A 57,508-nucleotide genomic window follows, 5' to 3' on the forward strand; every position below is an offset into this window, starting at 1 on the left:
CCGACGGGCTTCTTGCCCTAACAGTATTCCAGTCATCTCAAAATTAGCGTTAGTGTTAGACATATATCCAAGCCTATCTCTTAAGTTAAGAGACTTCTACTGTCTGGCTTTTCATGGGGCCCACTCAAATTAATTGGCATTGTGCCAAGCAGGGCAAAAATATTACCCATTGAGTGACCCGAGTACCGTTGTGACAAGCCTAAACTTTAAAGATAAGCCCGGCAGGCAGCTTCTGTGATGATGCCCGTCCTCTCGAGGTGAACAAACCAGTGCCAGTGAGTGCCGGCTCCGGTTTGTGGAGTTAGGTTTTCGGTTTAGTGGCGTCAGGTTTCGTATTTTCAATGGGACCCGCATTGCCCAGTTCTGCACCAGTGACCGGATTCACTTCGGTATCGGATTGCGTCCGGGATTTCATTGCATCCAGACTGGCTTGTTGTTTTTCATCCAATATCACTGAGGCTTCACCGGCGCCGCCATCCACTGCCGGTTGAGGTTTATCAACGTACTCGAACGTTTTCTCCGAATTCCAGCTTCCACGCACCGTCCCGCCCTCAGACATGTTGTAATAAACCTGTGAAAACTCAGGCACTGGCGGGAGTTTTCCTGGCGGGAAATTATCCTGAATAGCGTAGAGCGCCTTTTCAAATGACTGCTGGTGGGCGACCTCCCGGGTCATCAGAAAGCTTAGAGCATCTTTAATACCCGGATCATCGGTCACGTTGATTAAACGCTCATAAACGATTTTTGCCCGAGCTTCGGCAGCAATGTTTGGACGCAGATCGGCGGTTGGCTCACCGATGCTGTCAATATAAGCAGCACTCCAGGGAACGCCTGCTGAGTTGACTAGGGCCGGACCACCGCCGTAAAGCAATGACGTAATATGGCTGTCATCCCCACCGCCGGTGAGTGAGCGATAAAGATCTGCCTCTTTTTCCGTTCCTTCAGCCAGCTCGCCCTTGGCGCCTTTATTTAGCATGCCCACAATAGTGCCGATGATTTCCAAATGGCTAAGCTCCTCGGTGGCAATATCGAGTAAGAGATCCTTTCTGCCCGCATCGTCTTCCCCAAGCCCCTGCGTGAAATAGCGGCACGCGGCGGCAAGCTCGCCCTGCGGCCCGCCAAATTGCTCATGTAACAGATTTGCAAGACCAGGGTTAGGCCCGGCAACTCGAACCGTATATTGCAGCTGCTTAATATGTTTAAACATAAAGTTTCCTCATTCAAATCGATGAAATATGGGTTGTGCAAAATAAGCCTAGGAAAGGAAACGGTGATTAATCATAGCCAGGCGAAGGATATAGGTAAGTTTATGTTGGTTTAGGAATTATCTGCAATGGTCAGGAAAGCGACTGCGTGGATCCTGATTATAATGATTTTTTGTAGGACGTTAAAAATGGAAAAATAGAAGTGCTGGTAAAATCGACTTAGATGGGGAAAATTTTCACATTCGGAATAAATAAAAGAGAAGTAGAATCCTCCATTTATTTATCTTAAGGTTCAAATAATATTTGATGCTGTAGTAGTCAAGCAAAACTGGCCACGGCTGTAGAATTTTTCCACAACATTCGTTTTCACTCATTCGGAATAAGACCATTTTTGTATTGATGTTGTATGAGCAGGTTGTAACCGCGCCCTGAGTTTCTCAACTAATATGGATATTAGCCTGACTTTGACACTTCTGAATAAGTAGCTATAAATGGATAAGCACTTAACAAGGAGAGAAAAATGAAAAGAGTAATTCTGGCGTCCATCTTAATGTTATCTGGGTTACCTGCATTTTCCGCCCCCGGAGGTGGATTTGAGGCTTCGGAAACACCCCCACCACCTCATAAACAGGATAGTGGGATCAAAGGATCTGAAGATGCAAAAGAGTCTACGGTGAAGATGGCCATTAATAATGACAAAAATTATTGGGTAACACTTGAAGGTAATATCATTAAAAAGACCGGCGAAGGACATTATACTTTCCCCGACAAAACCGGCGTCATTACTATCTCCCTGAAAGATGATAAGTGGAATGGCCAGAAAGTGACACCTAAAGACCTCGTGAGCATCAGTGGTCGTGTTATAAAAGAAAAAGGAAAAAATGTCATTCAGGTTGAAAAAATCCGAATTCAGTAACCCTCTAATCCTTCTCCCTCAAACACTCATATTTATAACTTAATTGAGACATTTTAAATAGAAACATCTCAATTAAGTTTTTTAGTAAAAAAGCAATTTTCAGTTTCTATTCTATCAATCAACTAGTCTCCACCTTAGTCCGAATTACATTTTTGATTAACAACATCCTCCCCAACCTAAAAGGACGTGGCTTCCCGCGAAAATCCAGGTAATTCAGGGTATGGGCTCCCTGACTAGAGATAACACTTAGCATTTCTGATGGTTTAAGGTGATACTGATTTTTTTGAATTTTAATTTTAAATATTGGTTTTTTTAGAAATATCTGTCATTGCGTCTATTGTTTTACTATGGTTAAGCAGTCAATTTCATAGATTTAAGGTCAAAAAATCAATGAGTCACTTTGGAATAATCAGGGGTAACATACTTATGCTCAAAAAATCTCCCCTGGCACTGCTTTGTGCCGGATTGCTGCTCTCTGGCTCTGTGCTGGCCGCAGATTATCAGTTTACGGCTGACAGTAAGCCAGCAACCGACTCAACATCAACAAAAAACAAAGCTGTCTATAACGAGCTGGATTTTGCTAACAAGACCGACTTCGAAAACACCGACAAGGGCTTCATTGCTCCGCTGATCAATAACGGCGACATCGACGGTGTTATCGACATTACCGGTCTGAACTTCATGCAAAAAAAAGATGCGCCGCCGTCTGTTAACCCAAGCCTGTGGCGTCATGCCCAGCTGGTAAACCGTGGTGGCCTGTATAAAGTCTCCGATCACATCTATCAGGTGCGTGGCCAGGACATCTCCAACCTGACCATCATCGAAACCAATACCGGTATCGTTTTATATGACGTGGAATATTCCACCGACAGCTTCAAACGCTCAATTGAACTGTATGAGAAAGAGCGTGGTAAAAAGCCGCTAAAAGGAGTGATTATTTCTCACAGCCATGCTGACCACTTTGGTGGTTTCGGCGGTATTTACGCCTCCGGCCTTGCGACACCTGAAGATTTCAAAAGTGGGAAAATTCCATTCCTGGCACCAGAAGGGTTCGTTCAGGAAGCCGTTAGCGAAAACGTGATGGCCGGTAACATCATGGCCCGTCGCGCTGGTTATCAGTACGGTAACGTGCTGACAGCAGGTCCTACTGGCGGGATCACTGCTGCACTGGGCCCGGTACTGGCGAACGGCAAGTCTACACTGCCACTGCCGAATAAGAGCATCACCAAAGACGGTGAGAAAGTAAACATCGATGGTGTGGACTTTGTCTTCTACCTGACGCCAGGTGCTGAAGCCCCGGCGGAGATGGTGATGTACATCCCGCAGTGGAAAGCACTCTCCATGGCGGAAGAAGTGAACCATCTGCAGCACAACATATACACCCTGCGTGGCGCGCAAACGCGTGATGCCAGTGAATGGGCGTCTTACATCAATGCTGCGATTACGCGTTGGGGTAATGATGTGGAAGTGCAGTTTGGTCCGCACACCTGGCCGGTCTGGGGCAACCAGAACGTTGTTGAGTACATGAAAGACCAGCGTGATGCTTACCAGTCGATTTATAACACCACTATTCGTTATGCCAACTACGGCTACCGCCCTGATGACATTGCAGATAACGCAAAACTGCCGGAAAAAGTGTTCAACAAGTGGGATAACCGCCCTTACTACGGCAACACCCGTAACAACCTGAAATCGACTTATATCAAAAATCTGGGCTGGTTTAGCGGTAACGCAGCAGAACTGGCCAAATACCCTGATGGGGCTCGCGGTGAACGCTATGTGAAAGCGCTGGGGGGGGAACAGAAAGTGGTTGATCTGGCCGTTCAGAGTTACAAAGAGGGTGACTACCGCTTCACGGCTGACCTGCTGAACAACATCGTTTCCTACGATGCTGCCAACAAAGACGCTAACTTCCTGATGGCGGATGCGCTGGAACAGCTGGGTTATCAGGAAGAAAATGCGCTGTATCGTAACCTGTACCTGTCTGGTGCGCACGAACTGCGTGTGGGCGGTAGTGTTCCGAACAAACTGAGCACCGCGTCTCCGGAAGTGATTGCCGCTCTGCCGCCGGAAATGCTGGTTTCCTATATCAGCATGGCTTCCGATCAAATCAAGGCAGAGAAACTGGGCAACCATACCGTAGCACTGAATATAGATGGGACTAAGTTCTTACTGGATCTGCACAACGGTGTACTTAACTACATCAAACTGGATGCTGATATGCCAGCTCAGAAGGCAGACACCACTATCGAGATTGCGAAAACCGATTTGGTTGCAGTGATCGCCGGTAAAGAGAAAATGGATGATCTGCTCAATAACGGTAAAGCCAAAATTGAAGGCGACCGTGAGATTCTGAAGCAGATCGCTTCTACGCTTGATCTAAAAATCAAGAACGACATGAACCTGGTGCTGCCGTTGCAAAAGGCTAATCAGATTCAGTAATCGTTTCTGATATCTACAATGGGCAGCGTAGGTTGCCCATTTTTTTCTGCAATAAACTTAAACGGGTAATTGAGCTAAATTGGCAACAACGCTAGTTTTTCGTAAGCGTTTACTGAGCGCCATATTGATGAGAGGGTATTTAAAATAATGAAAAAGTTACTTGGATTGAGCGCAATAGCGTTGCTCGCGTGTAACTGCTGGGCTACTGACGGCGGCGCGGGAAGTACAGCACAGGCAAATAACCCACTTGCCAATATGACCGCATTCAATATGCAAAACTATTACATTGGTGATGTAAGTGGAACGGATAAAGATGCTAACCAGTTCTGGTTCCGCTACGCCACTCCCTTTTATTTAGGTGACAGCAACTGGTTATTACGTGCATCTCTTCCGATAAATACTTACCCCGCCCCACCAACCTCCGGTCACCAGACTGGAAGTGGCGATTTGAATATCTTTGCGTCATGGCTTATTGACACCGGTAACCCTGCTGTCAGTTTCGGCTTTGGCCCACAAGTCACTTTGCCTACCGCATCAGAGGATGCGCTCGGTACGGGCAAAACATCAGCGGGTCTGGTTAACGTTCTGTTTGATGCCAGTAATCCAAAGTTCCAGTATGGTTATCTCGCATCCTGGCAGCACAGCATCGGCGGCGAAGGCGATCGTACCGATGTAAACCTGGCAACATTCCAGCCGTTTATGTTCTATCAATTAGGTGGTGGGACCTATTTACGATCTGCCCCTATATGGGCCTATAACCTTCACAATGATGATTACAGCGTTCCGTTGGGGCTCGGCATTGGCCAGGTAATTAAAGACCAGAAAACTGTCTATAACTTTTTCATTGAGCCACAAGGCAGCATTGCTGATCGCGGAGATGGTCAGCCCCGCTGGCAGATTTTCGCGGGGCTTAACCTCCAATTTCTAAATTAATAAGTAACCACTGGTGCTTTTATATATATCAGGAGGGGAAAAGCTTTTCCCTCCTGATATATTGGCGAGATCCACGTGCCAGGGCAGACGTTCGGCCACTTTATTGGGCGGCCATTCCGCAATATAATATACTTAGGATATGGCGAAGGTAGCTTCCGGATCTCTGCCCTTTAGCCTGCACGTTCCGATCAGACCATCTAGCAGGGTTTCGCGTTCGCCACCGTGATCGCTGCCGAAAAAATATAGTTTTTCTATCCCAGACATACTGCACATAATTTTCGTTCTGTGGCGTTGTTACTTTGCAATAGGGCGCAGCTTGGCTATTCTTTGTGAGGATAAAGTTAACCCATCATTCGGGATAAGCCTTGTAAATATGAAATCATATCTGTTTTGTGCATTATGCATCGGCCTGCTCCCCGCAGTTCTCTCTGCAAAAGCGGCAGAAGTTAATCCCAATGCCGAAAAATCGGCCGATGACCCGACTAAAGTCACCACTAAATTTGGCATCACATGGTCTGATAACTATGACATGGACGACAGTAACGTCGCTTTCTCAGGTTCACTGGCATTCGATCAGGTCAAGAAAATTAACGTCCGTATTAATAGCGACGCCTCAGAATGGCGCATAGGGGGTTCATGGCTGTTCCCCGTAGGGATCTTCAATTTTAACTTCGGTAAAAACCAATACCCGGATAACTCTTCGCAAACCAACTATTCTATCGGAACATTTATCCCTCTCAGCGCTTTTGGTATCGAGCCCGCAGGATTCCAGATATTCCCGATGGCCGGATATTCCTATAATGATGGCGATCACATGGAGTGCAATGTTGATAAGCATAAGTCATGCTCGCAACCGGGGTTTGATGGTACGCCATCCCCTGAGAACGGATTCGAATCGACAAATATTTCAGGTAGCAGTGGCTATTTGGGTGTTTTCGTCCTGAAACCTCTCACTACGCATCTGCGCTTGCTGTCCTTTTTGGGCGGTTCTTATGGGTCAGAAAACGACGCAGGTGACAATTATAAAGGTTATTTCGGGGGTGTTGGTCTGGGCTATAATATTACAGAACATAATTCAGTAAAGGTAATGACCTATATTCAGGATAACAATACCTACCTCAATGATCCTGATAAACGCATCCTGCTGGCCTGGCAATATCAGTTGTGAAACTCCGATTTATTCAACAAAGCCCAAAATTATGCCAGTTTTCCACACCCATCGATAAAATTTACATTTTACGAGAAAATTCTTAATTAACACCTATATTGACAGTGAACTACTTCATGCCATTCTCTTTTTTATTTTCACTGTTCAACAGCAACCAAATACAACCGATAACTATGCCAAGTATAGCAATAACACCAAGGCCAATGATTAAAAATAAAGTACTTCCTATGCCTACAGGTACAGCCATTGCTGATCTCCTTCCGTATGAACTTATCTAAATCCCCAATAAAGATACCACCGACCAAGGAGGCGTAGTAAGTAAATTATGATACTTCATATGTCTTTGAGTGACATGAAAAAAATGGCGCATCGGCATTTGTTTAGGCTGGTTTTAAATGTCCGCCTTTGGGGGTGCGGACATCTCAATTGAGCTACTACAATATAGGTACGCATAATCATAATTATGCTAAATGATGCTGGGTGAAACGAGAATACTATTTTTTCAGGTAGACTGTTTTAGGACTTCAGCGATATTCCACACATCCAGGTTCCCCTGTGCGGCTGAGATAGTCAACTCTTCATGACTTGGAGAAAACCGAACAAGAATGCCATTACGGCGCAGGAATAAAGCAGATGAGGCAAATGCGGTTCTCTTATTTGCATCATTGAAACAATGCCCCCGCGCTATAGCAAGAAGATATGGAGCAGCTAGAACGTATATATCATCCTCGTCTTCATACATGTGTCGGTTCAGAATTCGTGTTGCCATACTTTCTATCCGACCTGGGTCAGCAAAGCCGCAAAGGCCTCCGTAAGCAGAAATCATTCGGTCATGAATGCCAATGATATCTTTGCTGGAAAGAAAATGAATCATCGGTTTTTAAGAGCCTCAAGCGTCTTACCATGTTCACTAAACAACCAATCGAAATCCGATTCAGCTTGTATTCTCAGCATTTTTTCATACTGCTCAGCATCAATAACAACAACGGGCTTTCCCGAACGGCGTGTGATAATTACGGGCTCACCGCTAGAAACGCTATCAAGAACTGAAGCCAGTTCATTACGGGCAGTGGTAAAATTTATAGATTGCATAGTCATATGCCTCATTGAAATGTACAACTCAATTTACACTCCGACGATGTTTTTTCAACACTATCCACAGATAGCTATTCGTTTCACACGCTAGAGCTAATGCTATTTATGTTAATTTAATCACAAGTCTTTTAAGTTAAGGAGTTTTTCCTAGACGCACTGTCGCGAAACAGGTCATTTCATCTCATCAAGCGTGACCTCGTGTGCAACTTAGCATCCTTGCTCAGTGAAGTTTTAATTATATTGTTTATGTCAGGATATAATTCACATTTCGAGCAGGACTAGTTTGAGACAATGTTATGTGTACAAATGAGTGAATCTTGTCATTCTTATTTTTAGTTTTCATGTAACTGCCGGTTACTATTTTCATTAGAGATACATTTTCAAAACGCGTCGTTTAAGGAAGGCGTTTTTAAACATCATTATTATTAGATTTTAACAGCGGCATTAATTACCTATTATTGCTCAGTCTTTCAGTTTGAAACTAATGTGGGGGATAGACCCTGTGTTGAATTGTGGTAATAACCAAGGTAGAAACTATATGGCCATATTCCTCTAAACGGCGGCGGCCCTTAGGCATCCTATAAACTGTGTCAATTAAAACTACGGTTTCAATACTCCTCAAATAAATGAAAAATCTAAGGTCGAACGGCGTGAACGTTTTCGATAGATGCCATGTTTAAGCGTGACGGTGCATAAAAACTACAGCACCATTCCCTGATGCTGTAGTGAGAGGCAAATTACTGAGGTAATTTCTCAGTTCTTAGTTGTTTAACTTCCTCTTCTTCAAGGTCATCATTCAGTTGTTGCAATTGCTCAGCCAGGATCAGTAGCAACACATAATTCGGGTTATTGTCATCCGGATTTTCAAGCATCACATTTACCAAAACACGAGAGCGATCGACCAGTTCTCTGGTAGAGGGGTGTTCAAGTGAGAATTTCATAGATACCTCCAGAGGAGGCTGACGCGAGGAGGTTGGAAATTGAACATAGAGGTCAGCGTTCCGCATAATCATGAGAATACAAATAGCAGCAAAGCATTATTGCTACCGACACTCGTGATATTCGGAACGCCAATTCCGGCTGCAGTTTTGCTGCAGCGTGTAAACAGTACCGCAAATCGATGCTTAAAAACCATATGCTTAGCCTGTTTTTTGATTTTTTTGACGCACTTGCGGCTCGAATACTACAAGGCCAACATAAGACTCTTTGACCGTGCTGGATTCTTTAAGTGATTTAAAAATTTGAAGAACCTTCAAAAGTTCTCAAAGCTCGTCAGAGAAAATCATTGCTACGAAGGTATCCTTTGCTGATGCGATGAGTGTCGGGAGGTGGTATTCCGATGAGAGAAGCTTTGCAGATAGCTGGCGGTAGACGAAGGGAGGACTATGGGGGAGGGTGATTTTTTCCGCAGACTACTGGTTTACTAAAACGGAAAAGCAGACCGAAGTCATTGATGAAAAGCGGTAGTTGGACAGTTTTAAGAGATTTAAGTATTGTGTGGGGTTATGACCATCGGATTGAATAAAAAAGCCGCAGTCCTTTCAGGTGTGCGGCTTTATGTATTCCAGCATTACTTTCCAGAAACATCAATCATAAGCCACTTTGTGGTTGATATGATAAAACGTCGCGGTGGCAGCCATGACATGTTGTTCCTCTTTACCCGGTTTGTGCGATTCCACATTAGTAATGTGGTAGCCGACGGCACCTGCATCTAACGCTTTTTTGACAATCGCATTGTTGAGTTCTTCCATGGAGGTAGCCCAGGAAACCGTCGTTACACCAACAGCTTGCAGGGAGGCTATTTCACGATGTGATAATCCGCTGCGGATCAAAACAGGCTTAACAGACTTCGGATAAAATATGGATAAAACATCATTTACTAAGCCTTTCATGGAGTTATTCCTCAAGAGTTCAATGTCTGAATCGGGTATTACATTGCCGTCAATTAACCGGCACAACGTTAATAAACACCTTTTGATGTAACTATCCTTAGCTTTAATTGCTAATTTCTTGTTAAGAACACTTTCGCCACAATTAACACGATTTTAAATGAAGATATTTTCACTTCGTTACAGGTTAGGTGTTTTTGAAATGAATTCCCAAAAGGCGAATTAAACACGTCGTACCCATATTGCGACTTTATTACAGCGCATAGTCTTCCGGTAAGAAACGAAATGATGAATATTTTGGCCCGATGACGATATCGCGAAGCTGTCAGAATCGAAAACAGCGAGTCTTTTTGTGGCCATGTATTTCGTCAACATTTTAAAAATTGAAATACTTGATTTTGAAATGTAATGATTATCTATCTATTTGATTATAAGTCTATTTAATAGGGTTCTCTGTGACTGAGGTTTACTAGCTCTGTCCAAAAACGGACGTTGCCGCGGTCTGATAGCATCGTTATTATGCGGTTCGCAAAAAGGCCGGGCTTTCTGATAAATCTTTTCTTAACTTTATTAATGATATTAACGGACAGATTAATATCATTACCTGGTGACTTATTTCGAAGTTTCGGGACTGACAGCGTTATCTGTGCAGTCACTTTTCAAGCCGCATTCGCTCTTCCTCTTCCTTTGGTTCAGCGTTTCTGAGGGAAATGGTATGAAATTACTTAAAGATGAAGAAGCATTTAGAACCTGGATGACGGAAGATTATTTTAATTGTCATGGCGACATTCCTCCTGCTTTCGAAGCCGGAGAACTTGAAGGTGAAATCATTCGCCAGATGCCGGAAAACTACCCTTGTCTGGTTTTTGTTCTGGAGGATGTGATAAATAAAGAGCCTGAAGTCCTGCGTTTTGTGACTGACGAACAGGTCAGGGAGTGGGCGAAAATCATGGGTATCATTGCTTAGTGTGCCCTGGTAGACCGGATACTTCGCGAACAAAGTCATAATCACAGGATTATGAAATCCCGTGATTATGGTTGCTCTCAATACGTCAGAACCTATTTCCGGTTGCTCCAGACAGTTTGCACGTTACAGAATTCGCGTAAGCCGAAGTGGGAAAGCTCACGGCCATAGCCGCTTTTCTTTACGCCGCCGAATGCAACGCGCGGATCGGATGCGCTGTAACCGTTGATAAACACACCGCCAGTTTCCAGCTCATTAGTCATCTGCTCTGCCCGCATAAGGTCTGCTGTAAAGAGGGTCGCGCTCAGGCCAAAATCGCTATCATTTGCCAGTTCAACGGCATGGTCTGCATCGCGTGCGACGGTAATTGCCGCCACCGGACCGAACAGTTCCTGACGGAATGCGGTCATTTCGGGTGTCACATTGCTCAAAATTGTCGGCGCATAGAAGTTACCGTTCCCGGCAATTTTCTCGCCGCCGAGCAGTAAGGTTGCACCTTCTGCGAGTGTGTCCTGAACTTGTTTGTCCAGCTCATCACGCAAATCATAACGCGCCATCGGGCCGATATAAGTGGTGTCATCCAGCGGATCGCCCGTCACCAGCGCCTGAGTCGCGGCAACAAATTTTGCGGTAAAGGCATCCAGCACACCGTCCTCAACGATGAACCGCTTCGCTGCGGCACATACCTGCCCGGTATTTTGATAACGACCGGCAACCGCCGCTTTAACGGCTTCATCCAGATTTGCGTCATTGAGTACGATGAACGGGTCTGAACCGCCCAGTTCCAGCACACATTTTTTCAGTGATTTGCCAGCCAGTTCTGCAATCGCCGCACCGGCCCGAACGCTGCCCGTCACAGTAACGCCCACCACACGCGGGTCGGCAATCAGCTCTGCCACTGCCGGTGTGCCGACATTAATCACACCAAACGCACCTGCCGGAAACCCTGCTTTCAGCGAAGCTTGTTTTACCAGATACGTAGTGCCCATCACATTCGGTGCCGGTTTTAACAGGAAAGTATTGCCCGCCAGCAGCGCCGGTACGGCACCGCGTAAAATCTGCCACACCGGGAAGTTCCACGGCATAATCGCCAGGATCATCCCGGACGGACGGTAGTGAATGTGCGCTTCGCCGTTATCGACCATGGTCGGTTCAGGGGCCAGCATTGCCGGACCGTTTTTGGCGTACCATTCGCATAAAGCCGCTGACTTTTCTACTTCAGCGCGTGCCTGTTTCACCGGTTTGCCCATTTCAAGGGTGATCATGCGGGCGATGTCTTCGCTGGCGGAGCGCAGCTCGGCGGCCAGATTGGCCAGCAGCATGGCACGCTGTGCGACGTCAGTTTTACGCCACTGCTTAAATGCTGCGCTGCCCTGCGAAACCGCCGCTTCCAGCGCCAGCGTGGTGTCAAAAGGATATTCACCGATACGCTCGCCGGTAAACGGATTTTGCGAAATGGCATGTGTTTGTGAATCTGTCGTCGTCATTATTTATTCCTCGTTAAACCAGTGCGTTCAGAATAGAGGGTTGCAGGTTTTAATAAAAATGAATAAAAATAAGTAAACCGTTCACTTTTTGAGAATGCCTATGAATCTGTCACAACTCGAGATGTTTCGCGCCGTAGCTGAAACCGGCAGTATCAGCGCCGCAGCGCAGCGGGTGCACCGTGTTCCGTCAAACCTGACTACGCGCATTAAACAGCTTGAGGCAGAACTGGGCGTCGAGTTATTCATCCGGGAGAATCAGCGGCTATGTCTTTCGCCTGCCGGACGTAATTTTCTCGATTACAACAACCGAATCCTGGATTTAGTAGAGGAGGCACGGCTGTCTGTGACCGGAACCGAACCGCAAGGGATTTTCGCGCTGGGCGCGCTGGAAAGTACTGCCGCCGTGCGTATTCCGGCGTTGCTGGCACGTTATCATCAGCAATTCACCAAAGTTGAACTGGCGCTTAGCACCGGACCTTCAGGGGAATTACTGGATAAATTGATTGACGGGGAACTGGAAGCGGCGTTTGTCGACGGGCCGGTTTTGCATCCTGTGCTCGATGGTGTGCCGGTATTTCCTGAGGAGATGGTGATTGTCGCACCGTTGCATCATGCGCCGGTTAAGCGGGGTCAGGACGTGAACGGAGAGATTGTGTATGCGTTTCGCTCAAACTGTTCTTACCGGCGTCATTTTGAAAGCTGGTTTGCCGATGATGGCGCAGCGGCGGGAAAAATTTATGAGATGGAGTCGTACCACGGCATGCTGGCATGTGTCATCGCGGGCGGCGGGCTGGCACTGATGCCACGCAGTATGCTGGAAAGTATGCCCGGCAGCAGTACGGTGAGCATCTGGCCGCTGGCCGATAACTATCGTTATCTGACAACCTGGCTGGTGTGGCGGCGTGGGAACCTGACCAGAAATTTATCTGAGTTTGCGAAGATGGCCAGGGAACTGACAATCAGCCTTCAGCCACCTGCAAAATAATCTGCCAGTCGAGCGCCAGTTTCAGTGCAATACAGCCAGCACAAACGACAAAAATGGTTTTGAACATAACGTTAAGGGGTCTTGTTTTGCGATTTAGATCTCATTTTACAGGCTGGCTTGTCTAATCGCTCCTTAAAAATGGTGCAGAAGATGCTTTTTCTAACCGGTTTTTAAGAAATGATTATTCAAAAAAGTGGAAAAGTTCGCTCGTAATGACCGGATTTTGACAACTTTGTACATAATAGCAACACACTTTATTCACGCGCTGATACTATTAACTACGTGCGTAAATTGCGGTTAATAATATTTTTCGGGTAATTTTTAAGGCTTTGAAGTGATTTATTCGTGAAAGTTTTAATTATGCAGCGGCAACAAGTTGTTATGAAATGGGGTATTAACAATTAATGCGAAAGAGTGTCGATTGCTGCCGTTGCGTTACCGTCAATAATATTACGTTGGCGCAATTGATATCATTATTTCTTTGTGTAGAATCAGTGTCACTAATTTAATGATACCCCTCTAAAGTGAGCACATCATGGACAACGCATTAAACGTTTTGAATAATATCCGTACACTTCGGGCACAGGCTCGTGAAATGCCGCTGAGCACTCTGGAAGAAATTCTTGAGAAACTGACGGCTATTGTTGAAGAATCACGCGAAAATGTGAAAGCGCGCAGTGCGCAGCAGCAGGAACGTGACGAAAAATTACTGAAATACCGTGAAATGCTGGCAAACGACGGCATCGCTATTGATGACCTGCTGGGCCACCAGACGACGAAAGAATCCGGTAAAGCTAAGCGTAAACCACGCCCGGCAATTTATGAGTATACCGACACCGACGGTTCTAAAAAGACCTGGACCGGTCAGGGCCGTACGCCTTCTGCCATTAAAGCTGCACTTGATGGTGGCGCAACCTTAGAGAGTTTCCTGATCGCGCGTTAATCAGGCTGCCGATGTGTTCCGTGTTTTCTGCCTTGCCAACCGCGAGGCAGATAACACATTTTCGGCATTCTCATTTTCTTTCTGCAATTCCCTTTTTAACACCGTAATACTCCTGCATACGATCATTTCTCTCCGGTACGTAATTCCTCTTAATGTAAGCTTAAGTCTCTGCAAGTAAGGTTAACGTCTCTTCGTTTACCGGAACTGCTATGCGTAACCGATATTCTTCAGCGCAAATTGTACTCCACTGGTTGGTGTTTGTTTTAGTGGTGCTGGCCTATGCCACTATGGATATAAAAGGAGAGTTTGCAAAAGGTACGCCAGCGCGCGAATTATTAGCACTTACCCATTATAGTCTGGGGTTTTGCGTATTATTCCTGATGTGTGTACGCCTTTTTGTTCGCGGAATGTACGCCACGCCACCGGTTAAACCGACGTTAGTGCGCTGGCAGCTTTATTTTTCAGCGGCCACACAGGGTCTTATATATCTGATGTTTCTGGGCCTGCCGGTTCTGGGCATTTTGTCACAATATTATGGCGGCCATGACTGGATGATGTTTAACATCCTTATGCCGAAAAGCGTCTTTCCGGATTTACCTTTACAGAAACAGTTAAGAACGCTGCATGGATGGCTCGCGAACGCCGGGTATTATCTTATCGGATTACATGCTCTGGCGGCACTCTGGCATCACTATCGCCGGCGCGATAACACGCTTATCAGAATGTGGCCGTCGCGTAAATAGCCCGTAAACGGGCTATTGCGATGATTGTTAGGGAGATTATCAGGCGGATTCGCGGTTCTTCTGATACACGTATAAATGCGTATAAGCGGCCTGAAGGTGTGGAATGCTGATGCCGACCCGCGTTGCCCGCTCGACTAAATCACCCACAATCTGTTCCGCTTCTATCGGATAACCCTGCATCATATCGCGATACATTGAAGAAGTTTGCGGCGAATTTTTGTCAGTCACCGCTTCCCTGACTTTTGCCACCGCCGCCGCGCGTTCCGCGTAGCCAAAGGCTTTCATGGTGGTCAGCGCCTCGGTGACAATAGCCTGGGCGAACTCTGTGCCTCCTGGCGCAGACGCCACCTGACCGATGTTTCCGCGCATGGTGCAGGTGATGGCACCCAGACTCGACAGCAACAGCCATTTCTCCCACAGATCAGTCATAATCGTTTCAGAGAGGGAGGCTTCGACACCGGCACTCTGAAACGCCTGATCGACTTTCAGAATCCGTTCGGTTTTTTCGCCGGAGAGTTCGCCATAAATAATCTGGTGCAACGGCGTCATCTGATGGATATGACCATCGGCATCCAGCGTCGCGTTGATTTTACACAATCCACCAATCAGGGCGTGTTCACCGAAACGCAGACTCAGCGCCTCCATGTGTTTCATCCCGTTCAGAACCGGCATCACCATCGTGTTTTCACTGACCACCGGGGCGATATCTTTCATCGCCGCTTCCAGCCCGAAGCTTTTAACGGTCAGTAAAATCAGGTCATAAGGGCCGGTCAGCTGAGATGCTTGTAAGACATTGGGCTGAAAATGGAAATCCCCGTGCGGACTGTGCACGGTCAGCCCGTCCTGCTGCACGGCGAGCGCGCGCTTCTCACGTAAAAGAAACGTCACATCCTGCCCGGCCTGCGCCAGACGCGCGCCAAAATACCCGCCGGTCGCACCGGCACCTACAACTAAAATCCGCATATGCTTCCCCGTTGTTTCAATACATTCAGAAATCAGATATTGCGTTTTAAACTACGGGAGTCGGCAGGGGGTAGGCAAGTATTGGCATGAAGAAATAAATATCAGTACGTGCTGTGTCGGAAGAAATGTCGGTAGAAAATTCAACTCCCCGCCCGCAGGCGGGGAATATGTAATTATGTTCTCCGCGCCATAACTTTGCGATACAACACCGGCAGAGAAATCACCACGATCAGCATCGCGCCGACAATCACTGACATTACAATTCCCGGCACATTCAGCAGGCTGAGGCCGAATGTCAGCAAACCCATCAGGAACGCGGCGATGATCACACCGGTCATGCTGCCGGACCCGCCGAGCACGCTGACGCCGCCGAGCACCGCCATGGTGATCACGCTCAGTTCCCAGCCAAGTGCCAGTGTCGGACGTGTACTGCCCAGGCGCGACGTCAGCAGCACTGCCGCCAGTCCGGACATTACACCGACCAGCACGAACAACGTCAGGTTGTGGCGTTTCACGTTAATACCGGAATACCACGCCGCGACCGGATTGTTGCCGATGGCATAAGTGCGTCGGCCAAAGTTGGTTTTGTGCAACAGGAAATAAAACACCGCGCCGAGTACCAGAAACAGTGCGAATTCAAACGACAGCGGTCCCCAGACATAACCCTGACCAAACCACGCAAAACTGGCGGGATATTTATTCAGCGACTGGTCACCGAGCAGCACATAAGTCATGCCGCGGAACAGACTCATGGTGCCGATGGTGATGACGATAGACGACAGATTCAGCCGCGTGACCAGCAGCCCGTTAATCAGACCGCACAGCAACCCGACACTTAGCCCGACGCCGACCAGCGCCGGTGTCGGCAAACCGGCCTGCGCGCAGAATCCCATCACAGTGGAACTCAGAGCCATTGTGGAGGCGACCGACAAATCGATTTCGCGGGCGATAATCAGCATCGCCATCGGCAGCACAATAATGGCTTTCTCGGTGAAGTTAAACGTCGCGTCCGACAGATTCCAGATATTGAGGAAATACGGCGAAGCGAACGCATTCACCACAAACACCAGCAGCGTTACCAGCAGCAAAAATCCTTCCCAGCACATCAGGCGGCGGAAAAACGGCGTGATGGCCATAGTGGATTTTTCTCCGGCGGCGGAATGCGGCGTGTTGCGCGAAGTTAAGGTCTTACTCATGATCTTGCTCCTGTTTCAGGTCGCACAGAATGAACGGCAGGGGAATGGCGCAGGATCAGCCGTCCTTTACGTTTGTTGGCGCGTTCGTTGAGGATCACCGCAATGACAATCACGCCGCCGGAAATCGCCATCTGCCAGAACGGCGACACTTCGATTACCGGCAGGGCATTGTTGATGACGCCGAGGAACAGCGCGCCGAGCAGGCAGCCGACAACAGAACCGATGCCCCCCATGGTGCTGATCCCGCCGATGACACAGGCCGCGACAATCTGCAATTCAAAGCCGTTAGCCACGTCCACATATGCGACAGCAAAACGGGAAATCCACAGATAGCCACAGAATCCGGCCAGCGCACCGGAAAGGCAGAAACTGACGAACTGCATTTTGCCCGCATTGATGCCTGTGTAATAGGCGGCTGTGGCGTTGCCGCCTGCGGTGTATAAAGCGCGACCGGTGCGGCTGTAACGCAGGAAATAGGCCACCAGAATCAGTGCGGCAATCGCGCACCAGCCGAGCAGAGGCAGGCCGATGAAGGTGGCGCGTGGCAGGCTGAGAAATTGCGGGCTCATCTGATGAGCGTTGATCCAGCCACCGTTGGAAAGCAGGAAAATAATGCCACGGTAAATACTCATGGTGCCAAGCGTGACCACAATTGGCGGAATGCCGACTTTCCACACCAGAAGGCCATTGATCGCGCCCATCACCAGTCCGAGAACTGTCGCCAGCACAACCAGGGACCACACCGGAATATCGGGATGATGGAAGTTGATCAGCGCGACAATCATGCCGGTCAGCGCCAGATTCGCCGCCATCGATAAATCGATGCCTTTGGTCAGCAGCACCATCATTTGCCCGAGTGCCAGAATGATCAGAATCGAGGTATCGTTAAACATTTCCAGCAGGTTTCCGGCACCGACAAACTCCGGCGAACGTGCGCCGACGCCAAGTACCATCAGCACTATTACTACCGCCAGCAACAGCTCGCGGTATTTCAGCAGTTTTTTGATCATGCTGCCTCCTCGCCCGCGCCGCTGGCGGCACTGACAATCATTTCTGCGCTGGCTTCACCGGCCTTAAACTCCGCCACCATCAGCCCTTCATGCATCACGATGATGCGATCGCTCATACCCATCACTTCCGGTAATTCAGAAGACACCATAATCACCGCCAGCCCGCGTCCGACCAGTTCAGACATAAACTGATGCACCGCCGCTTTTGAGCCGATATCAATACCTTTGGTGGGTTCATCGAGAATGATGATGTCCGGTCTGGTCGCCAGCCATTTGGCGATGACCACTTTTTGCTGATTCCCGCCTGAAAGTGTGCCGACCGCTTGTTTCCAGCTGGAGGCTTTCACCTGCAACCGGCGGGCGTAATCGTCGGCCAGCGCCCACTCTTTTTTGTCATTGAGCACGCCACGCGGATTCAGCTGGCTGAGTTGCGGCAGGCTGATATTCTGGCTTATCGGCAAATCAATAATCGCGCCTTGTTTCTGCCGCTCCTCCGGCACATACACAATCCCGGCGCGGATGGCCTGAGAAGGGCGCGAGAAATGCTGCTCTTTGCCGTTGATCAGAATTTTTCCGCCACCTGGCTGCGTGACGCCAAACAGCGCCTGCATAAGCTCGGTTCTGCCCGCGCCGACCAGCCCGTAGAAACCAAGGATTTCACCTTTGCGCAGTGAGAAATTGATGCCCGCAAATTCGGTAGGATGGCTGAGATTTTGCACTTCAAGTACCGTTTCGCCCGGCTCGCAGTTCACTTTCGGGTATGCCTGACTGACCTCTCGGCCGACCATCATGGTCACCATTTGCTGTTCGCTGATGTCGCTGATTTTGCCGGAACCGACATAACTGCCATCGCGCAGCACCGTGTAGTAATCGGAGATAGAGAAAATCTCGTCGAACTTGTGCGAAATAAACAGGATGGCTTTGCCCTCGCGTTTAAGGCGCTCAACAATCTGATAAAACTCGACGATTTCATGCTGCGAAAGGGCGGCGGTCGGTTCGTCGAGAATCACTACCTGCGCATCAAACGACAGCGCACGGGCAATCGCCACCATATGGCGCTGCGCAATACTCAGGTCTTTCAGGGTAGCGTGCGGATCAATGTTCACTTCAAGACGCGTCAGAATATCGCGCGCCTGCTGATGCATCACCGGCCAGTTCAGGCGTTTAAACAGCCCGCGGTAAACATAGTGGCCGACGAAAATGTTCTCGGTGACAGAAAGCTCGTCGAACAGCACGGTTTCCTGATGAATGGCGGTGATCCCGACTTTGTGCGCGGACTCAGGATTCGGCAGTTTGATCGGAATGGCTTTATAACGCAGCTCGCCTTCTTCCGGCTGATAAATGCCGGTCATGACTTTCACCAGCGTCGATTTTCCCGCGCCGTTTTCGCCAATCAGGGCGGTTACTTTTCCCGGATACAAATCCACGTGAACGTTATTTAACGCCCTGACACCCGGAAAGACTTTGCTGATGCCTTTTAATGATAGAAGTGGCGTCGTTGAGTCTGTCATTTCAGTTCCCCTGTCTGGCTAAGCACAACAAAACGGCTCACCGCATCACGATGAGCCGCATTCAGGATCAGAAGATTTTGGAGAATTTGTCGATGTTGCTGGCGTCGTAGACAAACGGTTCTGCCATCGCGCCGCTGCCGTCAGCATCCAGTTTCACCTTGCCTAAACGACCCATGCTGGCTTCGGTTTTGGTGGCGGTGCCTTTGACTAAATCGTCTGCCAGATACGTTGCAGCGTAGCCCAGATCAATCGGGTTCCAGATGGCGAAGCTTTTAGTCGCGCCGGATTTCACCGCGCCGGCCATTTCAGACGGCAGACCCAGACCGGTTACGTAAACCTTGCCGATTTTGCCCTGATCTTTCACCGCCTGCGCTGCCGCCACGATACCCACGGAAGACGGAGAAATAATCACTTTCAGATCCGGATAGGATTTCAGCAGACCAATGGTTTCACGGTAGCTTTTATCTGACAGGTCGTCGCCATAAGCGACAGTCACCAGATTCACCGAAGGATATTTCGGCAGCACCTTTTTCATCTCAGCAATCCACAGATTTTGGTTGGTCGATGTTGGCGTGGCGCTCAGAATTGCCACATCGCCTTTCTCTACGTTCAGGGCTTTCAGCGCATCCGCAGCCAGTTTGACGTTGGTTTCGCCGATCAGCGCGTTGTTGGAAGGATTGAGGTGGATCTGACGACCCTCTTTGGCAACGCCCGAATCCCACGACACCACTTTAATGCCGCGCTGCATGGCTTTTTTCAGCACCGGCACCAGCGCATCGGGGTCATTGGCGGAAACGGCAATGGCATCGACGCCTTGCGCAATCAGCCCGTTCAGCACTTCAATCTGCGCTTCAGCGGTGGTCGTTGTCGGGCCGGTATAAATGACTTTCACATCGCCCAGCTCTTTCGCTGCCTGCTGTGCGCCGACGTTGGCTGCTTCAAAAAAACCGTTACCCAGGGATTTCGCCACCAGCGCAATTTTCACTTCTGCCGATGCCGCGCCTGCCAGGAGGATGCTGCTCGCGATCAGGGTAAGGCTCAGTACGTGTTTTAATTTCATTGTTTGTACTCCGCATGCTATTCGCATAAATATGCAAAAAGTTTAACGACGAAAAGTTGCCGACGCGCCAGGCGCATGATCACGACTCTAGGAGGTTGCTGACAGACTGACCTTTCCGCGAGTGCCAGTTCAGCGCTAACTATGGCAAAGACGCAAAGGTTTAAGCGAACAACCTCACAAATTGATAACAATCTTGTTTCGGTCATGCCAAACGGTCAGAAAAACACACATTACCGGTATCAGAAACCCACACTGTAATAGGGCATAAAGCGACGCCACACGCCGGATTTCGCAGGATTTCGTAAGGAAGGAAATGTTTTGTTCAAAAGCGGCTGGCGGATCACAGTTTCAGCCATATGGCCGCTCCCGTGACGACTAAGATATTACGATAATGTTAATAAGGAGTCGGAAATGACCGTGTTACGCAGTAGTGAGTATTTCCCCTCAGGAGATTTCCCGGTCGCCATTGAACCCCGTTATCCGCAGGAGACGTTTCCTGAGCATCATCATCAGGATTTCGATGAAATTGTGTTGGTTGAGCAGGGCACCGGCACGCACGTATTCAACGACCAGCCGTTGATCCTCAGCGCCGGCAGCGTCTGTTTCGTCCGCCACAGCGACCATCATCTTTATGAAGATACCGAAAATCTGCATCTGACCAACGTGCTGTACCGCAGCCCGAATGCGTTTCGTTTCCTGAATGGCGTCAGTGATTTGTTGCCGCAGGAAGTGGACGGAATTTATCCGGCGCACTGGCGCATCAGCCCGAATCAGATAACTCAGGCCAAAACCCTGATTGATCAGCTGGCGCGCAAGCCATTCAGCCCGTCACCGGAAAATCAGGCACAGCAGGAACTGTATTTTATGCAGCTCTTATTGTTGCTGCGCAAAGGCAGCCGAGACGTGGGCTATCGCGGGCAGGGCGGTGACCTGAATAATCTGCTTGACTGGATGAATGAGCACTACGACGAGGAAATTGACTGGCCGGAACTGGCCGCGCAGTTCTCGATGTCGCTGCGCACCCTGCACCGCCAGATGAAACAGCAAACCGGCTGCACGCCGCTCAACTATCTCAACCGCCTGCGTCTGCTTAATGCGCGCAATATGCTGCGGTTCAGTGACAGCCCGATTACCGAAATCGCCCATAACTGTGGTTTCTGCGACAGCAATTACTTCTCCACCTTGTTTAAACGCGAATTTGGTTATGCCCCGCGCAGTATCAGACAGTGATCCCTGTTTTGCAGAAATGTTATGTCGGGCAGTCCGACCATGACATTTTTGCCATTTCTGAAAATTAAATGGCAATCACGGAAAGGTAAAAACCAGACGGATAGAACAGGCTGTTAAAACTTCACAAAAAAGAACTTTTTTATTAACAACTCGTTCATCACCTCTATCCGTACTTGGGAGACTCTTTACATGAGCACAGTTCAGAAACGTATGTACATCAACGGCGAATTCGTTGAAAACACCGGCGGGAAGTGGATTGACGTTGTGAATCCGGCGACAGAACAGGTGATTTCGCAGATCCCTGAAGGCTCGGCAGAAGATGCCAGAAGGGCCATTGATGCAGCTGAAGCCGCGCAACCAGGCTGGGAGGCATTACCTGCGGTGGAACGCGGCGTATGGTTGCATAAAATCGCGGCCGGTATCCGCGAGCGCGAAGCCGAACTGACAGAAACCATTATTGCTGAAGGCGGTAAAACCTACGGCCTGGCGCAAACCGAAGTGCTGTTCACGGCAGATTATCTCGATTACATGGCCGAATGGGCGCGGCGTTACGAAGGCGAAATCATTCAGAGCGACCGTCCCAACGAAAACATCTTTGTGTTCCGCAAAGCCATCGGTGTGACCACCGGTATTCTGCCGTGGAACTTCCCGTTCTTCCTCATCGCCCGTAAAGCCGCACCGGCGCTGATCACCGGTAATACCATCGTCATCAAACCAAGCGAAATCACGCCGAACAATGCGGTGATTTTCGCGGAAATCATTCACAAAGTCGGTCTGCCAAAAGGGGTACTGAATATTGTCACCGGCTACGGTCCGACCGTCGGACAGGAACTGGCAGCGAACCCGAAAGTCGGGATGGTCAGCCTGACCGGCAGCGTGGCGGCGGGTATCGCCACCATGACCGCGGCGGCGCAGAACGTCACCAAAGTTTCGCTGGAACTGGGCGGGAAAGCACCGGCCATCGTGATGAATGATGCGGATCTGGATCTGGCGGTGAAAGCGATTGTCAGTTCGCGCGTCATCAATACCGGGCAGGTGTGTAACTGTGCAGAACGTGTCTATGTGCAGGAAGGCGTGTACGACGAATTCATTTCGCGCATCAGCGAAGCGATGAAAAAAGTTACGTTTGGCAATACCGCCGAGCAAAAAGAGCTGGATATGGGGCCGCTGATCAGCGGTGCGGCGTTGCAGCGCGTCGAAGAGAAAGTGGCGAAAGCCGTGTCACAGGGCGCGAAAGTCCTGCTGGGCGGAAAACGTCACGGCGACAAAGGTTTCTTCTATCAGCCAACGGTGCTGGTGGATGTAAAACAGGACATGCCGATCATGCACGAAGAAGTGTTTGGTCCGGTACTGCCGGTGGCGACATTCAAAACGCTGGATGAGGCGATAGCGATGGCCAACGACAGTGAATACGGACTGACCTCGTCGATTTATACCAGCAATATCAATACCGCGATGAAAGCGCTGAAACAGCTGAAATTTGGTGAGACTTACATCAACCGCGAAAACTTTGAAGCGATGCAGGGCTTCCATGCGGGCTGGCGTAAATCGGGTGTCGGCGGCGCGGACGGTAAACACGGCTTGCAGGAATATCTGCAAACCCACGTCGCGTATTTGCAGTTTCATTAATTAACAGCCTATGGCCGGAGCAGGGCAACCTGACTCCGGCTTTGCTGACGTTCATATCATAAGGAAAACCCATGAGCCGCAATGAGTTCCTCACTGGCATTCGTCAGCATAAAATTATTCAGACGCTGTTTCCGCCACAGCCTGAAAGCCCTGATTTACCGGAAGATTTTGGTCGCGCGCTGACCCTGATGGGCGGCGTCTGGGACGACACGTTTTTGCGCACATCACAAAATGGCTATACCACGCTGAACGCCTATCTGCGCGGGTTGTATCCGGCAGATTCACAGTTTTGCTCTGCCACGCCGGAGATCATTGCAGAGGTGGATTTCAACGCCCGCACGCAGGCCGCATCGCTCAAAGACGTGGATGTCGGCGTGGTTCGCGCCTGCTTTGGTGTGGCCGAAACCGGCGCGGTGTTTCTCAGCGATCCACAGCTTTGCGTGAATTCCCTCAGTGCGTTGGCGAAACATCTGGTGGTGCTGCTCGACGTGAAGCACATCATCGAACATCTGCATCTCGCTCATCGCCAGCCACAACCGTTCAATGCCCGCTATACGGTGATGGTAACCGGTCCCGCCGCGATGGCCGACAGCGAAAGTGCACTGATGCTCGGCGCTAAAGGTGTGCAAAATCTGCGGGTGATCGCGATATAAGTCCTAAAATCCACGGATCCTGCTGTACTCACTTCGTTTAAAATAACTCCAGTAAATAAAATAAATCCTATCTGATACAATAAGTAAACAGGCGCACAACGGGCGTGCCCTGACTTTTACTGCAAGTGAGCGCGACAACCATGAGCGTGATACAGAGCCTTATCAAACAAGCCTTTGGAACCGGAAACAGCAATGAAGCGGCCACTTTTCTGGCCAGCGCATGCAACCGGATGAAGGCTATGGATAAAATGTCAATCTCCCGCGAAGTGGAAAGCGCGCTCAGAGGCGTTAGTTTCAGCCGCGCTGAGGCAGATAAAGGCAAAGTAAAAACCGTTTATAAAGACACTGCCGTGACACTCGAAAAGCTCGCGTCACTGGAAAAACAGGTGCGCAGTCTGACCCATGAACTGGCTGTGGCACGTAACCAAACCGGCAGCGGAAATAAAGAAGACGTTCAGCGGCTGGAAGGGGAGTTGTACCGCCTGAACACGCGGATAAGCGAACTGCTGCGTCAGTCAGAAATACAGAAAAAACAGCACGCCGACGAACTGACGCTGATGCGCGCACGTCAGCAAACCGCCGGGAATTCAGTCTCCGCGGAGCTGGAAGAGTCCAGAAATCTTGTCGCTTATATGGGCAGCCAGATGGCGGCGATGGCCGCTGCCCGCGACAGGCTTCAGGAGCAGGTGACCGGGGAAGAAGATAAACGCCACGCGGCCAATCGCCGTGCCGACGGTAATTACGCGCTGCTCGGGCAGCAGAAAGAACTGACGTCCGAGGCGAACCGTAAAATCACGCAGCTGCGTGCCAGCCTGAAACAGGAAGAATTTGAAGGCCAAAATGCGAAAACTGAAAGGACGAAACTGAAAAAGCAACTCGCTGAAATTCAGGAAGAAAACAGGCGTCTGACAGAGCGTTTTCGCGATAACGAAGAAGATTGTGAACGCCTGAGTCAGGCGCTTGATCGCACGAATCAGGAATTCGCCGCCTACAAAGCGCAAAAACAGCGCTTAACCCGCTGGATCCATATTCCCGGCGCGATGATGGGAATTTCCGTCGTCGCACTGGTGCTGTACTCAGATGCCCAGCCGGGGCATCTGTTCGACAACCTCGCCCCCGCCGCTTTTCTCGGCAGCATCGTCTACGCACTTTCCCTGATGATTGCGTTTACGCGCAGGGCATAGCGGGTTTGCGTTTTCTGCCCTTTACTTCACCGCCCCCGTCGCCGCCTGCTCAATCAATGCAGCCACTTCTTTAGGATGTGATTCGTATACCGAATGGCTGGCGCCTGCGATTTCGACGGTGTGGCTATGCGCGCGTTTGGCGTACATGCGTTCTAAATCCGGGTTAATGATTTTGTCGGACTTCGCCACCATGTACCAGCTCGGTTTCACTTTCCACGCCGGATCAGGGATGTTAGCGGTGAACACGCTGGCGGAGGTCAGCATTTGTGCCTGCGCTTCAAATTGCGCCTGTTTAAGGGGCAGGTCTGCGGCGAAATCTGCCGGGAAGTTGGCCGGATTAATGTAGAGGAAACCGTCCGGCGTTTTCACAAACGGATGTGCGGAGTTCGGGAATTTCTTGCCGTTAATCGCTTCGGTTTCCCCGTTATCCAGCGCATGTGCCGCGATATACACCAGCCCCGCCACGTGCGGATCGTTCCCCGCTTCGGTAATAATGGCACCGCCATAGCTGTGTCCGACCAGAATCGCCGGACCGTTTTGCCTGTCCAGAATACGTTTGGTGGCCGCAACGTCATCGGTAAACGACGTCAGGGGTTCCTGCACCAGCGTCACTTTATAGCCGTCGTGCGTCAGAATGTCGTACACCGGACGCCATCCTGAGCCGCCCACAAAGGCACCGTGCACCAGTACAATATTTTTCACAGGTGCAGCAAGGGCTGCCTGAGAACCGAACGCCGCACTGGCGGCCAGCAACAATGTTGAAGCTAAACGTAAACGCATGGCACTTCCTCTTTTCATTTTAAAACGGAATGAACATCTGTCTGTGGGGCCACTGTGAGCCCGGCGCTCTGACAGAGAAGTGACGTGATGATGACAAAAACGTCATCTGAGCGGGGAGAGGCGGGTGTGGAAACGTTTTCCCTGGACGGGTTGTGGATATTTTAAACAGCAGAATGAACTTTGGATTTATATCTTTTGTAAAGACGCGGCTGTTTCATTACACGGAACAGATTGAGTGAAAAAACGTCAGAGAATATTCTCCTGTCTTAAAATAGTGGTCTATATTTATTCTGACTCTGGTTTATCTTGGCCGGTTTCGAAAGACGAAAGCTGAATTATCAAACCGTAAGCGGCGACGGATTAATTGACTCATGGAACATTTTTACTAATGGGACTAATCCTTTAATATCAAATAATTACTTATAATGTAACCGTTGCCATTTACAGCCAGATAAAACCTCATTTTTTATCCGGCGAATTTTCAAATGAAAGCCGGATTTTATTTTTTTCGGGAATAAATACGGGATCTGGTCAATTAAGCCACGAAGTTTACGCGGGGATTTAATTGAAAAGCCGGTTCTGATGCACACTGCGTGCGGTATTTTGTTAAAAAGTTATATTTGTAAAGTTGCGTATGTACTAACAGGAAGAAAAAATCTATAGTGAGCCCCCTTACGGCTCTCAATCAGATCGGTCGATTTATGTCTACTTCTAATGTCTAAAATTGAGAGTTGTGTCGAATTTTTTGACCCAGCCTTTTAACACAAAACAAAAGAACTCATAAAGTGAACGCCAAAACCTCTGCTTTTATCATCACGTTCTTGTCATTTTTGTACCCGGTTTCAGTCAGTTACGCGCAATCAGCGACCGACGCCTCTAAGAGCGATACGGACGATTCATCAGACTCTTCATCGCTGATGATCATTAAACGCGAAATCAGCGGCGGCCTGTCCGAACTCGATACCCCTGCGGCAGTCAGCGTGGTAGATGGCGACGATTTCAGAAACAGTAAAGCGCAGGTCAATCTTTCTGAAAGCCTCGGCAGCGTTCCGGGTTTACAGGTGCAAAACCGCCAGAACTACGCGCAGGATTTACAACTTTCTGTGCGCGGCTTCGGCAGCCGTTCGATGTACGGCGTGCGCGGTGTGCGTATTTACGTTGATGGGATCCCGGCCACCATGCCGGACGGGCAGGGGCAGACCTCCAATATTGACCTGAACTCGGTGGAGCGCGTGGAAGTGCTGCGCGGACCGTTCTCGGCGCTGTACGGCAATGCTTCCGGCGGCGTGGTGAACGTGGATACCCAGACCGGTTCGCAGCCTGCAAAACTGGAAGCGGGCACCTATTTTGGCAGTTACGGCTCATTCCGTAACAGCGTAAAAGCCAGCGGCGCAACCGGCGACGGCACGCACGCGGGTGATGTGAATTACCTGATTTCAGGTTCACGTTTCACTACCGACGGCTACCGCGACCACAGCGGTACGCAGAAAAATCTCGGCAACGGCAAGCTGGGCGTGCGCATTGATGATGCCAGCACACTGACGCTGATGTTCAACAGTGTTTCCGTTGATGCCAACGATCCGGGCGGTCTGACCGAATCCGAATGGCATGACGACCCGACGCAGGCAAAACGCGCCGATCAGTACAATGCGCGCAAATCGCTGGATCAGACTCAGGTCGGCCTGCGTTATCAGCGTCAGATGGGCGAAAACGATGAGTTCAGCCTGATGACCTATCACGGTGAGCGCCACACCACGCAATACCAGACCATTCCGGCTGCCTCGCAGAAAAATCCGCTGAACGCGGGCGGGGTGATTGTCCTGGAACGTAAGTATTCCGGCGTAGATACCCGCTGGAAACATGACGATCAGATAGGTTCTGTGCCGTTCTCCGTCACCGGCGGTCTGGATTATGAAACCATGACTGAGCGCCGCTTCGGTTACGAAAATTTCAATGATGAAGGCGAGCTTGGCGTGAAAGGCGACGAACGTCGCAATGAAAAGAACGTGATGTGGAATCTTGACCCGTATCTGCAAACCACGTGGAACCTGACATCCCGCTGGACGCTGGATGCCGGCGCGCGTTACAGCACCGTGAGCTTTGACTCGCAGGATTACTACATTACCGGCAGCAACCCGGATGACAGCGGTTCGCGTCGCTATCACAAGCTGCTGCCGATGGCCTCACTCAACTTTGCGGTGACGCCAGCGCTGAACACCTATATCTCAGCCGGTCGCGGCTTTGAAACACCGACGATTAATGAGCTTTCCTATCGCACCGACGGCAAGTCCGGACTGAATCTGGGGCTGGAACCTTCGACCAGCAACACGGTTGAACTGGGCAGCAAATGGCGCGTCGGCAATGGCTTAGTTACGGCGGCGGTTTTCCAGACTGATACCGATGACGAGTTAATTGTTGCAGAAAGTGTCGGCGGAAGATCGAGCTATACCAACGCCGGTAAAACACGCCGTCGCGGACTGGAATTGTCGTTAGATCAGCAGATTGAAGAAAACTGGCGCGTAAAAATGGCCTGGACATTACTCGATGCCACCTTCCGCAACGAGACCTGTGGCGCGGGAGATTGCACGCCAGCAGGCAACCGCCTGCCGGGTATCGCACGCAACATGGGCTACGCTTCACTAGAGTGGGCACCGGTTGATGGCTGGCATGCAGGCGCAGATGTGCGCTACATGAGCGACATCGAAGTGAATGACGAAAACAGCGAACAGGCACCGGCGTATACCGTCGCCAGCGTGAATGCGGGTTATCGCTTCAACTGGAATAAAGTGACGCTCGACCTGTTTACCCGCGTCGATAACCTGTTCGACAGAAATTACGTCGGTTCGGTGATCGTCAATGAAGGCAACGGGCGCTATTTCGAACCGGCGCCTGGCAGAAACTACGGTGGCGGCGCTACGCTTTCTTATAGTTTCGAATAACGTTTAGTCAGTAAGTTCTGCCCGTACGTTCAGTCAGCAGAACAACGAACCACGCGGTGCTGCCTGTTATCTGCACTTTTTAAGCAGGGCAGCACCTGCAAGGAATGACACCCGGTGAGAACCGGATGTTCTTGAAGATTCGGGTCGCCCTGAATCGACGATTATAAAAAATCAGTAAGGTCATCAACTATGGAAACGAAAGCCTCGTTATCACGCATCGTCGTCATAATTACCGCTTTGTTCGCCGCGTTAAGCGGGATTTATCTTCTTGTCGGCGGTATCTGGCTGGCAAAATTAGGTGGTTCTCTTTATTACATTATTGCCGGTGTCATTTCGCTGGTTACCGCGTGGTTGCTGTATCGCCGTCGCTCTTCTGCATTACTGCTGTACGCCATTTTCCTGTTCGGCACCACCGTGTGGGCTGTCTGGGAAGTGGGCACAGACTTCTGGGCACTGACGCCGCGTTTAGACGTCACTTTCTTCCTGGGCCTGTGGATCCTGCTGCCGGTTGTTTATAACCAGATGCTGGCGAAAAATGCCTTCGCACGCGGTGCTCTGGCACTGTCTCTGGTGTTCACTGTGCTCGTGCTGGCGTACTCCGTCTTCAACGATCCGCAGGAAATCAACGGCACCATTAAAGCTGCTGATGCTGCACCTGCTGCGACCGATTCCGGCGTTCCCGCCAGTGACTGGCCGGCCTATGGCCGTACTCAGGGCGGTACCCGTTACTCGCCGCTGAACCAGATCAACGACAAAAACGTCAGCAAACTGGATGTGGCATGGACCTTCCGTACCGGTGACCTGAAGACCCCGAACGATCCGGGCGAAATCACCGACGAAGTGACGCCAATCAAAATCGGCGACATGCTTTACCTGTGTACGCCGCACCAGAAGCTGTTTGCTCTGGATGCCGCGACCGGTAAAGAAAAGTGGAAGTTCGATCCTGAGCTGAAACCAAACCCAACCTTCCAGCACGTGACCTGTCGCGGTGTGTCTTATCACGAGACAACGCCTGCAGCACTTGGTGATGCGGCTAACGGCGCAGCGCCTGCTGTGTGTTCACGTCGTATCATTCTGCCAGTTAACGATGGTCGTCTGTTCGCACTGGATGCTGAAACCGGCGCACGTTGCCCGGCATTCGGTAACAACGGTGAGCTGAACCTGCAAGGCAACATGCCTTACGCAACACCAGGTCACTACGAGCCAACTTCACCGCCAATCATCACGAAATCTGTGATCATCGTGGCCGGGGCGGTTACTGATAACTACTCTAACCGTGAGCCTTCCGGCGTTATCCGTGGCTTCGATGTTGAAACCGGTAAACTGCTGTGGGCCTTCGATCCGGGTGCCGCTGATCCGAACAAAATGCCTGCGGATGGTCAGCACTTCACACCGAACTCCCCGAACTCATGGGCACCTGCGTCTTATGACGACAAACTGGATCTGGTTTACCTGCCAATCGGCGTGGCAACACCGGATATCTGGGGTGGCAACCGTACTCCGGATATGGAACGTTACGCGAGCGGCCTGCTGGCGCTGAATGCGACCACCGGTAAGCTGGCGTGGTTCTACCAGACTGTTCACCACGACTTGTGGGATATGGACGTTCCGGCGCAGCCGACTCTGGCTGATATCACTGACAAGAACGGCAACAAAGTGCCTGCGATTTATGTACCGACCAAAACCGGTAACATCTTCGTGCTGGATCGCCGTGACGGTAAGCTGATTGTTGATGCACCTGAAAAACCTGTTCCGCAAGGCGCAGCGAAAGGCGACCACGTTTCTCCGACTCAGCCGTTCTCCGAACTGACTTTCCGTCCGGAAGCGAAACTGACCGGTAAAGACATGTGGGGCGCGACGATCTACGACCAGCTGATGTGTCGTGTTATCTTCCACAAACTGCGTTATGAAGGCACTTTCACACCGCCATCCGAGCAGGGCACTCTGGTGTTCCCGGGGAACCTCGGTATGTTCGAGTGGGGCGGTATTTCTGTAGATACTGACCGTCAGGTAGCTATCGCTAACCCGATTGCACTGCCATTCGTGTCAAAACTGATCCCACGCGGCCCTGGCAATCCTATGGAGCCAGATGCGAACGATAAAGGCGGTTCCGGTACTGAGACGGGCATTCAGCCACAGTACGGCGTGCCATTTGGCGTAACGCTGAACCCGTTCCTGTCTCCGCTGGGCTTCCCTTGTAAACAGCCTTCATGGGGTTACATTTCCGGCGTTGACCTGAAAACCAACGATATCGTGTGGAAAAAACGTATCGGTACCGTGCGCGACAGCTCACCATTACCGCTGCCGTTTAAAATGGGTATGCCAATGCTTGGCGCACCGATTTCTACCGCCGGTAACGTGTTCTTCATCGCAGCGACCGCAGATAACTACCTGCGCGCATTCGATATGAGCAACGGTGACAAACTGTGGGAAGCACGTCTGCCAGCGGGTGGCCAGGCGACGCCGATGACTTACTCTGTGAACGGTAAACAATACGTTGTTATCGCAGCAGGTGGTCACGGTTCGTTCGGCACCAAACTGGGTGATTACATCATCGCTTACGCACTGCCAGACGCTGACGCTAAATAATTAGCCGAAACGTTTGAAACTGAAAGGCCGCGAAAGCGGCCTTTTTTATGGCTACAGCGCCCGCAGCCATCGTGCGGGATTCCCGGCGTACACGCCTTTTTCGGTGATGTCTTTCGTCACCACGCTGCCTGCACCAATCACTACACCATCGCAAATCGTGACGCCCAGAATGGTCGCGCCGCTGCCAATGGAAACACCGTTACCCACGTGGATCCTGGCCCATGAATCACGGTCTGTATTAGGTTTTCCCGCCTCAAACATATCGTTCGCAAACATCACGCCGTGGCCGATAAAGCAGTTTTCACCGACAGTGACATATTCACAAATAAAGGTATGCGACTGGACTTTTGTCCCCCGTGCGATGGTGGTATTAGCCTGAATTTCAACAAAGGGGCCGATAAAAACGTCGTCCCCGAGCGTGCAATCATACACATTCGCGGGTTCGTATATCACGACATTCTGACCGGCATTAACATTGCGGATTTGTACGTTGCGGGAGGTTTGAGGCATTTTTTATCTCCTGGCATAAGCTTAGCTTGTTATTCTCAGTGCCCGCCTTTTGCACAACCCGTCACTTGCGGATAATTGCGGCAAACCAGCATGAGTTTAACTTTCGGTTCAAAGCCTTTGTCCAGCATGCATTGCTGAACTTTTGCAGCTTTCAGGACGGTCGGAACGAAAGGAACCGAGCCCAACGGTTTCGGGTATCCGCATTCATACATCACCTGTAATGCGAGCTTGTCATTCTCAGCTGCGTGCGAAAAATGCCGTGAGGCACCCGCTTTACGCCAGCTGATGAGTTGGTATTCATTCCGGCCTGAATCCGGTTTGATCGGATGAAAACCCTCATCAGCGACAAAAGGCAGCGCTTCGAGCTGTCGCTGACTGAGCGGGTGACCCTGTTGTTTCTCGATGCAGGCAGGGGTGTTTTTGTAGTAATCGCAAATGTGAAAACCCCCCTTATAGGTAAATCCTTTCCCCTCCATGCACTGGTAATACAGCACCGATTCATTATCGGTAAAAGAAGGTTCCGGCCCCGGCAGCGGGACGCCGCATTGCCCCATCGCAACACGCGCATCATCTATGGTGCTATTGGGGCGCTGCCACTGCGTTAAATCAGGCGGAGGGGGGCATCCGGTGAGCAGAAAAACCGAACCAATCAGTGCAGATGAAGAAACCAGAGAAAAAGAGCGAGGCATAAAAATCCTTTATTTATAATGATGATATAAACGTCCTTAATTCCCGGCAGGCTCAGGGAGCGAAAAGGGAAAGCATAACTTTAGTCCAGTATCTGGTAACCGACGGATTTTTACATCGCGGGAGAGGAGGAATAACACGATGAATGAGGTTCTGGAAGAGATAAAAGCGCTGGAATGCAGCCTTCATGGTGTCAGACGTACAGATGAAAAGTGGCTGGAGAGAGTTTTACATCCGGACTTTAGGGAAATCACGCGCTCCGGACGGATGGTCGACCGGCAACAGACGGTGGCGTCGCTGACTGCTGAAGCACAAGAATTAAACCTCGAAGCGGACGATTTCCATCTACAGATGCTTAATGAAGATTGCGCGATCCTGATGTGTAAAACCTTTACGCGCGCGGGAAATGAAAAGCAGCGTTATACGCTGCGTTCCTCATGCTGGAAGAAAGTTGTGGGAACCGGCTGGCAAATGATTTTCCATCAGGGCACGCCAGCAGCTGAAACTGTGGCGTGACACTTTTCGCGGAACTAGGAAGCACAACCTTCTGGCTTAAAGACCCGTGTGGTGGACGCTGGATTGTTTGCCAGTTTATTGGCCGGTCTGCGCGGTCGGGCAACCAGTTCTCCGCCGCAATTCGGGCATATCCCGCTGAGTTTATCTTCGGCGCAGGGCACGCAGAATGTGCATTCAAACGAACAAATTCTGGCGTCACCAGCAGGGGGCAAATCAGTGTTGCAACACTCGCAGTTGGGTCTCAGTTCCAGCATAGAATTTATCCTTAATCCGTACAGGTAGGTTTCAGCCATTCTGCAGGTTCGCAGCACTCTTTCGCAAGCGGCTCACGCTGATTACAATCGCCAGCACCGTCGCAATCACGGCGCCCCACAGACTTAACTGCACGGCGTGAGCTTCCTGAAGGGTATTTTGGGCGGCGAAGACTGACAAGATAACCCCGACAAGTGCGGCGCCGAGGCACTGGCCAAAGGTGCGCATGATAGCCAGTACGCCGGATGCATAGCCGCTGTTTTCACGCGAAGCGTTGGAGAGCATTTCGCGGTTATTCGGGCTCTGGAAGCAACCGAAGCCCACCCCGCAGATAAAGCTTCTCAGGCCGATATCCCAGACTTGCGCATGTTCTGGCAGTTGCGCCAGCAGTAATAATCCCACCGCAAAAACGCACAGTCCGATGGTGGAGATAATAGCCGCCGGAAAACGGTCGGCATAACGTCCGGCATGCGGCGCGGCCAGAATGATCCCCAGCGGCCAAGAGGTGAAAAGCAGCGCGGAGACAAAAGCGCTATAGCCGTACACGCTCTGGAAGAGGAACGGCAGCGCGACGAAGGTGATCCCCTGACTGACAAATGATGCCAGAGACGTCAGCGCCGCCAGTGTAAAGCGAGAAGAGGAGAACATGCCTAACGGCAGCAAGGGTTTAGGTGCGCGGCGCTGACGCCACACAAAGGCCATACCGGAGATCACCGCGATAAGCCCGAAGGAGAGGGCGGTGATAAGTTCGTGAGCACCGGGATGAGAGAACGAATCTGCCGCCATAATCAGCGCACCGAGCGCAACGGCTGACAGCACCGCACCGGAAACATCAAACGGAGATTTCGTCGCAGCCGGATTAGCCGGAACCACGCGCAGGGTGAGGATAATGGCAATCACCCCCAGCGGAATATTAATGGCGAACAGCCATTGCCAGCTCATCGCCGACAGTATGGTTCCGCCCAGCACCGGCGCTATCGCCGTGCTGGTGGCGATAATCAGCGCGTTCAGGCCAAGGATGCGCCCGAGCAGCCGGTTGGGAAAAACGGAGCGCAAAATGGCCGGTCCGATACTCAGCGTGGCGGCTGCGCCGACGCCCTGAAGCACCCGCATGACGATCAGCACATCGAGAGAAGATGACAGTGCGCAGCCCAGAGAAGCCAGGGTAAACACGCTCAGTCCGGCGGTAAACAGTGAGCGAAAGCCGATGTGGCTGGCAAGCGCAGCGAAAATCGCCAGCGTCATAGATGCTGAGAGCAGATACCCGTTCGATACCCAGACGGCAGCCCCCGAAGAAATGTTCAGCGCCCGTGCGATTTGCGGCAGGGCAATATTGACCATCGAGCCATCGAAAACGGCCATCGTTGCCATGGTCATGACGGCGGCCATCGCCAGCCCGCGCTCGCGCCCTGGTAATCCTTCGTCGCCCGGTTTATCAGAAAATAATTCCATTACGCTTCACTTCTCTTTTTTGCTGTTGAGTGCAGCAACTATACCTGCGGGTAACAGAGTGCGGAAGGCGCAGCATCTGCACTTAATACCTGCACGAGACGCCTTATATTAGCCTGAAAAACAGGCTACACTGCCGCGATGACTGAACCTGATCTGAATTTACTTATTGCGCTTGATGTGCTGCTGGCTGAAGGCAGTGTGGCCGGTGCTGCGCGGCGTCTGGGATTGAGCGCTTCGGCGATGAGCCGCACACTCGGTCGCCTGCGTGATACCACCGGCGACCCGCTGCTGGTGCGCGCCGGACGAAATATGGTGCTGACGCCTTACGCGGAGGAAATCCGCCAGCGCACGCAAAATGCGGCCTTTGAGGCACGCGCGCTGTTACGGCCATCCTCCGCAGATTTTAATCTGGCCACACTTGAACGTACTTTTCTGATCCGTTCCAACGACGGTTTTGTGGTGGCCTTTGGTGCCGCGATGATTGCCGCCGCCGCGCAAATTGCTCCTTCTGTGTGTTTGCGATTTATGCCAAAACCAGAAAAAACGTCCAATGCGTTGCGGGAAGGTCGGGTCGATCTTGAGATAGGTGTTTTAGGCGACATGGGTCCGGAAATTTGTTTACAGACATTGTTCTGCGACAGATTTATGGGCGTGGTGAGAAAAGGGCATCCGCTGGCGGCTGAGAAAGAGCTTACCGCGGACGATTATGTGTCTTTCGGGCATGTTGTCGTGTCGCGGCGTAACAAAACCTACGGGCCGGTGGATGACGCGCTGGCCGAAGTGGGATTGAAACGAAAAATCGCCGCCATCGTGCCGGGGTTTTCTGCCGCGCTGGCGATTGCCCAACACTCCGACCTGGTGGCGCTGATCCCCGCCTCGTTCCTTATCGCTGAGCTAGACCGTTTATATGTGTTTGAACTGCCAGTAAAAACCCGGGAAATCACTATCTCTCAGATGTGGCATCCGCGTTCAGAGGTCGACCCCGCGCACCGTTGGCTGCGACAGCTGGTGCTGAATGTGAGCCGGACGAGCATGAATAAGGGATAAGATATCTACTCTGCCATTGAACAGCAGGCATGAATGCTCCGATTTCCTTTAACAGAAGGTCCCTGGATGAAATATCACCCTTTTACAGCAGCCTTAATATCATTTTGAAAAGCCTCTCCTTTAGACAAAAGACTTTCTTTCTTAAGGTCTTCGGCACTTTTTACTGCTACAAGCATGTAATAAGGGGGCGCGTCGGTGCACTTAAGCCGTGAAAAAGCGTATTCATAATTCTGGGGTATAGCCATTCTGTAATCACCTGGTCCCACAGTTATAAATAGAGCGCCTGGCCTGCCTGGGATTACCATGTATTGTTTGTTGCAATAGAAAGTTGTCCGTGAATCGAGAGGCATTGTCCTGTGGAATACATATTTCATGACGATATTGGTGTTAACGGTATAAGCAATGAAAACTATGTAGCCGATACTAAAACATGTCAGGAATATAGTGGGTGCGTGTTGCTTAGGTAGGAGGCGTCTCCCAAAGCGAAGCCGTTTCTCTTTGAGGTTCAATGACATGAGAGGTAATGTTATAAACACAAAGAGCGCGCTAAACATAAGGCTGTAGAGTAGGGCTGCGTAACCTAATACACTGACTTTATTGACTGTTTGCTCATAGGGTATATCACTTGCCTCCATCATTATGCTTCTGGCCAGAAAGTAACAATAGGTGGAAATCAAAATCCAGGAAAATTTCAAAACATTCGTGGAGAATTTTATGATTAATTTATATTTTTCGTCGAGATGTGATATCAGGTAATAAAGTGAAAAGTACATGCTCAACAGAGTCACGACACTGAGCGTCCCTATCATTGTCGCGGATGCGGAATGCCAAAATTTTATTACGACGCAAGTGATGAAAAAAGAGCAAATTGAGCTGAGGCTCAATAAACTGATTATTTGATTTTGAGTATAGAAAAGCCTGGCCTTCCTTGGCTGTTTTTTGAAAAACTTTCTGGTAAATAACTCCCGGATCTTACTCCGTGGAATTTTTTTCCAAATAAAATAACCTAAACAAGCCAGAACACCTGTTATTGCAATGATATTGAATAAATAATTGTTTCTCGGGGTTATGACTAAAACAGAAAGATAAATAAGAATGACTTGCAAACGAAAAGCTAAAGTTAAAAGCGATGCTTTGGATTTTTGCATTGAACGGATCAACTCCCTCTATGGTTTGTGCCGGGTGAAGGTTTAAGACAGCATTTGCTCAATTCAATCGCTCAGCTGCGATTTTGACCACTTTTTACCGGCTACCTCAGGTTAGGGTAACCGGCGGTGAACAGATGCCGGGAAATATCATAAATTCAGAGGTTATTGCCCTTCCAGATAATGTTTTAAAGTCAGGCGTAAATCAGGGGGTAATTCCTTGATGTTATTCAGCATCCAGCGCAGATAACCCGGATCATCTTCGGCGATTTCTGCAATTTTCTTCCCGCGATATTTTCCAAACATCATGGTGCTGACCAGTGCCGGGCGGCCGGTAATAGTCACCATTTCTTCCGGTGTCCAGCCGGATTCATCCATAATACGGATGAGTAACGCGGCCGTGATATAGCAGTCAAACAGCGCGCGGTGATGATGCAAATCGGCAGGTGTGGCCACTTCCAGCTTAAGGGATTTATAAAGCGCCATATTGCTGTACTTAATCCCCGGCCATAAACGACGCGCCAGTTTCACGGTACAAATCCATTCACCTGACAGTTCAGGCAGCATACGCTGGTCAAAACTGGCGTTGTGCGCAACGTAATACTGGCTGCCGTGATAACGGGGAATGATCTCCTCAATCCACGGTTTATCGGCCACCATCGCTTCGGTAATTTTGTGGATAGCCATCGCCTGATGACCGATTGGGCGGTCAGGGCGCACCAGATCACTCATCGGATTAACGATCTTCCCGTTTTCGATATCTACGGAGGCCACTTCCACCACGCCACCCTGCAATCCGCAGGTTTCCGTATCAATAACACGCAACATTTTGTACTCCGGCTGATCACCAAACTCTTTCTGATAAGGCTAGCCTAACGGAATGAACTCCCGGTGCCCACTTCTCTGATCACAACTTTTTGCATCACATACAAGCGGGTAATTTCACCCCACATTTACTCCGTCTATTTCTTGTACAGATCACACTTCCCGTCGCTTTCGTGAAAATGCTCACATTCCCCCGTGCAGATGCCCAAACAAACGCGGAAATTTTCGGCTTTTAGCCGTGGAAATGCATCTGAAAACTGGTTAAGTTCAATAATGAAACGCTATTTTATTATTGTTGGATTGTGGTTTCGATGAAGTGTGAGAGGGCTCACATAGCGGAAGAAACAGCAATTCCGGCGCGCCCTGAAGGGCGTTAACTCACTCAGTAATGGCAGGTATCGCTGTGAAAATACGTTCTGTTGAAGTTTCTGTTTTTACTTATCCGACCCGTCGCGTTTCTGACAGCGCGGGTCATTCGCATCCGGGTGAAGAAAGTCAGGCAAAAATGGCGATGCTGACCATCACGACTAACGAAGGCGACTGCGGCTATTCGTTCGCGCCGCCTGAAGTTGTGCGTCCGCACGTCGTGAACGCCTTTTTTAGAAAAGTATTGGTGGGCCAGAATCCGTTCGACCGTGAACGCCTGTGGCAGGATCTGGTTCACTGGCAGCGCGGCAGTGCGCATCAGCTGACCGAAAGGGCGCTGTCGTTTGTCGAACAGGCCTTGTGGGATTTGATTGGCCGCAAACTCAAGATGCCGGTGCACAAATTGCTGGGTGGATTCCGCGAAAAGGTTCCGGCGTACGGCAGCACTATGTGTGGCGATGAGCTGAAAGGTGGATTATCGACGCCGGATGAATTCGGCCAGTTTGCTGAAAAGCTGGTGGCGCGTGGTTATCAGGCCATCAAGCTGCACACCTGGATGCCGCCGGTGGCGTTTGCGCCAGACCCCAAAATGGACATCAAAGCCTGCGCCGCCGTGCGTGAAGCGGTCGGACCGGACATTGAACTGATGCTCGACGGCTATCACTGGTACAGCCGCAGTCAGGCGCTGACCATTGGTAAAGCGCTGGAAAAACTCAACTTCGCGTGGTTTGAAGAGCCGATGGAAGAAGAGAGCATGGCGTCCTACGCGTGGCTGGCGGAAAACCTGTCGATTGACGTGATCGGGCCGGAAAGTCTCGGCGGTAAACATCACAGCCGTGCGGACTGGGTGAAAGCCGGTGCCTGCGACATTTTACGTGCCGGAGCTAATGGCGTCGGCGGTATATCGCCGTGCATGAAAGTCGCCAGTCTGGCAGAAGCCTTTGGCATGGACTGCGAAGTCCACGGCAACGGCGCGGCGAGTCTGGCAGTGGTCGGTGCCATCCGCAACTGTCGCTGGTATGAACGCGGGCTGCTGCATCCGTTCCTTGAATATGACGAACCGGCGGCGTACCTGAACAGCATCGTCGACCCGATGGACGAACAGGGTTTTGTTCATCTTTCTGACCGCCCTGGCCTGGGTGAGGACATCAATTTTGATTACATAGAAACCCATACCGTCAGCCGCGACTGACCTGCGGGCAGATAAAAATAATAAACCTCTGACTCTACCCGGAAGGTACATCATGAACTCTGGCAAAACGTGGGGCGCGTGGATATTCGCGCTCCTGCTGATGGCCGCTGGCGGGACGGCGCAGGCGAAAACGCCCCCCGACCAGCTGATCATCGGCATGAACATGAATAACCTGTTAACGCTCGACCCCGCAGCGATGACCGGCAATGACATTGTCGGTATCGTGGTCAATCTTTACGACCCGCTGATTGAGCTCGACCCGCAACAACTCACCAATGTGCGACCGGCGCTGGCGACCTCGTGGGAGGTCAACGACGCCCGCAATCTCATCACGTTTCATCTGCGCGACGGCGTGAAATTCCACTCGGGCAATCCGGTCACCGCCGACGATGTGGTCTGGTCGATGCGCCGCATTCTTCATCTGAATCTGGCGCAGGCATCCGTGTGGAAATCCTATGGTTTCAGCAAAAAGAATGTCGATGAAATGGTGCGATCGCCGTCTCCAGGTATTGTCGAAATTCAGCTACCTAAACCCAACGATCCGAAACTGGTGATTTATTCGCTGGCGGCGCTCGGCAGCGTGGTGGCGTTAGACCGCAAAACCGTGCAGGCCCATGAAGTGAACGGCGACTGGGGCAACCGCTGGCTGACCACCAACGAAGCCGGTTCCGGACCGTTTCGTCTCGATAACTGGCAGGCGAAAGACGTGCTGAACATGAGCCGTAATCCGCTGTACTGGCGTGGCGAACCGAAATTATCGCGCGTCGTCTTCCGCCATTTTCAGGAGTCCCAGACCCTGCGCCTGATGATTGAAAAAGGTGACCTGGATATTGCCAATAACATGGCGGTATCGGACGTTACCGCACTCAGCCATGACCCGGCGATGCAGGTCGATCAGGTGAAAAAAGGCACCATTTATTACGTGGCGATGAGCATGAAAGAGCCGCATTTCGCCAACCCGAAAGTGCGCGAGGCGGTGCGCTATCTGATTGATTATCAGGGCATCGGCAAAGCACTGATGAACGGTTACGGCATTGTGCATCAACGGCCGATTCAGGTTGGAATGCCTGCGACGCTGCCGGATCCCGGTTACCAGCTCGACATCCCGCGCGCCAAAGCCCTGCTGGCAGACGCCGGTTATCCCGACGGTTTTGATACCACGCTGCGGGTGCTGGCCGATCAGCCGTTCCTCAATATCGCGATTGCCGTGCAGTCCACGCTGATGCAGGCGGGCATTCGCGCCAAAATCGTTACCGGCACCGGCAACCAGATTTACGGCGCAATGCGTGAGCGTAAGTTCGACATGCTGGTCGGGCGCGGCGGCAGTGGCGTGGAACCGCATCCGCACTCCAGCCTGCGGGCGCTGGTGTATAACCCCGATAACAGTGACGCCGCGCGATTAACCAATTTTCAGGGCTGGCGCACCGGTTTTTACGACAAACAGCTGAATGCGGATATCGATCATGCGCTGCTGGAACGTGATCCTGAAAAACAGAAGCAGGATTACTTCGCCATTCAGGAACGCTACGACGCGCTGATCCCGGCGCTGGTGCCGGTCTCGCAGATGGTCGATTCCATTGTGGTGCGCAGGGACGTCAAAAACTATCTGCCGCACCCTTCCGCAACCACGTTCCTGCGCGACGTCTGGAAAGATGATCCCGCTGACGCCCAGCCAACCGGAGGTAAAGGATTATGACCATGCAAATTCCGGCACCTGCTTCAAAGCAAACGGCGCGGATGTCGTTCCCTGCCGGACGTATCGGCAAACGGCTGACGCAGGTGGCGGTCACGCTGTTCGGCCTGCTGTTGCTGACGTTTTTTATCGGCCGCGTGATGCCGGTGGATCCGGTGCTGGCGATTGTCGGACCGGACGCTGACCACAGTACCTATCAGCAGGTTTACCATCAGCTCGGTTTTGATAAGCCGTTGTGGACGCAGTTCGGCATCTACCTTTCCGGGCTGGCGCACGGCGATTTAGGCAATGCGCTGCTGACCGGTAAACCGGTGACGCAGGACATTCTTCGCGTGTTCCCGGCCACGATGGAACTGGCAACGTTGGCGATCATTCTCGGCGCAGGCGTCGGCATTCCGCTTGGCGTGCTGGCGGCAGCAAAACGCAACAGCATCGCGGATTACGTGGTGCGCATCATCAGTCTGGCCGGTTATTCCACGCCAATATTTTGGGTCGGTATGATGGGTTTACTGGTGTTTTACGCCTGGCTCGGTTGGGTCGGCGGTGCCGGGCGGGTAGATTTCAGCCTCGACGGACAGGTTACGCGCCACAGCGGATTTATGCTGATTGACGCGCTGATCGCCGGAAACTGGGAGGTGTTCCGCAATGCGCTCAATCACCTGATTTTGCCCGCGTCTCTGCTGGGTTTTCACTCGCTGGCTTACATCAGCCGTATGACCCGCAGCTTTATGCTGGCGCAACTTTCGCAGGAATTCATCATCACCGCCCGCGTGAAAGGGCTCAGCGAATGGCATGTGCTGTGGAATCACGCGTTTCGCAACATTCTGGTTCAACTGCTGACCGTGGTGGCGCTGGCATACGGATCGCTGCTGGAAGGCGCGGTGCTGATTGAAACCGTGTTTTCGTGGCCGGGTTTTGGTTCGTACCTCACCAGCAGCCTGATGCTGGGCGACATGAACGCAGTGATGGGCTGTGTGCTTGTGGTCGGCATGATTTTTGTGGTGCTGAATTTGCTCTCTGACCTGCTGTATCAGGTCTTTGATCCGAGGACAAAAGTATGACGATTTCCCTCGATTCCGTCACGCTCAGCGCGGGCGACGAAAAACGTCAGCGCGTGAAAAGGGCGTTTGGCCGCGTGGGTCATTTCCTGTGGCAGATGGCCTGTAATCCCCTGACAGCCATCGGTGGCGCGATAGTTCTGGTGCTGATGATTGTGGCGATTTTCGCGCCGTGGATCGCGCCGTTTCACCCGCTGGTGCAGGATTTAAACAACGCGCTCAGCCCGCCGTCGGCGGCGCACTGGTTCGGCACCGACGAGTTTGGCCGCGACATCTTCAGCCGTCTGGTTTATGGCTCGCGCATCACGCTGTACATCGTGTTGCTGGTGTCGGTCACCGTCGGGCCGCTCGGGTTGCTGCTCGGCGTCACCGCCGGTTATTTCGGCGGCAAAACTGACATGGTGCTGATGCGCGTCACTGACATTTTCATCTCGTTCCCGAGTCTGGTGCTGGCGCTGGCGTTTGTCGCTGCATTAGGTCCGGGGCTCGAGCATGTCGTGATCGCCATTACGCTCACCGCGTGGCCGCCGATTGCGCGTCTGGCACGTGCCGAAACCCTTTCGCTGCGACAGGCCGATTTTATCTCAGCGGTGCGGTTGCAAGGTGCGAGTCCGGTGCGGGTGTTATGGCGTCACATTGTGCCGCTGTGTCTGCCGTCGGTCATCATCCGTATCACCATGAATATGGCGGGAATAATCCTGACCGCTGCCGGTCTGGGCTTTCTCGGACTCGGTGCGCAGCCGCCGGATCCGGAGTGGGGCGCGATGATTTCCAGCGGCCGTACTTACATGATGGAGTGCTGGTGGGTGGCAACCATTCCCGGTCTGGCGATCCTGATTAACAGCCTGGCGTTCAACTTTTTAGGAGATGGCCTTCGTGACATTCTCGATCCCCGAAATGACTGACGCTCCGGCGTTACTCGATGTGCAGGATTTGCACGTCAGCTTTGTGAATGGTCGTCAGGTGACGCAGGCAGTTCGCGGCGTGTCGTTCCAGCTCGGGCGCGAAAAACTGGCGATTGTCGGTGAGTCGGGCTCGGGGAAATCCACCGTCGGTCGTGCGTTATTGCATCTTCATCCGTCAAAAGCACAGATCACCGCCAGCAAAATGCAGTTCGCTGATGTGGATTTGCTGCGTGCCAGCCCGAAGCAGATGCGTCAGGTACGTGGCAAACGGATTTCAATGATTATGCAGGATCCAAAATACTCACTGAATCCGGTGCTGTGCGTGGGCGATCAAATTGCCGAAGCCTGGCGTTCGCACCACAAGTGTTCGTATCAGGATGCCAAACGCAAAGTGCTGAATATTCTGGACGTGGTGCGCATCCGTGATCCGGAACGTGTGTACGGCCTGTATCCGCACGAGATTTCCGGGGGACAGGGGCAGCGCATCATGATAGCGATGATGTTGATCACCGACCCGGAAATGGTGATTGCCGATGAGCCGACGTCGGCGCTCGATGTATCGGTGCGTTTACAGGTGCTGGCGCTGCTCGACGACCTGGTGAAAACGCGCGGTCTGGGGCTGATATTTATCAGTCACGACATCAATCTGGTGCGCAGTTTCTGCGACCGTGTGCTGGTGATGTATGCCGGACGCATTGTGGAATCCATCGCCGCTACCGATCTGGATAACGCGCAGCATCCTTACACGCGTGGCCTGCTCAATGCGTTGCCGGATATGGATAACCGCCGTTATCCGCTGCCGGTAATGCAGCGTCAGGCCAGCTGGCTGACCGAATAAGGAGCCGACATGACGTATAAAACCATGATTGACGTGCGCAACCTGAACCTGACGTTTGGTGAAGGTGCGAAAACCACGCAGGTGCTGACCGACGTGAATATCGCCGTGCGCGAGGGTGAGATTTTCGGGCTGGTGGGGGAATCCGGTTCCGGCAAAACCACGGTGCTGAAATGTCTGGCGGGACTGTTTACCCACTGGAAGGGCGAACTGGAAATCGACGGTCAGCAGCTCGAACACCGCATCGGTCGCGACCGTTGTCGTCTGGTGCAAATGGTGTTTCAGGATCCGTACGGGTCACTGCATCCGCGCCATACTATCGGCGATATTCTGGAAGAGCCGCTGCAAATCCACCGCATCGACCAGCGGGATCAGCGTATTAATACCATTCTGGAAAAAGTCGGCCTCAACCGCGCTTTCCGCAGCCGTTATCCGCATCAGCTTTCCGGCGGACAGCGCCAGCGTGTGGCGATTGCGCGGGCGCTGATCCTCAAACCGCGCGTTCTGTTGCTTGACGAACCGACCTCTGCGCTGGATGTCTCCGTGCAGGCGGAAATACTCAATTTGCTGTTCGATCTTCAAAAAGAGGAAGGGCTGACATATTTGATGGTTACCCACGATTTGGGGGTGATCGCCCATCTTTGCCAGCGCGTCGCGGTCATGAAATACGGCAAAATTCTCGAAACGCTGGAAACCGATGCGCTGCTGCGCGGCGATATCACCGATGATTACACCCGCGTGCTGGTCGATGCCAGCCGCGACTATAGCCGGGAAATGGCGGCGAAAGTGATGTTGTAGGATGGGGACTGGCAGTATTTCCCCGTCTGTTACAGCGTATTTTTCATAACATTTCCGTCTTTCACAATAACGCGGAACGCTTCTTCCGGCCGGGCGATAAGCTCAATATCTGTCAGCGGATCGCCGTCTACTACGATCATGTCTGCCAGCGCACCCGCTTCAATAACGCCCAACTTACCGGGGTACGGATTGCGGGGGCCGGAGAGGGCGCATAGCTCGGCGTTCACGCTTGTGGCCATTTTCAGGATCTCCACCGGGGTGTACCAGCGCACCAGTTTGGCTAACTGCGCGCCCTGACGGGTGGCGAGATGCGCGTCAAACAGGGTATCCGTGCCCCAGGCGGTTTTGATGTTGTATTTTTTGGCAAGCTGGTAAGCCGTATCAGTCCCCGCAGACATCACAAGCTGTTTGGCGCGCGATGCAGGCGTCGCCATCGGCACCGCATCTTCATCATCGAGGAAAGGTTGCAGACACCACCATATATGCTGTTGCGCCATCAACTGCACCGTGTCTTCATCCACCAGCTGGCCGTGTTCAATGCACTTCACGCCCCCTTTGATTGCCATCGACACCGCCCGCGCCGTGTAGGCATGCACGGTCACGTACGTCCCCCAGTTTTCAGCAGCAGTCACCGCCGCCTGAATTTCAGGCACGGATCCTTCGGTGACGTCGATACCGTCATACATCGAGGCGACGCCACCCCCCGCCATAAACTTCACCTGAGATGCGCCGCGCATCAGTTGCTCGCGCGCCCGCAACAGAACCTGATCAGCCCCATCAGCGATCGCCGTAATCCCGATCCGTTCAATATAACTCAGGCTGTCACCGGGTGTGCGCGGCACTTCATGCAGAAGCCGGAAATCGCCGTGTCCGCCGGTTTGAGAAATAAAAGCGCCCGAGGGATAGATACGAGGCCCCGGCGTTATCTGTTCATCAATCGCCCGTTTCAGGCCAAAGACAGGGCCGCCCATATCGCGTACGGTGGTAAAACCACGCAATACCGTTGCCTGCGCTTCCGCAATTGCCAGCGCCTGAATGTAGTTAAAATCAGCTGTCATGGCGGTCATCATTGACGGACGAGCCATGACAGCATGCCAGTGGGCGTCAATCAACCCCGGCATCAGGACTCCGCCCGCACCATCAATTACCGTGGTGTCCTGAGGTAACGGCGTGCCCGCCGGTTCGACGGCCTTAATCACATTACCTTCGATAATCACCTGCAAACCCTCGCGCAGTCCGTCAGAAACACCGTCGAAAATCCGCACATTAATGAATGCTTTGAGGTGCGCAGATGTCGCCGTTGTGGCCTCACGGGGGGATCTCTCACCAGGCAGTGCCGCGGAGACCGTTGCAGCGGTGATGGGCGGTGCTTTTGCGGCTTCACGGGTGAGTACCGTGTTGATGCGGACAAAGGCCGGGCTGTGGCAAAGACAGGCTTCAGAATGTTCGTGAGCCGGATAATTCAGAGGTGTCTGTCGCATAACGCAATGTTCCTCAGCAGTCAGTTCTGGCAGGTATGTTTCGAAAACAGTCAGGTATGGGTTACTGATAAAAATTCACGTCTGGCATCGCGCCTAACGCTTTCTCAATCCGTGCGCGGGCGGCGAGCAGAATGTGGACAGTCTCTTCGCGCTTTGTCTCTGTTGCCCTGAATACGGGGATGGAAATGCTCAGCGCCGCGATAGTCTTATTGCGTTGTTTCAACGGGATTGCGCAGCATATAGTTTCCTCATTAATCTCACGGTTATCCACCGAATAGCCGCGGATTTTGACATCTTCCAGTTGCTCCCGCAGTGCCTCGACGGAGCGGGTACTGTAGGGCGTCAGGGGCGTGAATCCGTCCGGATACCATTTCCTGATTTGCTCATCGCTGTATTCACAGATGAGTGATTTACCCAGCGCCGAAAAAATGGCGGGCAGGCGGGTACCAATGTGAGAGGCAAGTTGCACCGTCTGTTCTGCCTGTACTTTGTTGATATATAGCACGTCCGCGCCATCGAGAATGCCCATCTGACACACTTCATTGCACTGTTTAACCATGTCGCTCATCTCGTTGTAAACGAGCGTCAGCCAGAAAGACCTGTCGAGGAAGGAACGTGAAAGCATCGAACAGGCGATACCCGGAGAATAAAGCTGCGCAGCGGCCTCGTAACTGACGTAGCGCTTTTCCACCAGCGTTTTCAATATGGGAAAGATGGTGCCTTTCAGGCTGCCGGTTTTTTCAGAGAGTTTGGTTAACGACATGCCTTTATTTTCCGCAGCAAGTGCTTCCAGAATTTCCAAAACCCGCAGGGTAGGCTTATGTTCCATGATGCTAATTTTTCTCATAAAGAGGCAGATAACTTCATTCTAGGGTTAAAAACTCACCGCGTAAATTCTTAGGGAATTTCCCTCTGTGCGCGCCATTCACTCTGCATGCTGTGTCCTGCGCGTTTGTGACAGGTCTCAAACTCTGACGAAAAAGTCAGCGTCTGCAACGCTGTTATTTACAAAAACGCAACAGAATAATCTAAATAAAACAACAGATTAAGAACTATTTCGTAACCGTTTTATCAAATTTGACTCAACTTGGCACGTGGCTATACTCGGCTTGTTTGTATTTATATACGTAGTTTGTATATATGAACTAATAAACATCAATACATCGTGCAACGGGCGCAGTGCGGCAAGTGAGAAGGTTCAGAAATGATTTATGCCTGTAAAGCACCTGAATGGAAAAATATTCTGACGACGATTAAGGAAGAACAATGGCTAAACTCGCGCAATATTCCAATCCTCATCTGAACTCCGCGATAAGTAAATCCTGGAAACGCCTCGTTCCCATTATGTTCATTATGTATTTTGTCGCCTTTATTGACCGGGTAAACATTGGCTTTGCCAAAGACGCGATGAAACTGGATATCGGCTTATCAGAACCGGCATTCGCACTGGGCGCGGGGATTTTCTTCGCTGCTTATGCGCTGTTCGGCATACCGGCCAACCTGATCCTGAACAAAATCGGCGCACAAAAATGGCTGAGTATTACCACGGCGATCTGGGGGCTGCTTTCGGCCATGACCGGGTTCGTCACCAATGAAACCGAGTTTATTATTCTGCGTTTTTTGCTTGGTCTCGGGGAAGCAGGGTTCTATCCGGGGATCCTGCTACTGGCCTCGATTTACTTTCCAAATAAAGTGCGCGGATCGGTGATCGGCATCTTCGTGCTGGGCGTGCCTTTTGCGCTGACGTTAGGCTCGCCGATATCCGGCGCGTTGCTGGAAATGCACGGGCTGATGGGGCGTCCGGGCTGGTTCTGGATGTTTGTGATTGAGGGGCTTCCGGCGTTTATTCTCGGGATCTTCGCCTATTTCTATCTCGATGATAATCCCTCAAAGGCCCGCTTTCTGAATCAGCAGGAAAAGGACGCGCTGAATGTGCAGCTGGAATCGGAGCGGCGGAAAACAGAAACCGGATCGGTGCGTGCGGCGTTAAAAAATATCAAAGTCTGGCACCTCGCGCTGGTGTACGGCACTATCCAGATTTCGGTGTACGGCCTGATGTTTTTCCTGCCTTCTCAGGTCGCGTCATTAATGGGTGAGAATCTCGGGTTTAAACAATCGCTGGTCGCGGCGATCCCTTGGGCATTTTCAGCCGTCGGCGTCTATTTTATTCCGCGAATCGCTGACCGCAATCCCGCTTATCGTGTGGCAATATCGGTGATGTGCATGGTGGCCGCCGCGGCCGGTCTGGCGGTTTCTGCGTTTGCCAGCCCGGTCATTGCCATCGCCGCGCTGTGTTTAAGTGCGGTCGGTTTCCTGTCCGTTCAGCCGATTTTCTGGACTTTCCCGCCGCAATTGCTTAGCGGTTCCGCTCTGGCGGCCGGTATCGGATTCTGTACCACAATGGGCGCACTATGCTCCTTCATGGCACCGATTATTCGTGTGGAGATTGACCGGATGATGGACAGCAGCACCGCCGGTCTGATTGCGTTGTCCGTCATCACGGCAGGGTGTGCACTGCTGATCAGCCTGTTACGTCACGCTCAGAAAACGGAGATACTCCGTGCCGGACCGAGTTCCTTGACAGAATAATCATGACCCTTTAGTTTGTTGATACCATCAACAATCAGGGTTAACCATGTCGGCCATTCATTCGATCCGTACCGAGCTTCGCTATCTTGTCCGAGAATTAGGGCTGCTGGATAAAAACTGTTTTGATTCGGGTTTATCCCTGACGCAGGCACATCTGCTGACCTATTTGTCTAAAAATGGCGTGACGCCTTTTGCTGAATTATGCCTGCAGCTGAGCATGGATAAAGCGTCACTGAGCCGAACGCTGAATGTGCTGGCGGATAAGAACTACGTTGAGACAATTGCCGGAACCGAAGATAAACGACTCAAAAGTTTTCGGCTGACGGAGGGGGGTATACAGAAATTAGCGCAAGCAGATGGCGCTGCGGATAACGCATTCTCATTTGTTAATGATGAAATGGAATTACAGGATGCGCAGGAAATAATAAAGGGATTGCGGACACTGAGAATAAATACCTTCCGGCGGAATGCTTCGCGCCATCCGCAAAGAATACAAATAGAAATCATGCGCGATCATTACCAGCCGGAAGTGATGAGGCTGTTAACTGAAACATTTTCACTGGAGCAGAATATTCCGGCGGAGCTGATTTCATTACCGCCACAGTTGAGTAGTCAGTGCTGGATAGTCCGGGCGGGGGAATATATTCTGGGCACGGTCGCTGGCTGGCAGGAAAATAGTCACTGGCACTGGGGAAGGTTTGCGGTAGATCCCTGCTATCGCGGAATGGGGATTGGTAAACAACTGGCGCGGGTTTCACTTGGCGAAATGTTAACGCAAACGGATAAAGTGCTGCTCGATGCGCGGGATTCAACGGTAAAAATCATCAGTGATCTGGGGGGCATCATTACCGGCCCGACCACGGATTTTTACGGAATGCCCATCACGCCGATGCGTCTGAAGAAAGAGGATTTTTTGGGTCCAGTGAATACTTAAAAATCCTCAGGCCAGCAGCGGCCGCCATCCCAGCCGGGTTTCAATCATTTTTGCCCCGTTTTGCGCCAGCGCCCGCAAGTCCGGGAGGGTCTGGTCAACCTTGCTGGCGGGAACGACAATTGAAATAGTGGCCCGGCATGCCCCGCTGCTGTCACAAATGGGAGACGCAATGCAGGCTACGGAGAAATCAGATTCGTTGGCCTGAATCGACAAACGATGTTCCAGTGCGGTGAACGCACTTTGCGCGAGACGCTGCGGATCGGTTTCGGCCTTGCCAGTGGGCGAGGGCGGTGCAGACGTTGTAAACAGTGCCAGCCTTTCTTCCAGGCTCAAATGCCCCACCAGCAGGCGCCCGGATGCGGACCAGTTCAATGGAATGCGCGTCCCGACGCGGGAGGCGACGTGAAAATGATCCCGTCCTTCGGCCATGGCCAGCACGACCATTTTATCGTCGTCACGGCCACAAATCTGGATCACTTCCCCGCATTGCTGGCTGAGGTTTTCCATCTCTTGTGTCGCCACGGTCAGCAAATCCAGATTACGGCCATAAGATAAGCCGTAGTAGTAAAGACGCGGGCCGAGCCATATCAGCCCATTCTTCTGACGTTCGAGCATCGATTTGTTGACCAAATCATCTACCACAGAATAGATGGTCGATAGCGGTGCGCCCACCGCTTTCGCCATCTCATAACAGGTCAGCGATTGCTGTTGCTGTTGCAGCAGGTCTAATACCTGTATCGCGCGATCAATACCGCTGGTGCGTGCTCGCCTTTGCTGTGGTGACTGATCTTCGTTTTCCTGGGTCATGTTTATCTCGTCGCGGTTAATCTGGCCAGCGTAATATGGACTGCTCTCGTTGTAACAGGTATTGCCCGAAATCGGTAATTATCGGTTCAGGCGCACGCTGCGCGTTATCGAGCTCTCCGGCTATCTTCGCAAGCACAATGTGTTCCTGCTCAGGATGGAGATTGCAGGGGTCGAGATAAAAATAGCCTAGTTCCGCCTGATGATCACGAACGATAACCGCCGGTTTTCCTGCCGCCAGTGCGCTGCTCAGATCCCAGGCGGTGATCTTAGCCTGCGCCGGGTCAACCTCAATTTTGCAGCGTGAAAGCGGATTTCCGGTCGGATCGGCTTCCAGGGAAACCCGGATACCTTTCCGGTTTTGCAGGCCGCTCATCCAAAGCGTCAGCGCCCGGTTCTCCCGCTCACGGATGGCGTGATGATTGCGCTTTTGCCACGCCTGTAACGCGGCAATCGTGCCATAAACGCTCTCCTTGCCCGCTTTCATACCGCGCGCGATACCGCGATTTTGTAACCAGGCGTAGCGCACCCAGGATTTTTTACCGGCCACAATGCCGGACGTCGGCCCCCCGAGAAACTTATGCCCGGAGTAAATCACGATATCTGCGCCCTCGGCCAGAAAACGCTGTAAATTGTACTCAGAAGCGGCATCCACAATAACCGGAACCCCTTGTTCGTGGGCAATCTGGCAAAAAAGCGCTAAGGGCAACTGCCCGTGATCGACAACGTGGTGCGACACGACGTACACCGCCGCCGCCGTACGTTCAGTAATACTTTGTCTGAGATGATAAGCAGAACACTGCGTCGCGTAACCAACACGCACACATTTTGCGCCGGTCAGACGGATGCCTTGTTCCACCGGTGCGCCATAGCTGACCAGATGACCCGCCTGTACCACCACTTCGTTTTTGAGCGTGCTGAGTTCCGGAAGTTGTTCGATAGCCAGCAGGTTGTCCTGAGTCAGGCAACCTGCGACCGCCATTGAAATTCCGGACGCGCAGGAAGCCGTAATAAAACCTGCTTCAGCCCCGGTCAGTTGCGCAATGACGCCACTGGCAAAACGCTGTAACTCTTCCATCCTGACGAATTCCGGCAGAATTTTCAGTATGGCGTCTATCGCCTCAGGCACGACAATAGACGAACCCAGATAGGTCATGGTTCCGGCCACGTTGACCACAGGAGTCAGCTGTAAGGCCTGTGCCAGTTCAGTATTTTTCATTTTTCCCGTTATCCCCAGGGTTATTCGAATTCGACGATCGCTTCAATTTCGACAGTAATTTGATCGGGTAATGAAGAGAAACCGACGGCGGAGCGGGCGTGGATCCCCTGCTTACCAAAAACGCCGACCAGCAAATCCGAGCAGCCGTTGATCACTTTGGGGTGGTCGCTAAATTCATTGTCGGCATTCACCATGCCCAACAGTTTTACCACCTGTTTCACCCGACCTAAATCCCCCAGCGCTTCATGCATCACCGCCAGCAGATTGATGCCGGTCAGTCTGGCGTGCTGATAAGCGTCCTCAGCAGAAATATCGCGCCCGACTTTGCCGCGCTGTTTGCTGTTATCCGCGCCCACCGGGCCCTGACCGGAAAGAAAAAGCAAATTACCCGAGATGATGTGAGAGCTAAAATTAGCAACGGGAGCAGGAGAAACCGGCAATACAATGCCCATCTCCGCCAGCCGCTGGTAAGGCATACTCTGCCGGTTATTGGTGTGCATTATCGTGTCTTCCTTGTTCCTGAAGGTTAAGTTCATGCAGGCGAACACAGCTCACCCAATGTTCATCACTGACGTGCTGTTCGGCCGGAACGCCCGCGGCACAAAGCGCTGTCGCATAAGGGCAGCGGGTACGGAATACGCAGCCGGAAGGCGGCGAAATAGGGCTGGGAATATCGCCCCTGAGCACGATGCGCTGTTTTTTCCGGGTTGGGTCCGGCACCGGTGCGGCAGAAAGTAAGGCCTGAGTGTAGGGATGGCGCGGCCGGGCATAGACCTCGCGGCAAGGCCCGCGCTCCATGACGCGACCGAGGTACATCACCACCACTTCATCACACAGGTATTCCACGACGGTCAGATCGTGCGCGATGAACAACAGCGTTAATCCAAGAGAGCGTTGCAGTTCGCCCAGCAGGTTCAGCACCTGAGCCTGCACCGACACATCCAGCGCTGAAACCGATTCATCAGCCACGATAAAATCAGGTTCGACGGCGATAGCGCGGGCGATGCCAATACGCTGGCGCTGACCGCCGGAAAACTCATGCGGATAACGATCCGCGTGCTCTGCCTGTAACCCCACGCGTTGCAGCAACTCTTCTACGCGTGCTTTTCGTGCCTCTCCTTTGGGGTAACCGGCAGTATTGAGTGCTTCACCGATGATTTGTGACACACGCATCCGGGGATTCAGGCTGGAAAAGGGATCCTGAAAGATAATCTGCATTTTCTGCCGGTAGCGTTTCATCTCTTTAGACGGCAGGGACAGCACATCGGTCTCGTTGAAAAACACCTGTCCGGCGGTAGGTTCCAGCAGGCGTAAAATAGCCCGTCCTGCGGTGGTTTTTCCTGAACCTGATTCCCCCACCAGCCCGACGGTGTGACCGCGTTTGATGTCAAACGTCAGTGATTCAACGGCGTGAACCGTGCGCCCATCCTGCGTTTTAAAATACTGGCATAAACCTTCGACGCGCAGCAGTGGCGCGGGCTGAGAAGTGAAAGAATCACTCATAACTTTTCACTCCTTATGCAGCGCGACCAAGTATTTTTACCCACGTTGCGCAGCGCTGGCCGGGCAACCAGACAGTCACTGCTCACGTGCTCGCAGCGTGGAGAAAACGCGCATCCTGCCGGTAACTCGCTTAAAGAAGGCACGGCCCCGGGGATGGCGTAAAGTTCGCCGCGCGAACCATCCTCCGCCGCGTTGTGATTGTTCGGTGTGCAGGCCAGCAAACCGCGGGTGTAAGGGTGTGCCGGACGAGAAAACAGCGTTTCGACCGGCGCGTGTTCCACGACTCTTCCGGCGTACATCACCACCACATCCTGGGCAATTTCCGCCACGACGCCGAGATTATGAGTGATAAAGATAATGCTCATTCCCAGGTCAGCTTGCAGGCGTTTAAGCAGGTCGAGGATCTGCGCCTGAATGGTTACATCCAGCGCGGTGGTGGGCTCATCGGCAATCAGCAGGGCAGGGTTGCAGGAGAGTGCCAGTGCGATCATCACGCGCTGGCGCATCCCACCGGACATACTGTGCGGATAATCATCAATTCGGGTAGCCGCCGCCGGAATTTCGACTTTCTCCAGCATTTCGATAGCACTGCGCCGCGCGTCCTTTTTTGACATGGGCTGGTGCAGGGTGATCATTTCCATTATCTGATCTCCCACAGTAAAAAGCGGATTCAGGCTGGTCATCGGCTCCTGAAAAATCATCGCAATTTCCTTGCCACGCACTTTCCTGTATTGCGCCGCAGTGAACTTGTCCAGTCGTAATGGTTCCTGCTGCCGGTTGCGGTAGTGAATTTCGCCGCCGGAGACATGACCGTTTTTTCCCAGTAATCCCATGACTGACAGGCTGGTGACTGATTTCCCGGAACCGGATTCCCCGACAATCGCCAACGTCTGACCCCGTTTGAGCTCAAACGTCACGCCGTCAACGGGAATGACATTCTGGCGTTTCGTGGTGAAACACGTTTGCAAATCTCTGACCGATAAAATGACGTCATCATCTTTTGCCGGACTCATACATGCCCCCCGCACGTGCAGCGTGGCGACTGTTCTGCGGGCTGATAACGTGACGCCGTCCAGTGCTGTGCCCCCAGCACGGTGAAACGCGGGTCAAAGACTTGTTTAAGTGCGCTAGGTACCCCTTTTGAATCACGCACAATCAGGTCGGAATCATTGATTTCGAACAGGGTGAAATTAGCACGAGCGCCAGCCTCGAGCATCGCAGGATACGGACGACGGATCACCTCACGTGGCCGGGTGCTGGACGCGCGGATCACGTCTTCCAGCGGCATGCCTAATGACAATAATTTCGACATGGTGGTGGACATATCCCAGACCGAGCCCGGCATTGAACGCTTGTGGATGTCGGTGGAAATAGTGTCCGGCAGCAGTTTATTGCTCAGTGCGGCTTTAGCGACTTCAAACGAAAACGACGCGCCACCGTGGCCGACGTCCATCACCACGCCCCGCTGCTGCGACGCTTCCACCAGCCGGTAAAGTTCTTCATCTTCCAGAATCGAGCCGCCGATTTTGCCGTTAAAACAATGGGTAATGATGTCTCCTTCGCCCAGCGTTTTAAGCACGTCGTCGTAAAGCGGCAGCGGTTCGCCAACGTGCACCATAATCGGCAATTTCAGGATACGTCCCAGCTTCTTAGCCAGTTTCACCGGCGCGATATCCCAGCCTGCGGTAATGGTGCCACTGGCGCGCACTTTCAGGCCGACAATCAGATCCCGGTTAGCGTCGACGGTGGCGGCAATGCGGTCGATATCCACCGACGCCAGCCCGGTAAGCTCACTGACACGGTTACAGGCCACCAGACCGATGGAGCCCAGATTCAGAAAGGCAAAAATGTCTTCGCTGGCAGCGTCGATAATCAGTTCACGCAAACCGTGAAAATTGGCTTCCCCGGCAGAACCGGCATCGACCAGCGTGGTGACTCCACGGGACAAACCACAAATTTCAGGCCGGATGGAAATGTCTGTGCCGCCGTACCAGATATGGGTATGCAAATCGGTCCAGCCAGGGGACAGCCAGCAGCGGTTGCCGTTGATCACTTCCACGTCGCTGTCCGCGCGGATCTCAGGGGCGCTACGTATCACTTGCCCGTTCCTGCCGATCAGCACATCAATGCAGCCATTAAGCGTGTCGGGAACCGGGCCGAAACCTATCGGCTTAACCGCTTTGACCAGCAAAGCTTCTTCAGATTGTGTGTTGTGAGTGTTCATCAGGCACCTTTTGAAAGTCGGGGATCGAGTAAATCGCGTAATCCGTCACCCAGTAATTGCAGCGACAGCACGGTAATCACGATGGCAATGCCAGGGAACAACATGATCCAACCCGCCTGGTCGATATACTGGCGGCCCTGGCTGATCATGGTTCCCCATGTAGGAATGTCGGGAGAAATACCCACGCCGAGGAATGACAAACCGGCCTCCGCAAGAATGGCGTTGGCAAAGATGAAGGTACATTGCACCAGCAGGGGTGAAGTCAGGTTGCGTAAAATATGGCGATACAAAATGACCGGCGTCGGCACCGCCAGTGCTTTTGCCGCTTCGACATACGGCAGTTCACGAATAACCAGCGTCGAGGCGCGGATGACCCTGGCCATACGCGGCGTGTAGACGATGCCGAGTGCAATCACCACATTGGTGGCCGACGGCCCCAGCGCGGCGACCAGTGCGATCGCGAGCAGAATGTCCGGAAACGCCATCATCGCGTCAATCAGGCGTGAAATGGGCGCATCCAGCGCACGGAAATATCCCGCAAGAAGTCCCAGTAAAACGCCGGTGATCGAGGTAAATACCACGACGGCGATCCCCACGCTCAGTGACGTTTGCCCCGCAAACAGCATTCTGGAAAAGATATCGCGGCCCAGTTCATCAGTACCGAAAAGATGCGTGGCTTCCGGGCCTTTCAGGCGTTGAATAATCGCCAGCTGGCTGGGTGAAAAAGGGGTAATCCAGGGAGCCAGCAGCGCACTGACCAGGATAAACGCCAGTAAAATCAGCGCGATTGCCGTGGTCGGGCGCGACACTAATTGCCACATAAATGAGTCATGGCGGGAATGGCGGGCCACTGCAATGGAAGAAATAGACATTAGCGACGTACCCTCGGGTCAACCCACAAATACAACATATCTACGGCGAAATTCATCAGTACGTAGAGGCCGGAAACCACCAGCAGCGTGCCCTGTATAACCGGATAGTCCCTGCGCAAAACGGCTGAAACGGTCAGGCTGCCCACACCAGGAAGCCCGAACACCGTTTCGGTGACGATAGCCCCGGAGATCAGCAGTGCCGCCGTCAGACCAATCACCGTAACGACGGGAATCAATGCATTCTTGAAGGCATGTTTGACGACGACACGAAATTCGGACATTCCCTTGGATCGCGCAGTGCGTACGTAATCATCGTTGAGTACGTCGAGCATGCTGGCGCGGGTAAAACGCATGATCAGTGCAGAAGAAACCACGCCAAGTGACAGCGCAGGCAGCACCAGATGATGCATTCGTTGGGTGAAAGAGGCATCGGGCCCGCCGTAACCCGAAGTATCAAACCACCCCAACCTGACGGCGAAAAACTGGATGAACAGCAAACCCAGCCAAAATGACGGCACGCTGGCTGACAGCATGGCGACCCCCGTGGCAATCTGATCAAATAGCGAGCCCCGGTAATACACGGACAAAATACCTACCGGCAATGCGATGAGTGTGGCGATCAGCAACGCCAAAATGGTCAGGAAAAAGGTCGGTTCGGCGCGCTGCCACAGTGCATCGGTCACCGGAATATTGAGAAATATCGAACGCCCGAGATCCCCCTGCAACACGCCGCCGATATAGTGGGCAAACTGCTGCCAGAGCGGGGCATTTAGCCCAAGCTGATCCCGCAACGCAGCAATATCAGCCCCTGTCGCATCCGGCCCCAGCATGACCGCAGCCGGATCGCCGGGGGTGATATGCACAATCAGGAACACCAGCGAGATCACCAGCGTCATGACCACCAGCATGCCAAACAAATGATTCAGAATTGAACGTAACATGTTAAGTCCCGGCGATTATTGGGTGAGATAGGCGTTCCAGAAATAAGGCCACGGAGAAGGTCTCACGCCCTGTAATGCGGGAGACTGAGCCGCCAGTGCATTGAAGTTGCCGACCTTAAACATCGGCACATCTTCGTAAATGGCCT

54 protein-coding genes and 1 pseudogene (1 of these 55 cut by a window edge) are annotated in these 57,508 nt (G+C 51.9%); 24 read left to right on the forward strand and 31 right to left on the reverse strand.

Features of this window, described 5'->3' with window-relative positions:
- Positions 1–301: 301 nt before the first annotated feature.
- Positions 302–1,207, reverse strand: a complete 906-nt coding sequence (locus tag J1784_RS04915; protein ID WP_217148278.1) for a manganese catalase family protein — start codon at positions 1,205–1,207, stop codon at positions 302–304.
- 518 nt (positions 1,208–1,725) lie between these two features.
- On the opposite strand from J1784_RS04915, the gene J1784_RS04920 reads away from it, so the two are divergent.
- The 3 genes from J1784_RS04920 (at position 1,726) to J1784_RS04930 (ending at position 5,496) form a co-directional block, all read left to right on the forward strand.
- The gene (locus J1784_RS04920; protein WP_217148279.1) at positions 1,726–2,121 is read left to right on the forward strand and encodes a YgiW/YdeI family stress tolerance OB fold protein; all 396 of its coding nucleotides are present in this window, start codon (positions 1,726–1,728) and stop codon (positions 2,119–2,121) included.
- Between the two features lie 426 nt (positions 2,122–2,547).
- A complete protein-coding gene (locus J1784_RS04925) occupies positions 2,548–4,563 on the forward strand; it encodes an alkyl/aryl-sulfatase (RefSeq protein WP_217148280.1) in 2,016 nt (671 codons plus the stop codon).
- A gap of 147 nt (positions 4,564–4,710) precedes the next feature.
- Positions 4,711–5,496, forward strand: a complete 786-nt coding sequence (locus J1784_RS04930) for a hypothetical protein (protein WP_217148281.1) — start codon at positions 4,711–4,713, stop codon at positions 5,494–5,496.
- A 60-nt stretch (positions 5,497–5,556) separates the two neighbouring features.
- On the opposite strand, the pseudogene J1784_RS26440 reads toward J1784_RS04930, so the two are convergent.
- A pseudogene (locus J1784_RS26440) lies at positions 5,557–5,792 on the reverse strand (transposase domain-containing protein); the annotation flags it as partial.
- A 77-nt stretch (positions 5,793–5,869) separates the two neighbouring features.
- Here J1784_RS26440 and J1784_RS04935 point away from each other — a divergent pair.
- On the forward strand, positions 5,870–6,664 hold the full coding sequence (locus J1784_RS04935; protein WP_217148282.1) for a hypothetical protein: 795 nt from the start codon (positions 5,870–5,872) through the stop codon (positions 6,662–6,664).
- 109 nt (positions 6,665–6,773) lie between these two features.
- Here the strand turns inward: J1784_RS04935 and J1784_RS04940 are convergent, their stop codons facing one another.
- The 5 genes from J1784_RS04940 to J1784_RS04960 all read right to left on the reverse strand — a co-directional run bounded on the left by J1784_RS04940 (position 6,774) and on the right by J1784_RS04960 (position 9,651).
- Positions 6,774–6,911, reverse strand: a complete 138-nt coding sequence (locus tag J1784_RS04940; RefSeq protein WP_217148283.1) for a hypothetical protein — start codon at positions 6,909–6,911, stop codon at positions 6,774–6,776.
- A gap of 255 nt (positions 6,912–7,166) precedes the next feature.
- On the reverse strand, positions 7,167–7,538 hold the full coding sequence (locus J1784_RS04945) for a type II toxin-antitoxin system death-on-curing family toxin (protein ID WP_195817898.1): 372 nt from the start codon (positions 7,536–7,538) through the stop codon (positions 7,167–7,169).
- Positions 7,535–7,756: a type II toxin-antitoxin system Phd/YefM family antitoxin gene (locus J1784_RS04950; RefSeq protein WP_217148284.1), complete on the reverse strand. Its 222-nt coding sequence runs from the start codon at positions 7,754–7,756 to the stop codon at positions 7,535–7,537. Before J1784_RS04950 ends, J1784_RS04945 begins: the two co-directional genes overlap by 4 nt.
- Before the next feature lie 740 nt (positions 7,757–8,496).
- The gene (locus tag J1784_RS04955) at positions 8,497–8,700 is read right to left on the reverse strand and encodes a hypothetical protein (RefSeq protein WP_119824843.1); all 204 of its coding nucleotides are present in this window, start codon (positions 8,698–8,700) and stop codon (positions 8,497–8,499) included.
- Between the two features lie 645 nt (positions 8,701–9,345).
- On the reverse strand, positions 9,346–9,651 hold the full coding sequence (locus tag J1784_RS04960) for a YdgH/BhsA/McbA family protein (RefSeq protein WP_112287418.1): 306 nt from the start codon (positions 9,649–9,651) through the stop codon (positions 9,346–9,348).
- A gap of 712 nt (positions 9,652–10,363) precedes the next feature.
- Between J1784_RS04960 and J1784_RS04965 the strand changes: the two genes are divergently transcribed.
- On the forward strand, positions 10,364–10,615 hold the full coding sequence (locus tag J1784_RS04965) for a hypothetical protein (protein WP_120509643.1): 252 nt from the start codon (positions 10,364–10,366) through the stop codon (positions 10,613–10,615).
- 92 nt (positions 10,616–10,707) lie between these two features.
- Here J1784_RS04965 and J1784_RS04970 read toward each other — a convergent pair whose 3' ends face one another.
- A complete protein-coding gene (locus tag J1784_RS04970) occupies positions 10,708–12,099 on the reverse strand; it encodes an aldehyde dehydrogenase family protein (protein WP_217148285.1) in 1,392 nt (463 codons plus the stop codon).
- A 100-nt stretch (positions 12,100–12,199) separates the two neighbouring features.
- Between J1784_RS04970 and ptrR the strand changes: the two genes are divergently transcribed.
- From ptrR to J1784_RS04985, 3 genes are all read left to right on the forward strand, one after another.
- Positions 12,200–13,084 (forward strand): putrescine utilization regulator PtrR, encoded by an 885-nt coding sequence (ptrR, locus tag J1784_RS04975; RefSeq protein ID WP_217148286.1) that lies wholly within the window; start codon positions 12,200–12,202, stop codon positions 13,082–13,084.
- 535 nt (positions 13,085–13,619) lie between these two features.
- Positions 13,620–14,027 carry an H-NS family histone-like protein gene (locus J1784_RS04980; RefSeq protein ID WP_112287421.1) on the forward strand — a complete coding sequence of 136 codons (408 nt, stop codon included), beginning with the start codon at positions 13,620–13,622 and terminating at the stop codon, positions 14,025–14,027.
- A gap of 209 nt (positions 14,028–14,236) precedes the next feature.
- Positions 14,237–14,770 carry a cytochrome b gene (locus J1784_RS04985; RefSeq protein WP_120509646.1) on the forward strand — a complete coding sequence of 178 codons (534 nt, stop codon included), beginning with the start codon at positions 14,237–14,239 and terminating at the stop codon, positions 14,768–14,770.
- Between the two features lie 39 nt (positions 14,771–14,809).
- Here J1784_RS04985 and panE read toward each other — a convergent pair whose 3' ends face one another.
- From panE to rhaS (J1784_RS05010), 5 genes are all read right to left on the reverse strand, one after another.
- Entirely contained in the window at positions 14,810–15,733 is a 924-nt protein-coding gene (gene panE / locus J1784_RS04990; protein ID WP_217148287.1) for a 2-dehydropantoate 2-reductase, read from the reverse strand.
- Between the two features lie 173 nt (positions 15,734–15,906).
- Entirely contained in the window at positions 15,907–16,929 is a 1,023-nt protein-coding gene (locus J1784_RS04995; protein ID WP_415838546.1) for an ABC transporter permease, read from the reverse strand.
- Positions 16,926–17,939 carry an ABC transporter permease gene (locus J1784_RS05000; protein ID WP_217148288.1) on the reverse strand — a complete coding sequence of 338 codons (1,014 nt, stop codon included), beginning with the start codon at positions 17,937–17,939 and terminating at the stop codon, positions 16,926–16,928. The genes J1784_RS04995 and J1784_RS05000 overlap by 4 nt, the downstream gene beginning before the upstream one ends.
- Positions 17,936–19,450 (reverse strand): sugar ABC transporter ATP-binding protein, encoded by a 1,515-nt coding sequence (locus J1784_RS05005; protein ID WP_217148289.1) that lies wholly within the window; start codon positions 19,448–19,450, stop codon positions 17,936–17,938. The genes J1784_RS05000 and J1784_RS05005 overlap by 4 nt, the downstream gene beginning before the upstream one ends.
- A 67-nt stretch (positions 19,451–19,517) precedes the next feature.
- Positions 19,518–20,510, reverse strand: coding sequence for a rhamnose ABC transporter substrate-binding protein (rhaS, locus tag J1784_RS05010; protein WP_104925188.1), 993 nt, complete (start codon positions 20,508–20,510; stop codon positions 19,518–19,520).
- A gap of 411 nt (positions 20,511–20,921) precedes the next feature.
- On the opposite strand from rhaS (J1784_RS05010), the gene rhaS (J1784_RS05015) reads away from it, so the two are divergent.
- From rhaS (J1784_RS05015) to J1784_RS05030, 4 genes are all read left to right on the forward strand, one after another.
- Positions 20,922–21,740, forward strand: a complete 819-nt coding sequence (gene rhaS, locus J1784_RS05015) for an HTH-type transcriptional activator RhaS (RefSeq protein ID WP_217148290.1) — start codon at positions 20,922–20,924, stop codon at positions 21,738–21,740.
- A 189-nt stretch (positions 21,741–21,929) separates the two neighbouring features.
- Complete coding sequence (gene aldA, locus J1784_RS05020) at positions 21,930–23,369, forward strand: aldehyde dehydrogenase (RefSeq protein WP_217148291.1); 1,440 nt, start codon at positions 21,930–21,932, stop codon at positions 23,367–23,369.
- A 71-nt stretch (positions 23,370–23,440) separates the two neighbouring features.
- Complete coding sequence (locus J1784_RS05025; RefSeq protein ID WP_217148292.1) at positions 23,441–24,022, forward strand: LutC/YkgG family protein; 582 nt, start codon at positions 23,441–23,443, stop codon at positions 24,020–24,022.
- A gap of 239 nt (positions 24,023–24,261) precedes the next feature.
- The gene (locus tag J1784_RS05030; RefSeq protein ID WP_238485396.1) at positions 24,262–25,206 is read left to right on the forward strand and encodes a coiled-coil domain-containing protein; all 945 of its coding nucleotides are present in this window, start codon (positions 24,262–24,264) and stop codon (positions 25,204–25,206) included.
- Between the two features lie 21 nt (positions 25,207–25,227).
- On the opposite strand, the gene J1784_RS05035 is transcribed toward J1784_RS05030, so the two are convergent.
- Positions 25,228–25,986, reverse strand: coding sequence for an alpha/beta hydrolase (locus J1784_RS05035; RefSeq protein ID WP_217148294.1), 759 nt, complete (start codon positions 25,984–25,986; stop codon positions 25,228–25,230).
- 785 nt (positions 25,987–26,771) lie between these two features.
- Between J1784_RS05035 and pqqU the strand changes: the two genes are divergently transcribed.
- On the forward strand, positions 26,772–28,925 hold the full coding sequence (gene pqqU / locus J1784_RS05040) for a TonB-dependent receptor PqqU (RefSeq protein WP_217148295.1): 2,154 nt from the start codon (positions 26,772–26,774) through the stop codon (positions 28,923–28,925).
- Between the two features lie 189 nt (positions 28,926–29,114).
- On the forward strand, positions 29,115–31,514 hold the full coding sequence (locus tag J1784_RS05045) for a glucose/quinate/shikimate family membrane-bound PQQ-dependent dehydrogenase (RefSeq protein ID WP_217148296.1): 2,400 nt from the start codon (positions 29,115–29,117) through the stop codon (positions 31,512–31,514).
- A 51-nt stretch (positions 31,515–31,565) separates the two neighbouring features.
- Here the strand turns inward: J1784_RS05045 and J1784_RS05050 are convergent, their stop codons facing one another.
- Positions 31,566–32,024: an acyltransferase gene (locus J1784_RS05050; RefSeq protein ID WP_217148297.1), complete on the reverse strand. Its 459-nt coding sequence runs from the start codon at positions 32,022–32,024 to the stop codon at positions 31,566–31,568.
- 35 nt (positions 32,025–32,059) lie between these two features.
- On the reverse strand, positions 32,060–32,713 hold the full coding sequence (locus tag J1784_RS05055; protein ID WP_217148298.1) for a hypothetical protein: 654 nt from the start codon (positions 32,711–32,713) through the stop codon (positions 32,060–32,062).
- A gap of 139 nt (positions 32,714–32,852) precedes the next feature.
- Here J1784_RS05055 and J1784_RS05060 point away from each other — a divergent pair, with 139 nt between their 5' ends.
- Complete coding sequence (locus J1784_RS05060; RefSeq protein WP_217148299.1) at positions 32,853–33,227, forward strand: nuclear transport factor 2 family protein; 375 nt, start codon at positions 32,853–32,855, stop codon at positions 33,225–33,227.
- A gap of 14 nt (positions 33,228–33,241) precedes the next feature.
- On the opposite strand, the gene J1784_RS05065 is transcribed toward J1784_RS05060, so the two are convergent.
- Positions 33,242–33,481 (reverse strand): DUF1272 domain-containing protein, encoded by a 240-nt coding sequence (locus J1784_RS05065; protein WP_217148300.1) that lies wholly within the window; start codon positions 33,479–33,481, stop codon positions 33,242–33,244.
- Between the two features lie 31 nt (positions 33,482–33,512).
- Positions 33,513–34,931: an MFS transporter gene (locus J1784_RS05070; protein ID WP_217148301.1), complete on the reverse strand. Its 1,419-nt coding sequence runs from the start codon at positions 34,929–34,931 to the stop codon at positions 33,513–33,515.
- A gap of 138 nt (positions 34,932–35,069) precedes the next feature.
- On the opposite strand from J1784_RS05070, the gene J1784_RS05075 reads away from it, so the two are divergent.
- The gene (locus J1784_RS05075) at positions 35,070–35,978 is read left to right on the forward strand and encodes a LysR family transcriptional regulator (RefSeq protein WP_217148302.1); all 909 of its coding nucleotides are present in this window, start codon (positions 35,070–35,072) and stop codon (positions 35,976–35,978) included.
- A gap of 74 nt (positions 35,979–36,052) precedes the next feature.
- Here J1784_RS05075 and J1784_RS05080 read toward each other — a convergent pair whose 3' ends face one another.
- A complete protein-coding gene (locus tag J1784_RS05080; protein ID WP_217148303.1) occupies positions 36,053–36,223 on the reverse strand; it encodes a hypothetical protein in 171 nt (56 codons plus the stop codon).
- 1,065 nt (positions 36,224–37,288) lie between these two features.
- The gene (gene exoX, locus J1784_RS05085) at positions 37,289–37,951 is read right to left on the reverse strand and encodes an exodeoxyribonuclease X (protein ID WP_217148304.1); all 663 of its coding nucleotides are present in this window, start codon (positions 37,949–37,951) and stop codon (positions 37,289–37,291) included.
- A 400-nt stretch (positions 37,952–38,351) separates the two neighbouring features.
- Here exoX and J1784_RS05090 point away from each other — a divergent pair, with 400 nt between their 5' ends.
- From J1784_RS05090 to J1784_RS05115, 6 genes are read left to right on the forward strand one after another with little or no spacing between them, the layout of a single operon-like run.
- Positions 38,352–39,506 carry a mandelate racemase family protein gene (locus J1784_RS05090; RefSeq protein WP_217148305.1) on the forward strand — a complete coding sequence of 385 codons (1,155 nt, stop codon included), beginning with the start codon at positions 38,352–38,354 and terminating at the stop codon, positions 39,504–39,506.
- A gap of 52 nt (positions 39,507–39,558) precedes the next feature.
- Positions 39,559–41,202, forward strand: a complete 1,644-nt coding sequence (locus tag J1784_RS05095; RefSeq protein ID WP_420803952.1) for an ABC transporter substrate-binding protein — start codon at positions 39,559–39,561, stop codon at positions 41,200–41,202.
- Positions 41,203–41,243: 41 nt separating this feature from the next.
- Positions 41,244–42,260, forward strand: coding sequence for an ABC transporter permease (locus J1784_RS05100; RefSeq protein ID WP_420803953.1), 1,017 nt, complete (start codon positions 41,244–41,246; stop codon positions 42,258–42,260).
- Entirely contained in the window at positions 42,257–43,162 is a 906-nt protein-coding gene (locus tag J1784_RS05105) for an ABC transporter permease (protein ID WP_120509671.1), read from the forward strand. The genes J1784_RS05100 and J1784_RS05105 overlap by 4 nt, the downstream gene beginning before the upstream one ends.
- Entirely contained in the window at positions 43,134–44,000 is an 867-nt protein-coding gene (locus tag J1784_RS05110) for an ABC transporter ATP-binding protein (protein WP_217148307.1), read from the forward strand. The genes J1784_RS05105 and J1784_RS05110 overlap by 29 nt, the downstream gene beginning before the upstream one ends.
- Positions 44,001–44,024: 24 nt before the next feature.
- The gene (locus tag J1784_RS05115; protein ID WP_112287454.1) at positions 44,025–44,795 is read left to right on the forward strand and encodes an ABC transporter ATP-binding protein; all 771 of its coding nucleotides are present in this window, start codon (positions 44,025–44,027) and stop codon (positions 44,793–44,795) included.
- A gap of 29 nt (positions 44,796–44,824) precedes the next feature.
- Here the strand turns inward: J1784_RS05115 and J1784_RS05120 are convergent, their stop codons facing one another.
- Both J1784_RS05120 and J1784_RS05125 read right to left on the reverse strand, forming a co-directional pair.
- On the reverse strand, positions 44,825–46,276 hold the full coding sequence (locus J1784_RS05120) for a metal-dependent hydrolase family protein (protein WP_217148308.1): 1,452 nt from the start codon (positions 46,274–46,276) through the stop codon (positions 44,825–44,827).
- A 61-nt stretch (positions 46,277–46,337) separates the two neighbouring features.
- Positions 46,338–47,105 carry an IclR family transcriptional regulator gene (locus J1784_RS05125; protein WP_195817918.1) on the reverse strand — a complete coding sequence of 256 codons (768 nt, stop codon included), beginning with the start codon at positions 47,103–47,105 and terminating at the stop codon, positions 46,338–46,340.
- Between the two features lie 437 nt (positions 47,106–47,542).
- Between J1784_RS05125 and J1784_RS05130 the strand changes: the two genes are divergently transcribed.
- Positions 47,543–48,865, forward strand: coding sequence for an MFS transporter (locus tag J1784_RS05130; protein WP_217148309.1), 1,323 nt, complete (start codon positions 47,543–47,545; stop codon positions 48,863–48,865).
- Positions 48,866–48,911: 46 nt separating this feature from the next.
- Entirely contained in the window at positions 48,912–49,799 is an 888-nt protein-coding gene (locus tag J1784_RS05135) for a helix-turn-helix domain-containing GNAT family N-acetyltransferase (RefSeq protein WP_217148310.1), read from the forward strand.
- Positions 49,800–49,805: 6 nt separating this feature from the next.
- On the opposite strand, the gene J1784_RS05140 is transcribed toward J1784_RS05135, so the two are convergent.
- The 9 genes in view from J1784_RS05140 to J1784_RS05180 are tightly spaced (at most 20 nt apart) and all read right to left on the reverse strand, a layout consistent with a single transcriptional unit that may run on beyond the window.
- Complete coding sequence (locus J1784_RS05140; RefSeq protein ID WP_217148311.1) at positions 49,806–50,606, reverse strand: IclR family transcriptional regulator; 801 nt, start codon at positions 50,604–50,606, stop codon at positions 49,806–49,808.
- Between the two features lie 16 nt (positions 50,607–50,622).
- Complete coding sequence (locus tag J1784_RS05145) at positions 50,623–51,822, reverse strand: aminotransferase class V-fold PLP-dependent enzyme (protein WP_217148312.1); 1,200 nt, start codon at positions 51,820–51,822, stop codon at positions 50,623–50,625.
- A 20-nt stretch (positions 51,823–51,842) separates the two neighbouring features.
- Positions 51,843–52,322: a RidA family protein gene (locus J1784_RS05150; RefSeq protein WP_120509684.1), complete on the reverse strand. Its 480-nt coding sequence runs from the start codon at positions 52,320–52,322 to the stop codon at positions 51,843–51,845.
- A complete protein-coding gene (locus J1784_RS05155; protein WP_217148313.1) occupies positions 52,309–53,325 on the reverse strand; it encodes an ABC transporter ATP-binding protein in 1,017 nt (338 codons plus the stop codon). The genes J1784_RS05150 and J1784_RS05155 overlap by 14 nt, the downstream gene beginning before the upstream one ends.
- Positions 53,322–54,338, reverse strand: coding sequence for an ABC transporter ATP-binding protein (locus J1784_RS05160; protein WP_217148314.1), 1,017 nt, complete (start codon positions 54,336–54,338; stop codon positions 53,322–53,324). The genes J1784_RS05155 and J1784_RS05160 overlap by 4 nt, the downstream gene beginning before the upstream one ends.
- A complete protein-coding gene (locus J1784_RS05165; protein WP_217148315.1) occupies positions 54,335–55,549 on the reverse strand; it encodes an amidohydrolase/deacetylase family metallohydrolase in 1,215 nt (404 codons plus the stop codon). Before J1784_RS05165 ends, J1784_RS05160 begins: the two co-directional genes overlap by 4 nt.
- On the reverse strand, positions 55,549–56,421 hold the full coding sequence (locus J1784_RS05170; protein WP_217148316.1) for an ABC transporter permease: 873 nt from the start codon (positions 56,419–56,421) through the stop codon (positions 55,549–55,551). Before J1784_RS05170 ends, J1784_RS05165 begins: the two co-directional genes overlap by 1 nt.
- Positions 56,421–57,362: an ABC transporter permease gene (locus tag J1784_RS05175; protein ID WP_217148317.1), complete on the reverse strand. Its 942-nt coding sequence runs from the start codon at positions 57,360–57,362 to the stop codon at positions 56,421–56,423. The genes J1784_RS05170 and J1784_RS05175 overlap by 1 nt, the downstream gene beginning before the upstream one ends.
- A gap of 15 nt (positions 57,363–57,377) precedes the next feature.
- On the reverse strand, positions 57,378–57,508 hold the final stretch of the coding sequence (locus J1784_RS05180; RefSeq protein ID WP_217148318.1) for an ABC transporter substrate-binding protein. 1,405 nt of this gene lie beyond the right edge of the window; 131 of the gene's 1,536 nt are visible here — the last part of the coding sequence; the start codon falls outside the window, past its right edge; its stop codon occupies positions 57,378–57,380.

This window comes from Rahnella ecdela (assembly GCF_019049625.1).
GTDB lineage: Bacteria > Pseudomonadota > Gammaproteobacteria > Enterobacterales > Enterobacteriaceae > Rahnella > Rahnella ecdela.

Coding starts and splice junctions, on each gene's coding strand:
- J1784_RS04915 (WP_217148278.1), bottom strand. CDS start 1,207: ATGTTTAAACATATTAAGCAGCTGCAATATACGGTTCGAGTTGCCGGG.
- J1784_RS04920 (WP_217148279.1), top strand. CDS start 1,726: ATGAAAAGAGTAATTCTGGCGTCCATCTTAATGTTATCTGGGTTACCT.
- J1784_RS04925 (WP_217148280.1), top strand. CDS start 2,548: ATGCTCAAAAAATCTCCCCTGGCACTGCTTTGTGCCGGATTGCTGCTC.
- J1784_RS04930 (WP_217148281.1), top strand. CDS start 4,711: ATGAAAAAGTTACTTGGATTGAGCGCAATAGCGTTGCTCGCGTGTAAC.
- J1784_RS04935 (WP_217148282.1), top strand. CDS start 5,870: ATGAAATCATATCTGTTTTGTGCATTATGCATCGGCCTGCTCCCCGCA.
- J1784_RS04940 (WP_217148283.1), bottom strand. CDS start 6,911: ATGGCTGTACCTGTAGGCATAGGAAGTACTTTATTTTTAATCATTGGC.
- J1784_RS04945 (WP_195817898.1), bottom strand. CDS start 7,538: ATGATTCATTTTCTTTCCAGCAAAGATATCATTGGCATTCATGACCGA.
- J1784_RS04950 (WP_217148284.1), bottom strand. CDS start 7,756: ATGCAATCTATAAATTTTACCACTGCCCGTAATGAACTGGCTTCAGTT.
- J1784_RS04955 (WP_119824843.1), bottom strand. CDS start 8,700: ATGAAATTCTCACTTGAACACCCCTCTACCAGAGAACTGGTCGATCGC.
- J1784_RS04960 (WP_112287418.1), bottom strand. CDS start 9,651: ATGAAAGGCTTAGTAAATGATGTTTTATCCATATTTTATCCGAAGTCT.
- J1784_RS04965 (WP_120509643.1), top strand. CDS start 10,364: ATGAAATTACTTAAAGATGAAGAAGCATTTAGAACCTGGATGACGGAA.
- J1784_RS04970 (WP_217148285.1), bottom strand. CDS start 12,099: ATGACGACGACAGATTCACAAACACATGCCATTTCGCAAAATCCGTTT.
- ptrR (WP_217148286.1), top strand. CDS start 12,200: ATGAATCTGTCACAACTCGAGATGTTTCGCGCCGTAGCTGAAACCGGC.
- J1784_RS04980 (WP_112287421.1), top strand. CDS start 13,620: ATGGACAACGCATTAAACGTTTTGAATAATATCCGTACACTTCGGGCA.
- J1784_RS04985 (WP_120509646.1), top strand. CDS start 14,237: ATGCGTAACCGATATTCTTCAGCGCAAATTGTACTCCACTGGTTGGTG.
- panE (WP_217148287.1), bottom strand. CDS start 15,733: ATGCGGATTTTAGTTGTAGGTGCCGGTGCGACCGGCGGGTATTTTGGC.
- J1784_RS04995 (WP_415838546.1), bottom strand. CDS start 16,929: ATGAGTAAGACCTTAACTTCGCGCAACACGCCGCATTCCGCCGCCGGA.
- J1784_RS05000 (WP_217148288.1), bottom strand. CDS start 17,939: ATGATCAAAAAACTGCTGAAATACCGCGAGCTGTTGCTGGCGGTAGTA.
- J1784_RS05005 (WP_217148289.1), bottom strand. CDS start 19,450: ATGACAGACTCAACGACGCCACTTCTATCATTAAAAGGCATCAGCAAA.
- rhaS (WP_104925188.1), bottom strand. CDS start 20,510: ATGAAATTAAAACACGTACTGAGCCTTACCCTGATCGCGAGCAGCATC.
- rhaS (WP_217148290.1), top strand. CDS start 20,922: ATGACCGTGTTACGCAGTAGTGAGTATTTCCCCTCAGGAGATTTCCCG.
- aldA (WP_217148291.1), top strand. CDS start 21,930: ATGAGCACAGTTCAGAAACGTATGTACATCAACGGCGAATTCGTTGAA.
- J1784_RS05025 (WP_217148292.1), top strand. CDS start 23,441: ATGAGCCGCAATGAGTTCCTCACTGGCATTCGTCAGCATAAAATTATT.
- J1784_RS05030 (WP_238485396.1), top strand. CDS start 24,262: ATGGATAAAATGTCAATCTCCCGCGAAGTGGAAAGCGCGCTCAGAGGC.
- J1784_RS05035 (WP_217148294.1), bottom strand. CDS start 25,986: ATGCGTTTACGTTTAGCTTCAACATTGTTGCTGGCCGCCAGTGCGGCG.
- J1784_RS05045 (WP_217148296.1), top strand. CDS start 29,115: ATGGAAACGAAAGCCTCGTTATCACGCATCGTCGTCATAATTACCGCT.
- J1784_RS05050 (WP_217148297.1), bottom strand. CDS start 32,024: ATGCCTCAAACCTCCCGCAACGTACAAATCCGCAATGTTAATGCCGGT.
- J1784_RS05055 (WP_217148298.1), bottom strand. CDS start 32,713: ATGCCTCGCTCTTTTTCTCTGGTTTCTTCATCTGCACTGATTGGTTCG.
- J1784_RS05060 (WP_217148299.1), top strand. CDS start 32,853: ATGAATGAGGTTCTGGAAGAGATAAAAGCGCTGGAATGCAGCCTTCAT.
- J1784_RS05065 (WP_217148300.1), bottom strand. CDS start 33,481: ATGCTGGAACTGAGACCCAACTGCGAGTGTTGCAACACTGATTTGCCC.
- J1784_RS05070 (WP_217148301.1), bottom strand. CDS start 34,931: ATGGAATTATTTTCTGATAAACCGGGCGACGAAGGATTACCAGGGCGC.
- J1784_RS05075 (WP_217148302.1), top strand. CDS start 35,070: ATGACTGAACCTGATCTGAATTTACTTATTGCGCTTGATGTGCTGCTG.
- J1784_RS05080 (WP_217148303.1), bottom strand. CDS start 36,223: ATGGCTATACCCCAGAATTATGAATACGCTTTTTCACGGCTTAAGTGC.
- exoX (WP_217148304.1), bottom strand. CDS start 37,951: ATGTTGCGTGTTATTGATACGGAAACCTGCGGATTGCAGGGTGGCGTG.
- J1784_RS05095 (WP_420803952.1), top strand. CDS start 39,559: ATGAACTCTGGCAAAACGTGGGGCGCGTGGATATTCGCGCTCCTGCTG.
- J1784_RS05100 (WP_420803953.1), top strand. CDS start 41,244: ATGTCGTTCCCTGCCGGACGTATCGGCAAACGGCTGACGCAGGTGGCG.
- J1784_RS05105 (WP_120509671.1), top strand. CDS start 42,257: ATGACGATTTCCCTCGATTCCGTCACGCTCAGCGCGGGCGACGAAAAA.
- J1784_RS05115 (WP_112287454.1), top strand. CDS start 44,025: ATGATTGACGTGCGCAACCTGAACCTGACGTTTGGTGAAGGTGCGAAA.
- J1784_RS05120 (WP_217148308.1), bottom strand. CDS start 46,276: ATGCGACAGACACCTCTGAATTATCCGGCTCACGAACATTCTGAAGCC.
- J1784_RS05125 (WP_195817918.1), bottom strand. CDS start 47,105: ATGGAACATAAGCCTACCCTGCGGGTTTTGGAAATTCTGGAAGCACTT.
- J1784_RS05130 (WP_217148309.1), top strand. CDS start 47,543: ATGGCTAAACTCGCGCAATATTCCAATCCTCATCTGAACTCCGCGATA.
- J1784_RS05135 (WP_217148310.1), top strand. CDS start 48,912: ATGTCGGCCATTCATTCGATCCGTACCGAGCTTCGCTATCTTGTCCGA.
- J1784_RS05140 (WP_217148311.1), bottom strand. CDS start 50,606: ATGACCCAGGAAAACGAAGATCAGTCACCACAGCAAAGGCGAGCACGC.
- J1784_RS05145 (WP_217148312.1), bottom strand. CDS start 51,822: ATGAAAAATACTGAACTGGCACAGGCCTTACAGCTGACTCCTGTGGTC.
- J1784_RS05150 (WP_120509684.1), bottom strand. CDS start 52,322: ATGCACACCAATAACCGGCAGAGTATGCCTTACCAGCGGCTGGCGGAG.
- J1784_RS05155 (WP_217148313.1), bottom strand. CDS start 53,325: ATGAGTGATTCTTTCACTTCTCAGCCCGCGCCACTGCTGCGCGTCGAA.
- J1784_RS05160 (WP_217148314.1), bottom strand. CDS start 54,338: ATGAGTCCGGCAAAAGATGATGACGTCATTTTATCGGTCAGAGATTTG.
- J1784_RS05165 (WP_217148315.1), bottom strand. CDS start 55,549: ATGAACACTCACAACACACAATCTGAAGAAGCTTTGCTGGTCAAAGCG.
- J1784_RS05170 (WP_217148316.1), bottom strand. CDS start 56,421: ATGTCTATTTCTTCCATTGCAGTGGCCCGCCATTCCCGCCATGACTCA.
- J1784_RS05175 (WP_217148317.1), bottom strand. CDS start 57,362: ATGTTACGTTCAATTCTGAATCATTTGTTTGGCATGCTGGTGGTCATG.